The organism is Bradyrhizobium cosmicum, assembly GCF_032290525.1.
Lineage (GTDB): Bacteria > Pseudomonadota > Alphaproteobacteria > Rhizobiales > Xanthobacteraceae > Bradyrhizobium > Bradyrhizobium cosmicum_A.
On sequence record NZ_JASXTA010000025.1, the window covers coordinates 56,749 to 105,630 of the forward strand.

The 48,882-nt window shown below is 64.6% G+C and carries 48 protein-coding genes, 1 tRNA gene, 1 pseudogene and 2 riboswitches (1 of these 52 only partly in view); of the genes and pseudogenes, 31 read left to right on the forward strand and 19 right to left on the reverse strand.

All coding sequences use genetic code 11. The features are described 5' to 3' along the window. The 5 genes from QSV46_RS32830 to QSV46_RS32850 all read left to right on the forward strand — a co-directional run. Nucleotides 1-260: the final stretch of a PotD/PotF family extracellular solute-binding protein gene (locus QSV46_RS32830; protein WP_314961197.1), read on the forward strand. The gene continues 1,030 nt to the left of window position 1, outside the view; only the last 260 of its 1,290 coding nucleotides appear in the window; its start codon lies beyond the left edge, outside the window; its stop codon occupies nucleotides 258-260. Nucleotides 261-264: 4 nt separating this feature from the next. Next, nucleotides 265-1,224, forward strand: a complete 960-nt coding sequence (locus tag QSV46_RS32835; protein ID WP_314961198.1) for an ABC transporter permease — start codon at nucleotides 265-267, stop codon at nucleotides 1,222-1,224. Nucleotides 1,225-1,227: 3 nt separating this feature from the next. Then, a complete protein-coding gene (locus QSV46_RS32840) occupies nucleotides 1,228-2,106 on the forward strand; it encodes an ABC transporter permease (protein ID WP_314961199.1) in 879 nt (292 codons plus the stop codon). Nucleotides 2,107-2,127: 21 nt separating this feature from the next. Further along, nucleotides 2,128-2,859, forward strand: coding sequence for an aspartate/glutamate racemase family protein (locus QSV46_RS32845; protein WP_314961200.1), 732 nt, complete (start codon nucleotides 2,128-2,130; stop codon nucleotides 2,857-2,859). Nucleotides 2,860-3,039: 180 nt separating this feature from the next. After that, a complete protein-coding gene (locus QSV46_RS32850; RefSeq protein WP_314961202.1) occupies nucleotides 3,040-3,534 on the forward strand; it encodes a hypothetical protein in 495 nt (164 codons plus the stop codon). 182 nt (nucleotides 3,535-3,716) lie between these two features. On the opposite strand, the gene QSV46_RS32855 is transcribed toward QSV46_RS32850, so the two are convergent. Continuing rightward, nucleotides 3,717-4,082, reverse strand: coding sequence for a hypothetical protein (locus QSV46_RS32855; protein WP_314961203.1), 366 nt, complete (start codon nucleotides 4,080-4,082; stop codon nucleotides 3,717-3,719). 103 nt (nucleotides 4,083-4,185) lie between these two features. Then, nucleotides 4,186-4,503 carry a hypothetical protein gene (locus QSV46_RS32860; RefSeq protein ID WP_314961205.1) on the reverse strand — a complete coding sequence of 106 codons (318 nt, stop codon included), beginning with the start codon at nucleotides 4,501-4,503 and terminating at the stop codon, nucleotides 4,186-4,188. Between the two features lie 164 nt (nucleotides 4,504-4,667). On the opposite strand from QSV46_RS32860, the gene QSV46_RS32865 reads away from it, so the two are divergent. After that, on the forward strand, nucleotides 4,668-4,832 hold the full coding sequence (locus QSV46_RS32865) for a hypothetical protein (protein ID WP_314961207.1): 165 nt from the start codon (nucleotides 4,668-4,670) through the stop codon (nucleotides 4,830-4,832). A gap of 20 nt (nucleotides 4,833-4,852) precedes the next feature. On the opposite strand, the gene QSV46_RS32870 is transcribed toward QSV46_RS32865, so the two are convergent. From QSV46_RS32870 to QSV46_RS32880, 3 genes are all read right to left on the reverse strand, one after another. After that, on the reverse strand, nucleotides 4,853-6,499 hold the full coding sequence (locus tag QSV46_RS32870) for a PAS-domain containing protein (protein WP_314961209.1): 1,647 nt from the start codon (nucleotides 6,497-6,499) through the stop codon (nucleotides 4,853-4,855). Between the two features lie 177 nt (nucleotides 6,500-6,676). Beyond that, nucleotides 6,677-7,207: a gamma carbonic anhydrase family protein gene (locus QSV46_RS32875; protein ID WP_314961210.1), complete on the reverse strand. Its 531-nt coding sequence runs from the start codon at nucleotides 7,205-7,207 to the stop codon at nucleotides 6,677-6,679. Nucleotides 7,208-7,291: 84 nt separating this feature from the next. Beyond that, a complete protein-coding gene (locus QSV46_RS32880; protein ID WP_314961212.1) occupies nucleotides 7,292-7,621 on the reverse strand; it encodes a DUF6949 family protein in 330 nt (109 codons plus the stop codon). 220 nt (nucleotides 7,622-7,841) lie between these two features. On the opposite strand from QSV46_RS32880, the gene QSV46_RS32885 reads away from it, so the two are divergent. After that, a complete protein-coding gene (locus QSV46_RS32885) occupies nucleotides 7,842-8,549 on the forward strand; it encodes a hypothetical protein (RefSeq protein WP_314961214.1) in 708 nt (235 codons plus the stop codon). Nucleotides 8,550-8,731: 182 nt separating this feature from the next. After that, nucleotides 8,732-9,127, forward strand: coding sequence for a PaaI family thioesterase (locus tag QSV46_RS32890; RefSeq protein WP_314961216.1), 396 nt, complete (start codon nucleotides 8,732-8,734; stop codon nucleotides 9,125-9,127). Nucleotides 9,128-9,177: 50 nt separating this feature from the next. On the opposite strand, the gene QSV46_RS32895 is transcribed toward QSV46_RS32890, so the two are convergent. After that, complete coding sequence (locus QSV46_RS32895; RefSeq protein WP_007602550.1) at nucleotides 9,178-9,396, reverse strand: DUF3126 family protein; 219 nt, start codon at nucleotides 9,394-9,396, stop codon at nucleotides 9,178-9,180. Between the two features lie 137 nt (nucleotides 9,397-9,533). Beyond that, complete coding sequence (gene cysE / locus QSV46_RS32900; RefSeq protein WP_314961318.1) at nucleotides 9,534-10,358, reverse strand: serine O-acetyltransferase; 825 nt, start codon at nucleotides 10,356-10,358, stop codon at nucleotides 9,534-9,536. Between the two features lie 277 nt (nucleotides 10,359-10,635). Between cysE and QSV46_RS32905 the strand changes: the two genes are divergently transcribed. Then, nucleotides 10,636-12,039, forward strand: a complete 1,404-nt coding sequence (locus QSV46_RS32905) for a hypothetical protein (RefSeq protein WP_314961322.1) — start codon at nucleotides 10,636-10,638, stop codon at nucleotides 12,037-12,039. Here the strand turns inward: QSV46_RS32905 and QSV46_RS32910 are convergent. Further along, nucleotides 11,997-12,752 (reverse strand): alpha/beta hydrolase, encoded by a 756-nt coding sequence (locus tag QSV46_RS32910; RefSeq protein WP_314961325.1) that lies wholly within the window; start codon nucleotides 12,750-12,752, stop codon nucleotides 11,997-11,999. The two genes, QSV46_RS32905 and QSV46_RS32910, sit on opposite strands and share 43 nt — an antisense overlap. 115 nt (nucleotides 12,753-12,867) lie before the next feature. Beyond that, nucleotides 12,868-14,004: a hypothetical protein gene (locus tag QSV46_RS32915; RefSeq protein ID WP_314961328.1), complete on the reverse strand. Its 1,137-nt coding sequence runs from the start codon at nucleotides 14,002-14,004 to the stop codon at nucleotides 12,868-12,870. Between the two features lie 316 nt (nucleotides 14,005-14,320). On the opposite strand from QSV46_RS32915, the gene QSV46_RS32920 reads away from it, so the two are divergent. Together QSV46_RS32920 and QSV46_RS32925 are read left to right on the forward strand one after the other, a co-directional pair. Beyond that, nucleotides 14,321-14,566 (forward strand): zinc-finger domain-containing protein, encoded by a 246-nt coding sequence (locus QSV46_RS32920; RefSeq protein WP_008140025.1) that lies wholly within the window; start codon nucleotides 14,321-14,323, stop codon nucleotides 14,564-14,566. Between the two features lie 19 nt (nucleotides 14,567-14,585). Beyond that, nucleotides 14,586-15,788, forward strand: coding sequence for an FAD-dependent monooxygenase (locus QSV46_RS32925; protein WP_314961333.1), 1,203 nt, complete (start codon nucleotides 14,586-14,588; stop codon nucleotides 15,786-15,788). Nucleotides 15,789-15,809: 21 nt separating this feature from the next. Here the strand turns inward: QSV46_RS32925 and QSV46_RS32930 are convergent, their stop codons facing one another. Further along, nucleotides 15,810-16,238 carry a twin-arginine translocation pathway signal gene (locus tag QSV46_RS32930; protein WP_314961335.1) on the reverse strand — a complete coding sequence of 143 codons (429 nt, stop codon included), beginning with the start codon at nucleotides 16,236-16,238 and terminating at the stop codon, nucleotides 15,810-15,812. Between the two features lie 175 nt (nucleotides 16,239-16,413). Here QSV46_RS32930 and QSV46_RS32935 point away from each other — a divergent pair. Together QSV46_RS32935 and QSV46_RS32940 are read left to right on the forward strand one after the other, a co-directional pair. Further along, a tRNA-Leu gene (locus QSV46_RS32935) sits at nucleotides 16,414-16,502 on the forward strand. Between the two features lie 162 nt (nucleotides 16,503-16,664). Further along, entirely contained in the window at nucleotides 16,665-18,170 is a 1,506-nt protein-coding gene (locus QSV46_RS32940) for a hypothetical protein (RefSeq protein ID WP_314961338.1), read from the forward strand. 1 nt (nucleotide 18,171) lies between these two features. Here QSV46_RS32940 and QSV46_RS32945 read toward each other — a convergent pair whose 3' ends face one another. Together QSV46_RS32945 and QSV46_RS32950 are read right to left on the reverse strand one after the other, a co-directional pair. Next, nucleotides 18,172-19,476 (reverse strand): hypothetical protein, encoded by a 1,305-nt coding sequence (locus QSV46_RS32945; protein ID WP_314961341.1) that lies wholly within the window; start codon nucleotides 19,474-19,476, stop codon nucleotides 18,172-18,174. Then, the gene (locus QSV46_RS32950) at nucleotides 19,473-20,804 is read right to left on the reverse strand and encodes a hypothetical protein (RefSeq protein WP_314961343.1); all 1,332 of its coding nucleotides are present in this window, start codon (nucleotides 20,802-20,804) and stop codon (nucleotides 19,473-19,475) included. The genes QSV46_RS32945 and QSV46_RS32950 overlap by 4 nt, the downstream gene beginning before the upstream one ends. Before the next feature lie 370 nt (nucleotides 20,805-21,174). On the opposite strand from QSV46_RS32950, the gene QSV46_RS32955 reads away from it, so the two are divergent. Together QSV46_RS32955 and QSV46_RS32960 are read left to right on the forward strand one after the other, a co-directional pair. Next, complete coding sequence (locus tag QSV46_RS32955) at nucleotides 21,175-22,425, forward strand: multidrug effflux MFS transporter (protein WP_314961345.1); 1,251 nt, start codon at nucleotides 21,175-21,177, stop codon at nucleotides 22,423-22,425. A 54-nt stretch (nucleotides 22,426-22,479) separates the two neighbouring features. After that, nucleotides 22,480-22,620, forward strand: a complete 141-nt coding sequence (locus tag QSV46_RS32960; RefSeq protein WP_314961348.1) for a hypothetical protein — start codon at nucleotides 22,480-22,482, stop codon at nucleotides 22,618-22,620. Nucleotides 22,621-22,635: 15 nt separating this feature from the next. On the opposite strand, the gene QSV46_RS32965 is transcribed toward QSV46_RS32960, so the two are convergent. Both QSV46_RS32965 and QSV46_RS32970 read right to left on the reverse strand, forming a co-directional pair. Next, nucleotides 22,636-24,243 (reverse strand): ABC transporter substrate-binding protein, encoded by a 1,608-nt coding sequence (locus tag QSV46_RS32965; protein WP_314961351.1) that lies wholly within the window; start codon nucleotides 24,241-24,243, stop codon nucleotides 22,636-22,638. A 96-nt stretch (nucleotides 24,244-24,339) separates the two neighbouring features. Next, nucleotides 24,340-25,947, reverse strand: a complete 1,608-nt coding sequence (locus QSV46_RS32970) for an ABC transporter substrate-binding protein (RefSeq protein ID WP_314961353.1) — start codon at nucleotides 25,945-25,947, stop codon at nucleotides 24,340-24,342. 267 nt (nucleotides 25,948-26,214) lie between these two features. Between QSV46_RS32970 and QSV46_RS32975 the strand changes: the two genes are divergently transcribed. From QSV46_RS32975 to QSV46_RS33020, 10 genes are all read left to right on the forward strand, one after another. After that, complete coding sequence (locus QSV46_RS32975; RefSeq protein ID WP_314961356.1) at nucleotides 26,215-27,345, forward strand: M20/M25/M40 family metallo-hydrolase; 1,131 nt, start codon at nucleotides 26,215-26,217, stop codon at nucleotides 27,343-27,345. Nucleotides 27,346-27,440: 95 nt separating this feature from the next. Next, nucleotides 27,441-27,544, forward strand: a riboswitch (glycine riboswitch). 3 nt (nucleotides 27,545-27,547) lie between these two features. Beyond that, nucleotides 27,548-27,663: riboswitch (glycine riboswitch) on the forward strand. Between the two features lie 66 nt (nucleotides 27,664-27,729). Then, a complete protein-coding gene (locus QSV46_RS32980) occupies nucleotides 27,730-29,043 on the forward strand; it encodes a D-amino acid dehydrogenase (protein ID WP_314961358.1) in 1,314 nt (437 codons plus the stop codon). Between the two features lie 171 nt (nucleotides 29,044-29,214). Further along, nucleotides 29,215-30,156 (forward strand): ABC transporter permease, encoded by a 942-nt coding sequence (locus QSV46_RS32985; RefSeq protein ID WP_314961360.1) that lies wholly within the window; start codon nucleotides 29,215-29,217, stop codon nucleotides 30,154-30,156. A 19-nt stretch (nucleotides 30,157-30,175) separates the two neighbouring features. Next, nucleotides 30,176-31,063 (forward strand): ABC transporter permease, encoded by an 888-nt coding sequence (locus QSV46_RS32990; RefSeq protein ID WP_314961362.1) that lies wholly within the window; start codon nucleotides 30,176-30,178, stop codon nucleotides 31,061-31,063. A gap of 106 nt (nucleotides 31,064-31,169) precedes the next feature. Then, on the forward strand, nucleotides 31,170-32,819 hold the full coding sequence (locus QSV46_RS32995; protein ID WP_314961365.1) for an ABC transporter ATP-binding protein: 1,650 nt from the start codon (nucleotides 31,170-31,172) through the stop codon (nucleotides 32,817-32,819). Between the two features lie 241 nt (nucleotides 32,820-33,060). Continuing rightward, on the forward strand, nucleotides 33,061-34,566 hold the full coding sequence (locus QSV46_RS33000) for a M81 family metallopeptidase (RefSeq protein WP_314961368.1): 1,506 nt from the start codon (nucleotides 33,061-33,063) through the stop codon (nucleotides 34,564-34,566). 14 nt (nucleotides 34,567-34,580) lie between these two features. Then, complete coding sequence (locus tag QSV46_RS33005; protein ID WP_314961372.1) at nucleotides 34,581-35,744, forward strand: M20 aminoacylase family protein; 1,164 nt, start codon at nucleotides 34,581-34,583, stop codon at nucleotides 35,742-35,744. A gap of 2 nt (nucleotides 35,745-35,746) precedes the next feature. After that, on the forward strand, nucleotides 35,747-37,168 hold the full coding sequence (locus QSV46_RS33010; protein WP_314961375.1) for an amidase: 1,422 nt from the start codon (nucleotides 35,747-35,749) through the stop codon (nucleotides 37,166-37,168). A gap of 135 nt (nucleotides 37,169-37,303) precedes the next feature. Further along, a complete protein-coding gene (locus QSV46_RS33015; RefSeq protein WP_314961379.1) occupies nucleotides 37,304-38,194 on the forward strand; it encodes a crotonase/enoyl-CoA hydratase family protein in 891 nt (296 codons plus the stop codon). A 135-nt stretch (nucleotides 38,195-38,329) separates the two neighbouring features. Continuing rightward, nucleotides 38,330-38,776 carry a hypothetical protein gene (locus tag QSV46_RS33020; RefSeq protein WP_314961382.1) on the forward strand — a complete coding sequence of 149 codons (447 nt, stop codon included), beginning with the start codon at nucleotides 38,330-38,332 and terminating at the stop codon, nucleotides 38,774-38,776. Here the strand turns inward: QSV46_RS33020 and QSV46_RS33025 are convergent. Further along, entirely contained in the window at nucleotides 38,765-39,739 is a 975-nt protein-coding gene (locus QSV46_RS33025; protein ID WP_314961385.1) for an NADPH:quinone oxidoreductase family protein, read from the reverse strand. The two genes, QSV46_RS33020 and QSV46_RS33025, sit on opposite strands and share 12 nt — an antisense overlap. Beyond that, nucleotides 39,739-40,347 carry a 2-hydroxychromene-2-carboxylate isomerase gene (locus tag QSV46_RS33030; RefSeq protein WP_314961387.1) on the reverse strand — a complete coding sequence of 203 codons (609 nt, stop codon included), beginning with the start codon at nucleotides 40,345-40,347 and terminating at the stop codon, nucleotides 39,739-39,741. The genes QSV46_RS33025 and QSV46_RS33030 overlap by 1 nt, the downstream gene beginning before the upstream one ends. Nucleotides 40,348-40,456: 109 nt before the next feature. On the opposite strand from QSV46_RS33030, the gene QSV46_RS33035 reads away from it, so the two are divergent. Further along, complete coding sequence (locus QSV46_RS33035; RefSeq protein ID WP_314961391.1) at nucleotides 40,457-41,479, forward strand: methionine synthase; 1,023 nt, start codon at nucleotides 40,457-40,459, stop codon at nucleotides 41,477-41,479. Between the two features lie 34 nt (nucleotides 41,480-41,513). Here QSV46_RS33035 and QSV46_RS33040 read toward each other — a convergent pair. The 3 genes and pseudogenes from QSV46_RS33040 to QSV46_RS33050 form a co-directional block, all read right to left on the reverse strand. Beyond that, a pseudogene (locus QSV46_RS33040) lies at nucleotides 41,514-42,135 on the reverse strand (hypothetical protein). A gap of 108 nt (nucleotides 42,136-42,243) precedes the next feature. Continuing rightward, complete coding sequence (gene gpt / locus QSV46_RS33045) at nucleotides 42,244-42,771, reverse strand: xanthine phosphoribosyltransferase (protein WP_314961394.1); 528 nt, start codon at nucleotides 42,769-42,771, stop codon at nucleotides 42,244-42,246. A 39-nt stretch (nucleotides 42,772-42,810) separates the two neighbouring features. After that, nucleotides 42,811-43,548, reverse strand: a complete 738-nt coding sequence (locus QSV46_RS33050) for a competence/damage-inducible protein A (RefSeq protein WP_314961396.1) — start codon at nucleotides 43,546-43,548, stop codon at nucleotides 42,811-42,813. A gap of 278 nt (nucleotides 43,549-43,826) precedes the next feature. Between QSV46_RS33050 and QSV46_RS33055 the strand changes: the two genes are divergently transcribed. From QSV46_RS33055 to QSV46_RS33075, 5 genes are all read left to right on the forward strand, one after another. Next, nucleotides 43,827-45,245 carry a circularly permuted type 2 ATP-grasp protein gene (locus tag QSV46_RS33055; protein ID WP_314961398.1) on the forward strand — a complete coding sequence of 473 codons (1,419 nt, stop codon included), beginning with the start codon at nucleotides 43,827-43,829 and terminating at the stop codon, nucleotides 45,243-45,245. Between the two features lie 5 nt (nucleotides 45,246-45,250). Then, nucleotides 45,251-46,195 carry an alpha-E domain-containing protein gene (locus tag QSV46_RS33060; RefSeq protein WP_314961401.1) on the forward strand — a complete coding sequence of 315 codons (945 nt, stop codon included), beginning with the start codon at nucleotides 45,251-45,253 and terminating at the stop codon, nucleotides 46,193-46,195. Between the two features lie 109 nt (nucleotides 46,196-46,304). After that, a complete protein-coding gene (locus tag QSV46_RS33065) occupies nucleotides 46,305-47,147 on the forward strand; it encodes a transglutaminase family protein (RefSeq protein WP_314961404.1) in 843 nt (280 codons plus the stop codon). 120 nt (nucleotides 47,148-47,267) lie between these two features. Then, a complete protein-coding gene (locus QSV46_RS33070; RefSeq protein ID WP_314961406.1) occupies nucleotides 47,268-48,026 on the forward strand; it encodes a proteasome-type protease in 759 nt (252 codons plus the stop codon). Between the two features lie 24 nt (nucleotides 48,027-48,050). Next, a complete protein-coding gene (locus tag QSV46_RS33075; protein ID WP_314961409.1) occupies nucleotides 48,051-48,809 on the forward strand; it encodes an SDR family oxidoreductase in 759 nt (252 codons plus the stop codon). Nucleotides 48,810-48,882: the final 73 nt, after the last annotated feature.

Genomic DNA, 48,882 nt, shown 5'->3' on the forward strand with positions numbered 1-48,882 from the left:
TCAACCGCCAAGGCTACTACTCGGCCGTGCTCTCCACCGCCAAGGCGCACATGGAGCCCTACGAGTGGGCCTACTGGATGGAAGGCAAGGCGGCCGAAAAGGACATCAAGGCGCCCGACGGCTCGCTGCTGGAAAAGGCCGGCGCCGTGCGCGACGGCGGCTCCTATGAAGATCGCATGGGCGGCGTGGCCTGCTGGAACGCAGTGATGGACGAGAACGACTACATGGTCCGCAAATGGAACGAGTTCATCGCGGCGTAATTTGATGGACACGTCAGAGGACATCCTGCAACAGGCGTCCCCGGGCTTGATCCCGGGGTCGGGCACAGCGCGCGCCGCAAAGCCGACGCGCCTGTCGCCCTCCTTCATCTCCTGGCTCCAGGCCGGGCCGATGATGCTGGTGTTTCTCGCCTTCTTCCTGATCCCGCTCGTCTTCGTCGTCATCGTCTCGTTCTGGGACTACAACGAGTACCAGCTGCTGCCGGCCTTCTCCGGCCGCGGCTACACCGACACGTTCGAGGGCTGCATCGCGCAGCTCCCCGATCTCTGCACCATCGCCAAAACCTACCTGAAGACGCTGAAGCTGTGCTTCCTGGTCTGGGTCATCACACTTTTCATCGGCTTTTGGGTCGCCTACTTCCTCGCCTTCCACGTCAAGTCCAAGACCTGGCAGATGGGATTGTCGCTGCTCTGCACGATCCCGTTCTGGACCTCAAACGTCATCCGCATGATCGCGTGGATCCCGCTGCTCGGCCGCAACGGCCTTGTGAACTCAGGCCTGGTGAAGACGGGGCTGATCAACCATCCACTGGAATGGCTGCTGTTCTCCGAATTCTCCGTGGTGCTGGCGCTGGTCCACCTCTTCACCTTCTTCATGGTGGTGCCGATCTTCAATTCGATGGTGCGCATCGACAAGTCGCTGATCGAGGCGGCCTACGACGCCGGCGCCACCGGCTTCCAGACGCTGGTCAACGTCATCATTCCCCTGGCAAAACCCGGCATCGTGATCGGCTCGATCTTCGTCATCACCATCGTGATGGGCGACTTCATCACCATCGGCGTGATGGGTGGCCAGCAGATCGCGGCCGCCGGCAAGATCATCGAGACGCGGGTGAACGCGCTGCAATTCCCGGCCGCCGCCGCCAACGCCGTGATCCTGCTGGTCATCACGTTCCTGATCATCACCATGATGTCGCGCATCGTCGATATCAAGAAGGAGCTCTAGAGCATGAAGGAGGGACGCCCGCGCTCTTTCTACGTGCTCGCGATCTTCTTCGCGGCCTACACGCTGTTCCTTTATGGCCCGATGATCGCGATCTACGTGCTGTCGTTCCAGGGCCCGCAGGGCGGCCTCACCTTTCCGATGAACGGCGTGTCGACCTTCTGGATCGAAAAACTATTCCAGGGCACCGGCATCGTCGATCTCGGCGCGGCTTTCCGCCGCTCGCTGCTGCTTGGCATCATCGTGATGATCGTCACCGTCGTGTTGTCGGTCGCCGCCGGCATGGCCTTCCGCCGCAAGTTCAAGGCGCAGAGCATTCTGTTCTACTCGGCGATCGCGAGCCTGATCGTTCCCTCGATCATCACCTCGCTCGGCATCTCGCTGGAATTCCGCATCATCGACGATTTGATCAAGGCGCATTGGAACGAGAATTTCGAGACCTCGATGGGCCTGCTCACATCAGGCCTCGGCGCACACCTGACCTGGACGCTGCCGTTCGGCCTGCTCATCATGTTCGCGATCTTCAACCGCTTCGACCCGCGCCTCGAGGAAGCCGCGCGCGATCTCGGTGCGACGCCGTGGCAGGCCTTTCGTCATGTCGTGCTGCCGATCATCCTGCCGTCCGTGATCGGCATCGGCCTGTTCGGCTTCACGCTGTCCTGGGACGAGCTCGCCCGCTCCAGCCAGGCGATCGGCGCGGTGAATACATTGCCACTCGATCTGCAGGGCCTCACCACCACCGTGACGAACCCCGACATCTATGCGCTCGGCACCGTGATCTCGGCGGTGTCGTTCACGGTGATCACGCTTGCGCTCGGCACCATCCACATGCTCAACAAGCGGCAGGCGGCCAAGGGCTCGGACGCCGGCAAAGGGCTTGTTTGACAAGGGGCTTGTCTGATCGCGATGCGACTGCACGTCGTCAATCCGAACACCACCGCGTCGATGACGGCGAAGATCGCCGCTGCGGCGCGCAGCGTCGCGCTGCCCGACACGTTGATCGATGCGCGCCAGCCGGCGATGGGCCCGGTCTCGATCGAGGGATTTTACGACGAAGCCTTTGCTGTCCCCGGCATGCTCGGCTGCATCCGCGACGCCGATCGTGACGGTGCGGACGCCCACATCATCGCCTGCTTCGACGACACCGGCCTCGACGCCGCGCGCGCCGCAGCCAAGGCGCCGGTGATCGGCATCGGCGAAGCCGGTTTCCACGTGGCAAGCCTAATCGCCGCGCGCTTCGCCGTGGTGACGACGCTCGGTGTCTCCATCGTGCCGATCGAACACAATTTGCGGAAATACGGCCTCACTGAGCGCTGCGCCCGCGTCCGCGCGGCCGAGGTCCCCGTGCTCGCGCTCGAACAGCGCAACACTGAGGCGCTCGCAAAAATCTCCACGGAGATCGCCGCCGCGATCCACGACGACCGGGCGGAAGCCATCGTGCTCGGCTGCGCCGGCATGGCCGACCTTGCCGCCGAACTCGCCGTTACCCACGGCCTGCCTGTCGTCGACGGCGTTGCCGCAGCAGTGACGCTCGCCGAATCGCTGGTGCGGCTGGAGCTGAAGACCTCCCGGCTCGGGCCATATGCGGCGCCCCGATCGAAAACCTATTCCGGGCCGTTTTCGTCGTTTCAGCCCTGATTCCCGCTGCCCGGTCCCGGCGCCGGGTGCTTAAAGCCAGGCCCTGCCTGCTTTTTTGGCCTTCAGCCTCTTTTTGGTCCCATTTGTTGCCGAACAGTAACACTTTCGGGACGTCCCGGCTGCCCCAAGGGGTTGCCGCTCTTCGCCACTCACCAAGTTTCAATTTGGGTTTTGTCAGCGATGATCGATCTCGCACAGGACACACCGTCCAATCCCCTGCTTCGCCTTGGCGCCCAGCCGATCGCGCTGACGGCCGCAGCGCTTCTGCTCCTGATCGCAGGGGTCACCTCGATTGCGATCTGGCGCGCCTATACCGGCGCAGCTCCCGAATCCGACCGCGTGGTGGCGTCGCGGCAGCTCCAGGCCCGCACGGCCCAGGCTTCCGAGCAGCTGGTCGAGAAGACCAAGGGGCTGGAGGCGACCCAGCAGGAATCGATCGATCAGCTCCAGGTGGTGCAGGACCAGCTCCAGACCATGAAGCGCCTGATGGCGGCGCAGCAGGCCGACACCAAGCGCCTGTCCGACCAGGTCACGGCGCTGAACGAATCCATCGACGGCTTACGGCAGTCCTTTGCCAGTGCCCGGGCCACCGAAGCCGAAACGCCTTCGGTTACCCGCGGGAAACCGGCGCGACACCGCGTCCACGCCAGCGCGCGCAAGCGCTCCCGCGGCTGAGCGGCTCGGGACGCGATTTTAAATTTTTCGACTTGTGAACTGGATCACATTCGCCGGTATGATTCCGCGCGATGCTCGCCGTCACCGGATGGCGTGAGCCGATTTCAATGTCCGGGGCTGGCAAGGTCGTTGACGGTATACTGCGTCAACGGCCTTGTTTTTTAGTGGGTCCGGTGGCGATGCTATTCGCAGACATCCACGCGGCGGAAACGCCAGCCTGACGGCGTCATGACGCGCTTCCGCACGACGTAGCAGCCACCATAACCACCATCGTCGTAGCCGGTACCAGAGTAATAGGGGCCGCCGTAATTGGGGTAACCGTAATAGCCGCCATAGTAGCCGGCGCCGGCCAGACCTGCCCCGATCGCGATCCCAGGCCAGAAGCCGCCGCCATGCCAGTGGCCGCCATGTCCCCAGCCGCCGCCGTGCCAGCCACTACCGTGGAAACCGCCGCCATGCCCGAAACCGCCTCCCGCCTGCGCCGCCTGCGGCACCGACAGCCCGACCGCCGCGACGGCCACGGCCGCCATCATCATCTTCCGCAACATCACTCGATCCTCCGCGTGGAAACGCTCCACGCTTCACAGCAGGACCAAGCTAACGTCACCCGGGCCTTCCTGACAGCCTCGCTGTCTCACTTCCGCGCGATCTTCAGCAGCCGCGGCAGATGCTCTTGAGCTTCTTGTCGAGCATACGGTTCTCGGCGTTGACGGTGGCATCCGCCGCCCCGCCTGCGCCGGTGCCGGTGCCGGTGGTAACTCCAGAGGCGGCATTCGGACCGGACGATTGGGCCGTGCCCAGGCTGTTGGTACCGGGCGGCGGAGCCGGAGAGTTGGCGACACCTCCGGTCGGTCCACCGGAGCCGGCTGCGCCGCCGGTCGTTTGCGCGAACGATGCGGCCGGCGCCGCCGCGAGGGCGAAGATCACAATCATTGTCTTGATTGAAGCGCTTGCGGACGATGCAACCATCGGAAACTCTCCTTTACCGGTCAACCGCTGCAGCGAAGACCGGTTCCGGAACAAATGTCGTCACATCAGCTTGAAAGCGATGGGCTCGCTCAATCTGATCGCGTGCGACGACGACACACTCGACAAGTCGGCCCCGCATCCAAGAGCCAGGAAGGCAAATCACGATGAAAGATCGCGATCCGTTTGCAGAGGGCGAACGCGCCGCGCGCGAAAACATCCCCGCCGAAGCCAATCCGTACCAAGACGGCAGCGATGAGCATGCGCTGTGGTCGGCGGGCCACGAGAAGGTCGCGGGCGCGATCGAGGCCCGCGAATCCGAGGGAAGCTGACGCGCGGCGCGAGCCGATTGCTATGCGGCCGCCACCATCGTCTCGGTCCGGTCCTCGATCATGGTGACGAACGTGTGGGACTCCTCGCCGGCGCCGCCGATCTGGACCCGGCGGGCGGAGATCACGCGGCGTCCTCGCGTGGGATTGTCGATGACATCGACGACCGGTTCGAGCTGCTGATTCTGCGCGAGAAGCTGCCGGTCGCGCCGCTCGATCAATTCGGCCGTCTCCGGGGAGAACAATTCCCGCGCGGTCTTGCCGATGATCTCGCTGCGCGACATGCCGATCATCTTCTCGGCGGCCTTGTTGACGAAGACGTAGCGCAGGTTGCGTGCATCCTTGGCGATGATGCCTTCCGCCACATTCTCGATGATGGTGGCGAGGAAGCGCTCCATCCGCTCGAGGATGCGCTGGCGCTGACGTTGTTCGGTGACGTCCTCCTGCACCGACACCCAGCCGCCGCCGTCCATCGGACGCTCGTAGATCTTGATGGTGCGGCCGTCGTTCAGGTTGATCTCGGAGGTCGCCGGCTCGCGCCTGGCAATCCGGTCGAGCACCGCCGCGAGGAATTTCGTGATGTCGCCGCTGAACAATCCGCTCGTGACCCGGTGCTGGAGGATTTCCTCGAGCGTCGATCCGGCCTGGATCGTCTCGGCCAGGTTGTAGATCTGCCGGTAGTTGCCGTTCATTGCGACCACGGCCGCCTTGGCATCGAGCATGATCAGGCCCTGTGGCATGCTGTTGATTGCAGCCGAGAGCTGCCACTTCTTGGCCTGATACTTGTCGTTGAACTTGTCCCGCTCGGTCATCGCCGCATCGCGCGCCTGCGCGGTGCCGAGCTCGAGTTCCTCCAGTTCGAAGATGCGGGCGACCGCGTCGCGGAAGTGCTGCACGGCGCGAGCCAGATGTCCGATCTCGTCGTGGCGGCCAAGATGCGGCACCTGGCTCTTGACGTCGCCGTCCGCGATCCGGTCGGTCGCCTGCGTGATCTCGGCGAGTGCCCCGACCACGGACGCCCGCACGACGACGACGTTCAACCCCGCCAGGAGGAGCGCCGCAAGCCCGAGCGCGAACAGATAGGCGGCAGCGTAATGGTTCTCGTTGGCGAGATCATCCGCCTGACGGGCGCGTTCCCTGTAGATGCGTTCGAGCGCCTCGAGATCACTGTTGAGCTTGTTGCGCAGCGTCCGGTTGGCGTCATTGTCGCCCCATTCGCGCGCCGCCGCCGGGCTGATCTCGACCCCACGCCGCACCAGCTCCCGACGGAAATCGATGAACTGCACGATGCGCTGGCGGAAGCTCGCGAACAGCGCGGCGTCGTCGTCACCGACGGTTTGCTCCATGGCCTTCACGGCTTCGGCGAGCTCGCGGTTCCGGCGCAGCAGCCCGTCCGCGAATGGCTTCAACGCGCCTCGATCGGCGGAAATGTAGATGCCGCGCGATTCCATCACGATGGCATAGATCAGCGCGTTGATGCGCCCGACATTGATCGCCGCCTCGGCCGATGAGGCGTGCATGTGACGGTAGGTCGTCTGCAGCCGCACTGTCTGGATCGACATCACGAGCAGGAAGGTGGTGACGATCGCCAGAAAGCCGGCGATGCTGTACACCTTCTCGGCAACGCTCAGCGTGTCGGCGCCGCGAATGAAACGAACGATCTTTTTCAAGAATTTGGTCCCGGCGCCGAGTCCGGATCCCAGCGCCGCAACGCCCATGGCGCCGCTCCTCCTGGTTGAAAACGCTCCATGATGGGCATGGCCGCGCTAGCGGAGAATTAAGGTATCGGCCGGTATTTTTACGGTACGGAACCGGAATGCGGTGCGCACACGGTCCGCGGGCATATCTCAGCCGATCCGTTTCAGGCCCTTCTTGAACCGCGGGCCGTTGGCGACATAGAACTTCGCCGCGCTCCCCATCCGCTGGACCTGCGCATCGTCGAGCGTGCGGACCACCCGTGCCGGCGAGCCGATGATCAGCGAGCGTTCGGGAAATTCCTTGCCCTCGGTGATGACGGAACCGGCGCCGACGATGCTGTTGCGGCCGATCTTGGCGCCGTTCATCACGATCGAGCCCATGCCGACAAGCGCCCCCTCCTCGATGGTGCAGCCGTGCAGGATGACGTTGTGGCCGACGGTGCAGTTCTTGCCGATGACAAGCGGAAAGCCGAGATCGGTGTGGCAGGTCGAGCCGTCCTGCACGTTGGCGCCCTCGCCGATCTCGATCCACTCATTGTCGCCGCGCAGCACCGCGCCGAACCAGACGCTCGCGCCCGGCTTCAGCCGTACGCGGCCGATCACGGTCGCGGTCTCCGCGATGAAGTAGTTGCCGTCGGCGGGAAGATCGGGCGCCTGCCCGTCGAGCTCGTAGATCGCCATGGAGGTCTCCTGTCGCGTCAACCCCAGCCATAGCGAAACGGCGGCGCGGAGGCAAAGGCCGCGGGCGGCCTCGCCTCGGACGCGTCAGACCAGAACGCCAGCCGCGCGCAGCGTCATCAGGAAGAAGGTGCCGCTCATCATGCTCCAGAAGCCGGCGATCAGGGTCGCCATCATCACGAATTCGACACGGCGGGCTTCCACCCGCATGCCGCGGAGCGTGTTGCGCATGATGATGAAGGGCGCGGCGAACACCAGGAACGGCACCGCCGCGAAGGTCTTCGGCGCCACGCCATCCTGCAACAGGCCGAAACCGGCAGGCCGCTGCGCAAACGCCTGGTACCCGTTCACGAGCGCGCCCGCGAGCGCGAAACCGATGCAGATCGAGAAGAAGGTATTGAAAGCCTCAGGTGTCATCGGAACAGTCCGCCCTTACGCAACGCCGGAGCCTTCCTGTGACAAAGAGTGCCGGTTAACGCTACATTATCCTTAAGGGAAGGTTAACAACGCCCGCCGGTCTGCGCAGGGCCCTCCCCCGGTCTCGGTAGCCGGGAAAGCTGCGCGAATTCGCCGCCGCGTGGCATATTCGCCGCTGATTCGTCGGCCAGCGGCCGACCTCCGGCTCTACGCGCAGCTCATGACGGTCTTTTCGGCAGCCCCCCTCAGGTCCTCCAGCAAGCGCCCCCGCGCGCATGTCGTCCCGATCGTGCTCAGCGGCACGGCCGCGGCCGGCGCCATCGCGCTCGTTGCCTATCTGCTGTGGCCGACCTGGGGCAGTGGCGGCGCGAACGCTCCGGACAGACTGCCGGTGAGCGTCGGCGGCACGCTGTTCAATGTTCCGACAACCGCGATCCGGATGAAGATCCAGCGGCACTCCGGGCCGCAGGAGCGCATCGATCTCGACTTCCTGTATCCCTCGCTGGAGCCGCCGGGCGCGCCGAAGCACGTCACCGCCGACACCGTCGAGGAGGCGATGCAGCCGATCGACCGCGTCTTCCTGTCGATCTCGGCGCATCACGACGCGCCGGCGCCGGAGCAGCGGATAGCCACCATCTATCCGCGCTATCTCGACCAGACCGCGGCCATGCCGCAGGACGGGCTGACGATGCGGATGTTCCGCAGCGATACGCCCTATGGCAGCGAGGATCTCTATTCTGCCGCAAGCCCCGCCCTGACCGCGCGCTGCACCCGCGATGCGGCGACGCCGGGCATGTGCCTCTCCGAGCGCCGGGTCGGCGGCGCCGATCTCACCTTCCGCTTTCCGCGGAGCTGGCTGTCGCAATGGCGCGAGGTGGCGGAAGCATTGGACCGGCTGACGGCGCAGCTGCGCGGGCCGAAGGGCTGAGCGCGGGCCTCCTACCCCCGTCGCGACATCGGTTTGCGGGGCCTGGCTGGAGCCTTCCGCAAGAAATCGCGAAAACAACCCCATGCACAGTAGCCAAGCGCCCGTCACGACTTCGTATTTTTCGAAGTCCGATTGACCCGTCGGGCAAAACAGGGGTATGGTGTCATCATGGGGCGACCGACTTGAACGATGCGGCTACACATCTTCCACCGGGCGCCCAATTGCTGGGACGCGAATGGCTCGGCTTCGACGCGAGCGGGCATGCGCTGATCCGCTTCCAGGCTCAGAGCGCATTCACCAACAGGCACGGGACGATTCAGGGCGGATTTCTCGCGGCCATGCTGGACTCCGCCACCGGGATTTGCGCGCTGGCGGCGCTCACGCCCGAGCTGACGGCGGTCACCAAGAGCCTCGATACGCGCTTCCTGAAACCCGCAAGGGTCGGAGCGATCACAGCAAAGGCGCGAGTCACCGAACGGACGGATCGCGACATGATCGTGCAAGCCGAGCTCGTCGATGCCGAGGGCATCACTGTTGCGGATGCCACGGCGCGGCTGCGCATTGTTGCAAGGAGGTAAAGGTACGGAGCCGCGTCTGCGCGGCCCCGTTGAGCGACACGACCGCAGAACTATTCCTGATCGACGAGATCGTCCTCGAGGATTGCCATCTGGAACTGGAACGAGCGATCATCGTCCTCGTCGTCGACGAACAGCACGCCGATGAATTCCTCGCCGATATAGACCTCGGCGGAATCATCCTTCTTCGGCCGCGGCACGACGCGGATCTTGGGATTGCCGAATACGCGCTTCAGATACGCGTCGAGCTTCCTGACTTCCTTGACGTCCACGGCAATCTCCAATCGAAATCTGGGTTGGCGGGGTTTTAAGCCGAGACGCGACGAACCGCCAGCATGAATTGCCAAAGAATTCGGGGACGAAAAGCGCCGGAGAATCCGGCCCTTTCTCTCGAGTTCAAAGCCCCGTCTCAAAGTCCCATGGCGTTGATCATCTGATCCATGGTGCGCGACGGCTCGGCGCAGCCGGCTTCGCCGACGATCTTGGCGGGCACGCCTGCAACCGTGACGTTGTGCGGCACGGGCTTGACCACGACCGAGCCCGCCGCGATGCGCGCGCAATGGCCTATCTCGATGTTGCCGAGGATTTTTGCGCCGGCGCCGATCAGGACGCCGTGACGGATCTTCGGATGGCGGTCCTCGTTCTCCTTGCCGGTGCCGCCCAGCGTGACGCCGTGCAGGATCGAGACGTCGTCCTCGATCACCGCGGTCTCGCCGCAGACGAAGCCGGTGGCGTGGTCGAGGAAGATGCCGCGGCCGATGCGCGCGGCCGGATTGACGTCGGTCTGGAACACCGCCGAGGCGCGGCTCTGGAGATAGTACGCAAAGTCCTTGCGGCCCTTCAGCCAGAGCCAGTGCGCGAGGCGATGGGTCTGGATGGCGTGAAAGCCCTTGAAGTAGAGCAAGGGGTCGATGAAGCGCGAGGTCGCGGGATCGCGGTCGTAGACGGCGACGAGATCGGCGCGGAAGGCGTTGCCGAGATCGGGATCGTCGCGCAGCGCCTCGTCATAAGTCTGGCGCACGAGGTCGCCCGAGAGCGCGGAGTGGTCGAGCCGGTCGGCAAGACGGTGGATCACCGAATCTTCCAGGCGGCTGTGATGCAGCACCGTCGAATAGATGAAGGTCGCAAGCTCCGGCTCGCGATGGACGATGTCCTCCGCTTCGCCGCGGATCCGCTCCCAGATCGGATCGAGCGTTGCGAGCTTTCCTCCCGGATTGACCTGATGCACTGCCATGGAATCTGCTCTTTCGAATGGGCTCGTTTTGCTGGCTTCTATAACACAGTCTAGGCGACAAAGTCCTGACGGGCTTGCCTGAGAGTGAACAGTGCGTTGTCCGGCGAAAGCATGCCAACGCGTTGAAACACAATAACTTCTCCTGACGCCTTGGGGCGGCAGGGTCGGCTCAAAATGGTCAGGGTTTTGCCAAATTCAAGCCGTGCGGCCTCAAACTATTGGTGAATTCCGCCTCTAGGGCTATTGCGGGCATGGTCCGGAAGACGACGGAGCGGATTTGAGCATCACCACCGATCAATTGCGCGCGCGCGCCGCTGATACGTTCTGGCTCCGGCGGGCGGCAGTGACCCTCCCCCTCCTCATGATCGCGCCGGCGTTCTGGAACGGCTATCCGCTGTTGCAATGGGATACCGGCGGCTATCTGGCGCGCTGGTACGAGAGTTATCTCGTCCCCAGCCGCTCCACCGTGTTCGGCCTCTATCTGCATTACGGAGAAGGCTTCGGCTTCTGGACCAACGTGGCGGTCCAGTCGCTGGCGACGCTATGGCTGCTGCAGCTCAGCTTGCGCGTGCTCGGCCTGATGCAGACGTTCCGCTTCGTTGCGATCAGCCTGCTGCTGATCCTGTCGACCGCGCTGCCATGGCTTGCGAGCATGCTGCTCACCGACATCTTCGCGGGGCTTTCGATCCTGTCGTTGTTCCTGCTGATCGTCGGCGCAAGCCGGACTTCGGCGCTCGAAAAAATCTCGCTGTTCGTCTTCACGGCTTTTGCCGCCGCGACCCACAGTGCCACGCTCGGCGTGCTGCTCGGACTCTGCGTCGCCGGCTGGATGACGCGGCCGTTCCTCGGGCGTCGCCTCCCCGTTGCCGGTTTGGTGCAGGCGAGCCTGACCATCGTCGCCGGCGGCCTGATGCTGATCTCGGCGAATTATGCGCTGTCCGGCAAGTTGGCCTGGACGCCCGGCGGTTATGGCGTGGCCTTCGGGCGCATGATGCAGGACGGCATCGTCGCGCGCTACCTTGGCGATCATTGCCCGCGCGAGCGCTACAAGCTTTGTCCGTATCGCAATGAACTGCCGGCGAGCGCCGACGAGTTCCTGTGGGGCAAGAGCATGTTCAACACGCTCGGCCGCTTCGAAGACATGAACGAGGAGATGGGTTACATCGTCGTGCAATCGCTCAAAGACTATCCGGCCTGGCAGGCCGGCGCGGCGCTGCGGGCGATGGGCCAGCAATTGCTGCATGTCGCGACCGGCGAAGGCACCAATGGCTGGATCCCGCACACCCGCGGCATCATCGAACGCTATATCCCCTCACAGGCCGCGCCGATGCGCGCGGCGCGGCAGCAGCACTGGGGTGTCAATTTCGATTACGTCAACTGGCTGCATATTCCCGTCGCGCTGGCCTCGATGCTGGCGCTGGTCGCGCTGCTCGCGCACGCGCTCGCGAACCGCCGGCTGGACGATCTGACGCTGCTAGCCGCAACCGTCACGCTGGCGCTGCTCGGCAACGCCTTCATCTGCGGCGTGATCTCGGGCCCGCACGACCGCTACGGCGCCCGGATGGCGTGGCTCGCGACCTTCGTGGTGCTGACGGCGATTGCGCGTCGGTTTGGCGACGACCGCCGGCAGACGGGACCTCAGCCGCGACGTGAGAGAAAATCCAGCACGCCGGTCTTGTAGACCTTGTCGCCGACCGCGCGCATGTGATCCCGGTTCGGAATATCCAGCACTTCCGAGCCGGGGACGATGGCGCCGAGCGCGCTGGCCGAGCCCGCAACATCGTCGGCGCTGCCGACCGCGATCAGCACGGGGACGTCGATGCGCGCGGCTTCATCCTTCGTCATGAGGTCACGCGTGCCGCGCAGGCAGGCGGCGAGCGCACGGCGGTCGGAACGGGTCTGGTCGGCAAACGCGCGAAAGGTGCGGCCGACGGGATCGGTGACGTCGTCGAGCGAGGGTGCCTCCAGCGCCTTCGCCACGTTCTCGCCGGGACCGGTGCCCTCGATCAGGCCGCCGATGCCGATGCCGCCGAGGATCGCGGAGCGCAGGCGCTGCGGCTCGTTGAGGGAGAGCCAGGCCGTCATCCGTCCGCCCATCGAGTAGCCCATGATGTCGGCCTGCGGGATCGCGAGGTGATCCATCAGCGCCAGCACGTCGCCCGCCATGGTGGGAATCGAATACTGCGCGGGCTCGTAGAGCTTCGCGCTTTCGCCATGGCCGCGATTGTCGAGCGCGATGACACGGCGGCCGTTCTTGCGCAGTTCCGAGACCCAGGTCGGATAGACCCAGTTCACGTTCTTGCTCGAGGCAAAGCCGTGAACCAGGATGATCGGGTCGCCCTCGCCTTCGTCGAGATAGGCAATTTCAACGGCGCCGTTGTGAAAGCTCGGCATCATCAGTTCCGCAGGTCTTGAGGGGAAGGGTCGGTCTTAGAGCACGATCCGGAAAACTGTGCAGCGGTTTTCCGGCAACATCATGCTCAAACACTCACCCAAAGCGCACCGCGCTTCAGGTCGTGAGGGCCGCGCTCGCCAGAGCGGCTTCGGCGGCGATCTGCGCCCGGCGAAGCCGGCGCGCGCGTCTGCGATCGCACCAAGCCTGGGTCAGGCGCTCGGTGGTCGCCTTGATGGAAGACAGCAGGCCAAACAGCGTCAGTGCCGCACCGAACAGCCAGAGCGCCAGATCGAACATGCCGCCGATGAGCAGCAGCGCGCCGCGGCCGAGCAGCTTCATGATCGCGCGGGTTTTGCTGCCTTGCGCTTCCGCAAGCCGCGCCGCACGGGCGACGTCCTTGGGCCCCTGTGCGATCCGCAGCGTATCCATGGCGCCGCGCGTGCCGGTCTTTTCGGCGACGCGCGTGACGTCCTTGCCGAGCCGGACCAATGCACCCGCCTTCTCGGCACGGAACGCCGCCTTGATCGCGCTCACGGTCTCGCCCGGGCGGAACACAGACCCCTTGGCGACGGCGTTCTGGAGCATCGGCGTATCGACCACCTCACGCATGGACCGGCCGGCCCATGCGGCAAGCCCCTCGCTGAGCCGCCCCACCTTGCGGGCATCCTTCACCAGCGTCAGCCCGGCGCGAACAGGCGCGGCACCGCCGACGGACACGTAAGTCACGGCCGTCACGGCAAGGCCCGCGGTTGCAAGCCCCAGCACCAGGCGATCGGTGTCCTCACCCATGGCGAGGTGCTTGCCCTCGCGGACGACGTCCCTGATGTCGCCGATCACGAAGAGATCGCCGACCACCGTCCCGGACAGACTCGCGACATCGTCGGCATTGCCGGTGACGAGGCCGGTGGCAAACCGCCTGGCGAAATACGACGTGGAATTTTGCTCCTTGACCGCATCGCTCACGCGGCTCAGGAGGTCGTCGGGCAGCGCGATATTGCGGTCGCGCGCCAGCGCGACAAAGCTATCGGCAAGATCGGCATCGCCGGCGGCGAGCGCAGCCTCGACATTGTCCTGAACCAGGCGGTCGTTCTGCCGCAGCAGCGCGTCGAGCTTGAGCTCGGAGAGCGCGGCCGGATCGTCCTGGGCGGCGAAAAGCGCGCCGGCCTCGCGGGCATGCGGCGCCACCTGCGCGAGCATGAAGCTGCATGCCGCGATCCCGGTCAACGCTGTGCTGATTCGCAGCCACTTCATGCCAACGGTCATAAGAGCCCGGACGGTCCAGAGATCATTTGCGCCTGATGGTTCGCATTTCGTCGCAATTCCGCTCGTCCGCAGAGATAGTATGCCAAAATTGCGGCACAACGTCCCCGACGAAAGAAGGGCTTCTCTCAGGCCGCAAGATTGTGTCGAATTTGCATGAGCAAATGAACATGGGGCAACTGTGAACCTTTCGGTTCCGCTGGACTAGCAATCATCACTACCCGTCAGTATGGTCCGCGGCGCCTCAAAAAGGCCGCGTCAGTTTTTGATTGTATCTGCCGCCATTGCCACTCCAGGATGAACTACGATGTCCGACCATGTCGTCCCGCACTTCCATAACGATGCCGGTGTTCCCGTCATCGAGATCGGCTCGCAAGAGTTCATGTGCGTCGGCGCCAACCCTCCATTTGATCATCCGCACGTCTTCCTGGACCTCGGCAACGACAACGAGATCATCTGCCCCTACTGCTCGACGCTGTACCGCTTCGCCACCGACCTGAAGGCCGGCGAAGCCCGTCCGCCGGAATGCGTGCTGAAGGACAAGGTGGCCTGACCGTTCCCATCGGTCAGGGGTGGCGCTCTCCCGAACGATTGTCATCGCCGGTGCCGGCATCGGCGGACTGACGGCCGCGCTCGCGCTCGCAGCCCGCGGCTTCCGCATCGTCGTGCTGGAAAAGGCCGAGCGGCTCGAGGACGTCGGCGCCGGCCTGCAACTCTCCCCCAATGCCAGCCGCGTGCTGGTCGAGCTCGGCCTCACCGAGCGCCTCAAGCTGCGCGCCGTCACGCCTGAGGCGCTCTGCGTCATGAGCGCGCGGGCCGGCGGTGAGCTGCTGCGCATGCCGCTTGGCGAAGCCGCCTCAGTGCGGGCCGGCGCCCCCTATTGGGTGGTGCACCGTGCCGATCTGCAATCGGCGCTGGCCGGCGCGGTTGCCGACCATCCCGACATCGATCTGAAATTAGGTGCAACCTTCGAGGATGTTGCGCCCCACGCCAGGGGACTGACGGTAATCCATCGCAGCGGCACGATCCGCCGCAGCGATCTCGCCAGCGCGCTGATCGGCGCCGACGGCATCTGGTCGACGGTACGCCAGCATCTGTTTCCCGAGGTGCAGCCGCGCTTTTCCGGCCTGATCGCCTGGCGCGGAACGCTCGATGCCACGCAACTGCCAAAGGATTTCACGGCGCGGCGGGTGCAGCTCTGGATGGGTCCGAACGCCCATCTCGTCGCCTATCCGATCGCGGGCGGACGCCAGATCAACGTAGTGGCGGTGCTGCCGGGCACCTGGAACGGGCCCGGCTGGAGCACGCCGGGCGATCCGTTCGAGGTGATGGATGCCTTCGCGGCGCCGCGCTGGCCACCGCCTGCAAGGATGATGCTCGCCGCTGTCGACAATTGGCGCAAATGGGCGCTGTTCGGTGTGCCCGACGGCTGCCCCTGGAGCAGCGGTCCGGTCGCGCTGCTCGGCGACGCCGTGCATGCGATGCTGCCCTTCGCCGCGCAAGGCGCCGGCATGGCGATCGAGGATGCCGCCGTGCTCGCGCAGCATTTGAGCCTGGAGACCGCAGAGAGCACCGCGCAGATCGCTGCAGCGCTGAAGCAATATGGCCGCGCACGCCAGGCGCGGGTGCAGCGTGTGCAGCGGACGGCGCGGCGGCAGGGCCGCATCTATCATCTCGGTGGGCCGCTCGCGATCGCGCGCGATGTCGCGATCCGCGCGCTCGGCCCGGACCGCATGCTGGCGCGGCAGGACTGGATCTACGGGTGGCGGCCCTGATGCGGGTGCGGGTGCGCCGGCTCAGCGAACGGCGCTGCCGGATTTCGGGGCGGGCTTGATGACCGGCGGTTGCGGTGCCGCCGAGACCGACGGCGGCGCATTCGGCGGCGTCTCCCGGCACCTGTTACGGCGCCAGGCGTCTTCGGCAAGCTGCGCCGAGCCGCGCACCGCGACGTAGTCGTTGCGATAGGCGAGCTCGGATACGACCGCGCCCCCGGCTCCGGTTTCGGCCTTGTCCATCAACTTCTGCAAATCGGCCGTGCGGGTCGCCAACGACTTGCGCTCGGCCTCGAGCTGCTTGCAGTCGTACAATTCGTACCTGCCGGGATCGGCGAAGGCCGGAGCGACCGTCTCGCTGATGCCGGCGCAGCCGGACAGCGCGGCGCCCGCCGCAAGCAGCGCGAGAAGCGCGCCTGAGCCGCGCAGGCGATGAAACAACGAAGCAGCCATGCCGGATGAATAGTCCCCCTAGATTGAGAATGCCTAAAGCAGCAACAGATGTCGGGATTGAGGCTTTGCCTTGCGCGCCCGGCTCGCTTAAGGAAGAACCACCCATCCGGTTCGCGAAGTGCGCCAATTCCAGACGGCCGGACAAGCACTTAAGTATTTGATCTCGTTGGATCAAGCGGGCATGGCGGAATTGGTAGACGCAAGGGACTTAAAATCCCTCGGCGCGCAAGCGCTGTGCCGGTTCGACCCCGGCTGCCCGCACCATCGGAGCTGATCGCCCGGAGCCATTTGCATTCCGGTGACTCGGAACGGGGCTCCTTTACTCAGCTTTAGGCCGTTCTCCCCTAAAGCGAACGATGTCTGCCTGTCGATGCAGACCCAGAACATGCAGGGCCCGCAGCGGCTGCTGCGGTGGTGAGAGCTCCGATGGACGTGCGCGAGAATTGGTCCCGGTCCGGGATTGGCGGAGCGCCCGCAAGCATCGGACGTCGCCTGCACGACTACGAAGTCTACCTCTTCCTGATCGCTTTCCTCGGCGTGTTCTATCTGTCGAACGGGCCACTTCTGCTTGGTCATTATGATCTCGGCTGGCATCTCGCCGCCGGAGACCTGATCAGGGAGCGAGGCGAGGTCCCGTTTCAGGATCCCTGGGCATTCACGCTCGCAGACAAGCGCTGGTACAATCTGTCGTGGCTCTGGGACGTGATGGCCAGCATGCTGTACCAGCACGCTGGCTTTGCCGGCATCGTCCTCATGGTCGTCGCCTCCGGCGCGATCATCGCCGGATACCTCGCCTTCTGCGGCTTGAGCAGCGGCGCATCGGCGCCTGCGGTCTGCATTGCGGTGTTTGCGGCGTGCCTGCTCTACCCCTGCTACGAAGCCTCACCCAACATGTATCTGGCGGCGTCGCCGAACATCGCGACCATGCTGTTCGCCGTCGTCTTCTACGGCGAATGTCTGCGGCGGCGCGCATGGTACCTGTTGCCGCTGATGATGGTGCTCTGGGTCAATCTGCATGGCGGCTTCATGCTGGCCTTCCCCGTCATCGGCGTTTTCTGCGGCGTCGCCCTGCTGCGGCGGGACTGGGCAAATTTTCGGCATTACGTCCTGGCGGGCGCCGGCTGTTTCGCCGCGATCTTCGTCAACCCGCTGGGCTGGCATGTCTATGACGGCGTGACAGCGACACTGGGGCATTTCGTCCAGGCCGATATCGGCGAATGGCGTTCCTATTCCCAGAACGTGCAGATACCGGGGAGCATTCCCGGCATCGTCTACGCGTTGACGTTCGTCGCGCTCGAACTGTGGTACCGAAACACGGCGCGCGTTCCGCTGGAAGCGCGCCTGCTTGCCTGGCTGTTCCTGGCCCTTGGTCTCTATCAGTTCAGGTACGCCGCGTTCTTCTTCATCTTCTCGAGCGTCCCGATGGCGCTTCACATCGACCGGCTATTGCCGAAAGGCCTTGCGGGATTCGACGTCCAGCGCGCGATGCTGGCGGCAGGCGTGGTTGGTGTCCTGTTGCTGCCGTTGACGTTCGTGCATGTGAGGCTGGCGCTGGCCTTGCCAGACATGCTCTCGGAAGAGGACGCCAATTATCTCAAGGCGCATGTTTCGCGTGCGCACGTGCTGAACCACTGGAACATCGGCGGGCTCCTGATCTTCCGGACGCACGGCTCGGTGCCCCTGTTTGTCGACGGCCGCGCGGCGACCGCCTATCCGGACGATTTGCTGCACGACTATCTCAAGCTGGTCCGGTGGGAAATCGACGCGGCGAGCTGGGACAAGGTGATCAGCAAATACAGGATCGACGCGGTGCTCTGGGTCAGAGGACACGAGCAGCTACGGCAGTTCCTCGTTGGCGAGCGGGGCTGGAAAGAGGACTACACCGGAGCGCATGTGAGCCTCTACGCCAGGCCACCGGCCGCTTCCCGGTAGATCACGCCTCCTGCGGCGACACGCGGCCTATATCCTCACGCGGCAGCAGAATCCAGAAGCAGATCAGCGCGATCGTGAGCTGGCCGAACCCGCCCATGAAGGTTATGCCCGAGACCGACGCCAGCGTCGGAATGGCGACCGCGACCGTCAGCACCGCCGCCATCGTCGCCGCAGGCAGACCGGCGACGAGGACGGCGGCATAGAGCGCCACCTCGAAGAAGGCATATTCCTTCAGCCTGGGCGCACAGAGATAGAGCGCGTACATCGCGAGCACCGTGATCCGCATCGCGGCATCTGGGTGATCGACCAGCCAGCCGTCGAGCGCCTGAAGGGGCGAGGCCTTGCCGGCCGGGCGCTGTGTCCCGACCATGCGCCATACGGACACGGCCAGCGGCGCGAGCACCAGTGCGACCGCGATCAGACCATAGAGCACGGCGACCACAGGCTTGCTGCCGGCGAGCCCAACGCGGTCCGCAAGTGTGAGGGACAGGAAGAGCAGCGACGGATTGACCTCGTTCCCCGGCGCATGCTGCCCGGGGATCTGGCCGAAGATCGCGCCGAGCCAGCTCCTCGACAGGTCGGGATAGAGCAGCAGCGAAGCCAGGATCGGCAGCGCGAACATGCCCGCCGCCACCGCGATCAGGAGCAGCTTGCGACGCCTCGGCTGCGGCAGGAAATAAAGCGCGGCGAGCACCGGGAGAAACACCAGCTTGAACGAGGTGACGAGGCCGAGCACGGCCGCGCCGGCCAGCCGCGGCACCATGCTCGCGGACTGCACGGGACGCAGCAACAGCGCCAGCGATGCGGCCGTCAGCAGGCCGCTCAGGATCGCAAAATTGCCGGTCGCAACGATCCATTCAAAGCCGAGGAAACCGCCCAGCGCAAACACCCCGCGCAGCACGACATCCCGCAAGCCGCTGCCGGCCTTGCCGAGGCCGGGCAGCAGCAGCACGCAGAGCAACGCCAGAACCAGATAGATCGACTTGTAATGCGCGACGAGAAAGCCGCCGGCACAAAGCGGCCGGAAGACATCGAGGGTGACCGGAAGGTAGGGATAGGAAAGCTTGGTCGCCTTCAAGTTCTTCACGAAGTAGGGATCGAGCCCCGCGACATGCGCCTCGACAGCCGCGCAGTTCACCCGCGCGTCCCAGCCGAACGTCTCGTCCATGCCCATATCGATCGCGACGGCTGTGGCGACCAGAAGGGCCAAGGCCAGTACGAAACGGGGCAGCCAGCCCCGCGGCGACGCGCCGGCGGCAAAGGTCCCCTGGATTCCGGCATCTGTGGACGCGGCGATATTCGTCATGGCTGCGCACCAGCCGTCTCGGGGCGTTCTGGCCCGGCGCGAAAATCGAGCAGCAATATCCAGAAGCAGATCAGCGCGACGGCGAGGAGGATGAAGCTGCCTTCGAGCGTCGTTCCGACCAGCGAGATCAGTGCCGGAATAACAAGGCCGGCGGTGAGAAATGCGGCGATCGCCATGGCAGGAAGATCGACGACGAGGACCGCGGCATAGAGCGCGAGCTCGAAGAAGGCGTATTCCTTGAGGCGCGGCGAGCTCAGGTAGAGCGCAAACATGGCAAGCACCGTGATGCGCATGGCCGCGCGGGGATGATCCGTCAGCCAGCGATCCAGCCGCGCCAGAAGCGATCCCGCACCCGGCGCCGGGGGGCTGCCGATTGCGCGCAGGACGGACAAGACGAACGGCACCAGCACGAGCGCGGAGGCGAACAGTGCATAGGTCGCGAACATCGCCGGCCTGCTGTCACCGAGGCCGGCCTGATCCATCGCGCTCCGCGCCAGCAGCAGCAGCGACGGATTGATCTCGACGAGATCGACGGCGTGCTGGTTCGGGATCTGCCCCGCAATCGCAAGCAGCCAGCTCGCGAACAGGTCGGGGTAGAACAGCCGCGAGATCAGGACCGGAAATACGAAACCGAACACCGCCGCGGCGAGCAGCGCCAGCTTGCGGCCGCGCCGCAGCGGCAGGAAATAGAGCGCGGCCAGCACGGGAAAGAACACCAGCTTGAACGACATCACGAGGCCAAGCAGCGCGGCTCCCGCGAGACGCAAGGGGAAGCTCCGGTCGTCTGACGTTTCCGGCGCGGCGGGAAGAAGCAGGAGCCTCAGCGCGATCGCGGTCAGCACGCCGCTCAGAATGGCGAAGTTGCCGGACGCCTGCACCCATTCGAAACCGACGAACGCGCCGAGCGCGCAGAGCACCTTGAGCCCAACATCGCGCGTGCTCGGGCGCGTACGGCCCAGACCGGGCAGCAGCAGCCCGCAAAGCACGGCGAGGACAGGGAAGATGCCCTTGTAGTAATCGACCAGACGGCCATCCGCGCAGAACGGACGGAAGACGTCCAGTGTCACCGGCAGATAGGGGTAAGAGAGCCTGGTGCCTTTCAGGTTCTTGACAAAATAGGGATCCAGGCCGCCGGCATAGGCTTCAACCGCCGCGCAATTGACGCGGGTGTCCCAGCCATACTTCACTTCGAGCACGGCGTCGTTGGCAAGATTGCCGAACACCAGCAGCGCCGTGAGTGCGATCAGGCAGCCGAGCCAGATGTGCCGCCGCGAAGCCGTGTCTGCCGGGGGGACCAACCATCGTGCGGAACCGGTGACATCGGACACGAACGGATACCTCTGTTGACTTGGTTTCTCTGCGCGTACTGCCGGCGCCTCATCTCGGCGGCCACTGTGGACAGGATGCGTTTCCGTTTTCATCCCGCCGGATGGAGAGGCCTTGCCGGGCGCCGATCTTTAGGGAGGGATGGTGAATCACTGGTTTCCGACCCGCGGCCGAAAACGGCCTGTTGTTCCGCTCAGGCCGCCAGCCGCATCGGCGTTTTGCAGAACCGCATCGAGGGCCGTCGCGGGACGGGGCTACGCCGGTTCACCAATTCTTGTCCGCTCCCGTCCCGCCTGCCAGCCATCCCGAAACATGGGTTGTGCGGCGCAGCACAACCGATCAAGAAGCCTCTGATTTTCAGAGGTGAGCTTCTTGTCCGACGTCAATGCCGACGATTGGGTGTCCTCGGGACACCGACCCATGGGATTTCCGGAATTCGTCATCGTGATCGCGTCCATCATGGCGCTCAATCCGCTTGCGATGGACATGATGCTGCCGGCGCTGCCCAACATCGGAGCCGCCTTCAACATTCCCAACGCCAACCATCTTCAACTGGTGCTGTCGACCTTCCTGATCGGCTTCGGCGCCGGCCAGTTCGTCATGGGGCCGTTGTCGGACCGCTTCGGCCGCCGTCCGGTGCTGCTCGGCGGCATGGCGGTCTATGCGGTCGCGAGCGTGCTGGCGGTCGCGGCGCCCTCGTTCGAGACGCTGCTGCTGGCACGCGCGCTGCAGGGATTCGGCACCTCGGCGACGCGCGTGATTGCGACCTCGATCGTGCGCGACTGCTATGTCGGCCGCCGCATGGCCAGCGTGATGTCACTGGCGATGATGATCTTCATCGCGGTGCCCGTGATCGCGCCTTCGTTCGGACAGGCGGTGCTGCTGGTGACGCAATGGCGCGGCATCTTCGTCGTGCTGATGCTCTACGGGCTGCTCGCGCTGGCGTGGTCGGTGCTGCGGCTGCCTGAAACCCTGCCGGTCTCGGAGCGCAGATCGCTCGCGCCGAGCGACGTCCTCGCGGCTTATTGGCAGACCGTGAGCAATCGCCAGACCATCGGCTATGCACTCGCGGCCGGCAGCGTCATGGGCGCGCTGTTTGCCTATGTGTTCTCGGCCCAGCAGGTGTTCACCGACATCTATCATCTCGGCCATTATTTCCCGCTCGCCTTCGCCGCGATTGCGGCCGGCACCGCCATCGCCGGCTTCCTCAACGCCAGATTTGTCGGAACCCTCGGCATGCGCGTGATCTCGCACGGCGCGCTGACGCTCTACACTTTGGTGGCGGGCGTGATGCTGCTGACGGAAAGCCTCGGCATGCTGCCGCTTGCCTTGTTCATGGTGCTCTCGGCGCTGATGATGTTCTCGTTCGGCATGATGGTCGCGAACTTCACTGCGCTTGCCATGGAGCCGCAGGGCCATATCGCCGGCACCGCCTCCTCGCTCTACGGCTCGATCACGACGCTGGTCGGCATCGCCGTCGGCATGGTGATCGGGCAGAGCTTTGACGGCACGCTGCTGCCGTTCTCGGTCGGCTTTTTCCTGTCGACGCTCGCCGCCCTTGCGATCGTGCTGGTGGTGGAGAAAGGGCGGCTGTTCAAGCCGCATCATCGCCCTATTGCGTGAGGAACTTCGCGGCCTCCTCAATGTTGTAGTGCAGCAATTCGAGAGGCCGCGCCAATGGAACCGAAACACCGCGAAGATCAGAACACCCCGGAGCGGGCGGAGACGGACCGCTCAGTGCCGGGCGCCAATCAAGCCGCGGTCACCGCGCCTTTCGTCAGCGAAGGTCTCGAGCGGGTCCGCGACAGCCATTGCTGAACGGAGGCCCTCCCCCTACTCGGTCTTGTCGATGTTCCAGAACACGGGTGTTGCCGGGCCATCGATCACGCCGGAGATCGACTTGCGCCAGGCGCTGGGCGCCTGATACTGGCCGAGCGGCATGTAGAGCACTTGGTCGTAGGCTTCCTTCTGGATCTCGATCGCGATCTTCTTCTGATCCTCCGCCGTTGCCGCGCGAACGAAGGCGTCCTTGAGCTGCTCGACCTTGGCGTCCTCCGCCCAGCCGAACCAGCCGCCTTTCCTGCCCTGGCCGCCGACAGCGACGTTGGAGATCGGGTTGACCACGTCGGCGCTGACCCAGTTTGTGATGAACATGTTCCAGCCGCCCTCCTTCGGGGGCTTCTGGCTGGCGCGCCGGCTCACCACCGTCTGCCAGTCGGTCGCCTGCAGGTCGACCTTGAAGCCGGCTTCGCGCAGTTGTTGAGCCACCACGATCGGTTGCGCCTTCAGCGTCAGCACGTCGCCCGGCGCCATGAGCACGACGGGTGTGCCGTCGTAACCGGACTCGGCGAGCGCCTTCCTGGCCGCAGCCATGTCACCGCCCTTCGCGAGGGTCTCACCGCCAACCTCTGTCGCCAACGGCGTGTCGCAGATGAAGATCGCCGCGCAGGCCTTGTAGTATTTGGGATTGCCGATCAGCGCGTCGAGCACGTCCTTCTGGTTGATCGCCAGTAGTGCCGCGCGGCGGACCTTGACGTTATCGAATGGCGGATGGAGGAAGTTCATCCGTGCGCCCGTCTGGAATCCGAACTTGTTCAGGATCTCGAGCTTGAGCCCCTTGTCGGCTTCGATGGTGGGCAACATTTCGATGGCAGGAAGTTCCATGAAGTCGATGTCGCCCGACTGCAGCGCGTTCAACGCGGTCTGCGCGTCCGGCATCGTAATCCATTCGACGCGATCGACCTTCACCACCTTGCCGCCTGCGGTCCAGCTCGCCGGCTCCGTGCGCGGCACATAGTCGGCGTTCTTGACGTAGATCGCCTTCACGCCCGGCTGGAATTCAGACTGCACGAACTTGAAGGGGCCCGAGCCGATCTGCTCGGGGATCTGCTTGTCCACCGGCGTCTCGGCGAGGCGCTTCGGCATCATGAAAGCAACCCGGGAGGACGGCTTGCCGATCGATTCCAGCACGAGCGCGTAGGGCTCCTTCAGCTTCAGCGTGATGGTCTTGGGGTCGCTCGCCTCGAGGCTCGCGGTGAACAGCATCATCTGCTGCCCCATGCCATCGGCAGCGGCCCAGCGCTTCAACGAGGCAACGCAATCTTCCGCGGTGACCGGCGCACCGTCATGCCATTTCAGGCCGTCGCGCAGCGTGAACGTGTAGGTGAGCTTGTCGTCGGAGATCTTCCAGTCCGCCATCTGCGGCTGGATCTTGAAGTTCGAATCCGTCGCAATCAGCGTGTCGAAGACCATGTAGCCATGATCACGCGAGATATAGGCGCTGGTGAAGATCGGATCGAGGATGCGCAGATCCGAATGCATCACGGCGGCAATTGTCTTGCCCGCGGCAAGAACCGGCGAGGCCAGCGCCGAAAGCGCGACGACTGAAAGCGCAAGTGTGGAGGCGAATGACCGACGCCCTGGGCGCATGAGTTGGAACATCGACCTTCTCCTGGCGAGCGGCTTGCGAGCGGCGCCGCTGACGACAGCGGCGCCGCGTAATGGTCGGGACGAAAGGCGCGCTAACGCGCCCTCGCCTTACTCGGACTTATCGACGTTCCAGAACAGCGGCGTTGCGGGACCATCGAGCACGCCGCTCAGCGATTTGCGCCAGCCGCTCGGCAGCAAATACTGACCGAGCGGAACGTAGATCACCTGCTCGTAGGCTTCCTTCTGGATGTCGGCGGCGATCTTCTTCTGCTCGTCGAGTGAGGCGGCGCGAACGAAGTCGTCCTTGAGCTTTTCGATCTTGGCGTTCTCCGCCCAGCCGAACCAGCCCTTCTTGCCCTGGCCGCCGATCGAGAGATTGGCGATCGGGTTGGAGACGTCGGCCGCGACCCAGTTGGTGAAGAACATGTTCCAGCCGCCCTCCTTCGGCGGCTTCTGGCTGGCGCGCCGGCTCACCACCGTCTGCCAGTCGGTCGCCTGCAGGTCGACCTTGAAGCCGGCTTCGCGCAGCAACTGAGCCGCAACGATCGGCTGCGCCTTCAGCGTCGTGACATCGCCGGGGGCCATGATCACGATCGGGGTGCCATCATAGCCGGACTCCGCGAGCGCCTTCTTGGCTTCGGCCATGCCGTTGCCCTTGATCAGGGTCTCGGCACCGACCTCGGTCGCGAATGGCGTATCGCACACGAAGAATGCGCCGCAGATCTTCTGATATTTGGCGTTGCCGACCAGCGCGTCGAGCACGTCCTTCTGGTTTATCGCCAGAAAGGCCGCACGGCGCACTTTGACGTTATCGAACGGCGGATGAAGGAAGTTCATCCGGCCGAGCGTCTGGAAACCGAACTTGTTCGAGACCTCGAGCGTGATCTCCTTGTTCGCCTCCAGCAACGGCAGCATGTCGAAGGGCAGATTTTCCATGAAATCGATGTCGCCCGACTGCAGCGCGTTCACTGCGGTCTGCGAGTCCGGCATGGTGATCCATTCGACACGGTCAACCTTCACCACCTTGCCGCCGGAGGTCCAGCTCGCCGGCTCCTTGCGCGGCACGTAGTCGGTGTTCTTGACGTAGATCGCCTTCACGCCCGGCTGAAATTCAGACTGCACGAACTTGAAGGGGCCCGAGCCGATCTGCTCGGAGATCTGCTTGTCGGGCGGCGTCTCGGCGAGGCGCTTCGGCATCATGAAGGCGACGCGCGAAGATGGCTTGCCGATCGATTCGAGCACGAGGCCGTAAGGCTCCTTCAGCTTCAGCGTGATGGTCTTGGCATCGGTGGCCTCGATGCTCGCGGTGAAGTCCATGAGCTTCTGGCCCATGCCGTCGACCGCGGCCCAACGCTTGAGCGAGGCGACGCAGTCTTCCGCCGTGACCGGCGCACCGTCATGCCATTTCAGGCCGTCGCGCAGCGTGAACGTGTAGGTGAGCTTGTCGTCGGAGATCTTCCAGTCCGCCATCTGCGGCTGGATCTTGAAGTTCGAATCAGTCGCGATCAGCGTGTCGTAGACCATGTAGCCATGGTCACGCGTGATGTAGGCCGTGGTGAAGATCGGATCGATGATGCGCAGATCCGAATGCATCACCGCGGTGATGGTCTTGCCGGCCGCAAACACGGGCGAGGCCATCGCCGTGGAAAGCGCGACGACCGACAGCGCAAGTGTGGAGGCGAACGCGCGACGCCCCCGGCGCATCAAGCTCAACATAAAAGTCTCTCCTGACGTGAAACTGTTCAAAGGCAGGTTATTGGTTGAGCATCAGGTTCGTTCTTTAGGCGAACTAACCTCATACAATGCCTTTATCTTTCGAGACTTGCAGACAGTGTTGAGCGCGTCAATCCGGTTTCGCTGCAGGCCCAAGCGGCGCACGTACGGGCTCTACAAAGATCGGTTTAGCTCTACAACGCTCTCCGCCAGTCCCGCCGTACCGATGCAATGCGCGTTCCATCTTTCGAAGCTTTGAGAGACATTAAGATGAATCCAGCCAATCTTCCTTTCGATTCCGAGGCGATGCTCAAGGGCCTGCGCACTTGGGTGGAATGCGAGAGCCCGACCTGGGACGCAGGCGCGGTCGACCGCATGCTCGATATCGCAGCGCGGGATATGGCGATCATGGGTGCGACGATCGAGCGCATTGCCGGCCGCCAAGGCTTTGGCGGCGTCATCCGCGCGCGCTTCCCGCACCCGAAGCAGGGCGAGCCGGGCATCCTGATTGCCGGCCACATGGATACCGTTCACCCGGTCGGCACCATCGAGAAGCTGAAATGGCGCCGCGAGGGCAACAAATGCTACGGCCCCGGCATCTACGACATGAAGGGCGGCAACTATCTCTCGCTCGAAGCGATCCGGCAGCTGGCGCGCGCCTCCTTCACCACCCCGCTGCCGATCACCGTGCTGTTCACGCCGGACGAGGAGGTCGGCACGCCCTCGACGCGAGACATCATCGAGGCTGAGGCCGCGCGCAACAAATATGTGCTGGTGCCCGAACCCGGCCGCGCCGACAACGGCGTCACCACCGGACGTTACGCCATCGCACGATTCAATCTGGAAGCGACGGGACGGCCGAGCCACGCCGGCGCGACACTGTCGGCGGGCCGCTCCGCCATCCGCGAGATGGCGCGGCAGATTCTTGCGATCGACGCGATGACGACGGAGGACTGCACCTTCTCGGTCGGCGTCGTGCATGGCGGACAATGGGTCAATTGCGTAGCCACGATCGCCACCGGCGAGGCGCTGTCGATGGCGAAGCGCCAGGCCGATCTCGACCGCGGCGTCGAACGGATGCTGGCGCTGTCGGGGACCGCGAACGACGTGACTTTCAAGGTGACGCGCGGCGTGACGCGACCGGTGTGGGAGCCCAATGCCGGCACGATGGCGCTGTACGAAAAGGCGCGCGGCATCGCCAAATCGCTCGGCGCTGAGCTGCCGCATGCGAGTTCGGGGGGCGGGTCCGATGGTAATTTCACCGGCGCGATGGGAATTCCGACTCTCGACGGCCTCGGGGTGCGCGGCGGCAATGGCCACACGCTCGAGGAGTTCATCGAAGTCGAAAGCCTGGTCGAACGCGGCCGGCTGATGGCGGGATTGCTGGCGACACTGGAGTAAATTGAATCAACTTCGCACTGCACAATGCGTTGGCAGTCGCGGTTGAAATTTAGCCTTGTCTAAAAATGAGGCGCATCGTACTGCTCGATGGTCCACGCGACGACGCGGGAGAGATCGCAACGAAGGTTTCGGCCTTCTTTGCGGCGCCGACGGAGCAACCGCCCCGGAAACTCTCAGGCAAAAGGACCGTATCGTCAGGACGATCTGGAGAGAGACGGCGCGACTCTAGTGGTCGTGACGTCCACCGAAGGGGATAGTCCGAAAGCTGACCTCGCCGAGGTCCGCAACGGATCAAGCTCTCAGGTAACCGTGACAGATGGGGCGCCGCCAACGGCCTTTGGCCGGCGGTCAGCCGACTCTAACTCACGGGAGCCCCGAACTGCCATGACCCATATCGCCATCATCGGCGCCGGTATCACCGGCGTGACGACCGCCTATGCCCTGCTCGAACGCGGATACAAGGTGACGGTGCTCGACAAGCACCGCTACGCCGCGATGGAGACCTCCTTCGCCAACGGCGGACAGCTCTCCGCCAGCAATGCTGAAGTGTGGAACAGCACTGCCACGATTCTGAAGGGCCTGCGCTGGATGTTCCGGCGCGATGCGCCGCTGCTGATGAACCCGCGGCCGAACTGGCACAAATATTCGTGGATGAGCGAGTTCGTCGCCAACATCGGCAACTACCGCGCCAACACCATTCAGACGACGCGGCTCGCCATCGAAGCCCGCAAGCACCTGTTCGAGATCGCAACGCGCGAAGGCATCGACTTCGACCTCGAACGCCGCGGCATCCTTCACATCTATCACGACAAGAAGGGTTTTGAGTCCGGCCTGCGCGTCAACGCTCTGTTGCAGGAAGGCGGCCTCGATCGCCGCCCGGTGACGCCGGACGAGATCCGCGCCATCGAGCCGACGCTGCGCAAGGATTATTATGGCGGCTTCTACACGCAGTCGGACGCGACCGGCGACATCCACAAGTTCACGCGCGGGCTTGCGGAGGCCTGCAAGCGTCGCGGCGCGACCTTCACCCACGAAGCCAACATCGATTCCATCGCCCAGGCCGGCGGCGGCTTTGTCATCGGCTGGGCTGACCTCTCCGCAAACGGTGCTGTCCCGCCGACGCGCGGCATGCTGAAGGCGGACGGCGTCGTCGTCTGCGCCGGCGTAGCCAGCCGTCACTTCGCCACCCTGCTCGGCGAGCGCGTCAACGTCTATCCGGTGAAGGGCTATTCGATCACCGTGCAGCTCGACACTGCCGCGAGCCGCAATGCGACGCCGACCGTCAGCCTGCTGGATGAGGCCGCCAAGATCGTCACCAGCCGGCTTGGCGCAGACCGTTTTCGTGTCGCCGGCACCGCCGAATTCAACGACTTCAACCGCGACATCCGCGCCGATCGCGTGCAGCCGCTGGTCGACTGGGTCCGCAGCAACTTCCCCGCCGTCGAGACGTCGCGAGTCATCCCCTGGGCCGGGCTGCGTCCGATGATGCCGAACATGATGCCGGTGGTGCGCGCCGGACGGATGCCGGGCGTGTTCTTCAACACCGGCCATGGCCATCTCGGCTGGACCTTGTCGGCCGCGACCGCGCAGATAATTGCCGGGACCATCGACGGCTGGCGCGGGCTCAACGTACCGACGGCCGCAGCGGCGGCCCGAACTGAACTTGGGGTTGATCGTGAGCTGCGCCATGCATCCTGAGTCGCAGGCCAGGCGGCCCTTGCGACCGCCCTGCCCTTGGCACACAATTTGCCCCGAAAAACCGGCTTCTCCGGCCGGCTTTCCAGCTCAAGTGACAGGCGTGCATGATAGACACAGTCGATTCCACGAGGGCATCAAAGCCCCACAAGTTCCGCAGCCGGAGATAGGTGCATGCTAGGTTATCTCATTCGCCGCGTCCTGGCCGCGGTGCCCGTGATGGGTGTCGTCGCGCTGTTCGTGTTCCTGTTGCTGCGGCTCACGCCGGGCGACCCTGCCGCTATTCTCGCCGGCGACAACGCGACGCCTGAACGGCTCGAGCGCATCCGCGACTCGCTCGGCCTGAACGAACCGCTGATCGTGCAGTTCATCACCTGGGTGAACAAGCTGCTGCACGGCGATCTCGGCACATCGCTGATCTCCAACTTGCCGGTCATGAAGATGATCAGCCAGCGTGTCGAGCCGTCGATCTCGATCGCGCTGTGCACCATCATCCTCGCCGTCATCGTCGCCGTTCCGTTGGGGGTGATCGCGGCCTGGAAGCACGGCACCTGGATCGACCGCTGCGTGATGGGGTTGTCGGTGCTCGGCTTCTCCGTGCCGGTGTTCGTGGTCGGCTATGTCTTGATCGAGGTCTTCGCCATCGATCTGCGCTGGGTGCCGGTGCAGGGCTTCCGCAGCATCTTTAACGGCTTCGGCCCGTTCTTCGAGCGCATCATCCTGCCGACCTGCGCGCTGTCCTTCATCTACATCGCGCTGATCGCGCGCATGACGCGGGCGGCAATGCTCGATGTGCTGGGCGAAGACTATGTCCGAACGGCGCGCGCGAAAGGCATCAACGAGGTTGCCGTGATGATGCGGCACGCGCTGCGCAACGCCGCCGTCCCCGTCATCACCGTGATCGGCACCGGCTTTGCGCTGCTGATCTCCGGCGTCGTCGTCACCGAGAGCGTGTTCAACATTCCCGGCATCGGCCGCCTCACGGTGGACGCGGTGCTGGCGCGCGACTATCCGGTGATCCAGGCGATGATCTTGCTGACGTCGCTGATCTACGTCGTCGTCAACCTGCTGATCGACGTCGCCTACACGCTGCTCGATCCCCGGATCCGGTACTGAGGCAAGGACAAGGACAAAAATGTCAGTCGATACCCTTCCACGGTCATCCATTCCGATCACATCGCCGCTGCGGCCGCGCTTCGGGTTCCTCACCTCGACGCCGATCATCGCGACGGCCACGGTCCTGCTCACGCTGATCGTGCTGATCTCGATCCTGGCGCCCCTGATCGCACCGCATGATCCGATCCAGCTTGCGCCGTCGCAGCGGCTGAAGCCCTCCTCGGCGCAGTTCCTGCTCGGCACCGACGCCTACGGACGTGACCTGTTGTCGCGCGTCATCTATGGCGGCCGCATCTCGCTGCTGATCGGCATTGGCTGCGCGATCCTCTCGATCGTCATCGGCCTCGTCATCGGCCTCGTCTCGGGCTTCTTCAAGCTGGTCGATGCCGTCCTGATGCGCGTCATGGACGGCCTGATGGCGATGCCGAGCATTCTGCTCGCGATCGCGGTGGTCTCGCTGTCCGGCGCCAGCCTTTGGACGGTGCTGGTCGCCATCACCATTCCCGAAATCCCGCGCGTGGCGCGCCTGGTGCGCTCGGTGGTGCTGTCGGCGCGCGAGGAGCCCTACGTCGAGGCCGCGATCTCGGTCGGCTCGTCCCTGCCGAAGATCATGTGGCGGCATCTGATGCCGAACACGATCGCGCCGCTGATCGTCCAGGGCACTTATGTCTGCGCCTCCGCAATCCTCACCGAGGCCATCCTCTCCTTCCTCGGCGCCGGCATTTCGCCGGAGACGCCGACCTGGGGCAACATCATGGCCGAGGGCCGCCAGTATTTTCAGCTCAAGCCGACGCTGATCTTCTGGCCGGGCCTGCTGCTGTCGATCGCCATTCTCAGCATCAATCTGATCGGCGACGCCGCCCGCGACGCACTCGATCCGCGCATGAAGCAGCGGGAAGGCAAGTGAAACCATTGATTCCGTCATTCCGGGGCGGTGCGAAGCACCGAACCCGGAATCTCGAGGTTCCGGGTTCACGCTTGCGCGCGCCCCGGAACGACCGTGGAGATCTCACATGACCAGCCCCATCCTCGACATCAACAACCTCGTCGTTTCCGTCGGCAAGAAGCCGAAGGGTGCGAACATCATCGACGGCATCTCGATCCAGGTGCGCGAGCGCGAGACGCTGTGCCTCGTCGGCGAAAGCGGCTCGGGCAAGTCGGTGACCTCGCTCACCACGATGGGCCTGCTGCCGAAGGGCACGCTGGTTCCGACCGGCGGCAGCGTCAAGCTGGTCGGCGAGGAGATCCTCACCGCGACCGACCGCCGCCTGCGCCAACTGCGCGCCACGCAGATGGCGATGATCTTCCAGGAGCCGATGACCGCGCTCAATCCGGTGGTGCCGGTCGGCCGCCAGATCGACGAAGTGTTGCGCGCGCACACCAATCTCGATGCCAAGGCGCGCAAGCAGCGCATCCTCGACATGATGGAGCAGGTCCGCCTGCCCCAGGTCGAGCGCATCTTCGCCTCCTACCCGCATCGCCTCTCCGGCGGCCAGCGCCAGCGCATCATGATCGCGATGGCGCTGGTGCTGGAGCCGAAGCTGCTGATCGCGGACGAGCCGACCACCGCGCTCGACGTCACCACGCAGAAGCAGATTTTGACCCTGATCCGCGACCTCCAGCGCGATCATGGTACGGCCGTGCTGTTCATCACCCATGACATGGGCGTGGTCGCCGAGATCGCCGATCGCGTCGCGGTGATGCGGCAGGGCCGGCTGGTCGAGACCGGCACGCTGGACACCGTGCTGCGCAATCCGACCATGGAATACACCCGCAACCTGCTTTCCGCGGTGCCGAGCCTGGTGCCGCGCGCGGCGCGGCCCGAGACCAGAGAACCGGTGGTTCTGGAGGCCAACGAGCTCGGCAAGGTCTACAAGGAGCGCGCGTTCTTCGGCAAAGGCCGCGAGGTCGTTGCCGCCGACAGGGTCACGCTGACGCTGCGCAAGGGCCGCACGCTCGGCATCGTCGGCGAGAGCGGCTCGGGCAAGTCGACCGTCGCGCGCTGCATCGTCCGTCTGATCGATCCGACCTCCGGCGGCGTGCGCCTTGCCGGCCGCGAGATCGCCGACATCTCGCGCCGCCTGCTCCAGCCGCATCGGAAGAAGATCCAGATCGTGTTCCAGGACCCTTACCGTTCGCTCAACCCGCGCGTCACCGTCGGCGAGAGCATCGCGGAAGGCCCGATCAATTACGGCACCTCGCATGCCGATGCGATGAAGCGGGCGCGCGAGCTGCTCGAGCTGGTCGGCCTGCCTGCCGACGCCGTGTCGCGCTATCCGCACCAGTTCTCCGGCGGCCAGCGCCAGCGCATCGCCATTGCCCGCGCACTCGCGCTCGACCCCGACGTGCTGGTTGCGGACGAAGCGGTGTCGGCTCTCGACGTCTCGGTGCAGGCGCAGGTGCTGGAACTGCTCGACGAAATCCAGAAGCGGCTCGGCATCGCCATCCTGTTCATCACGCACGATCTGCGTGTCGCAGCCCAGATCTGCGACGAGGTCGTGGTGATGCAGCATGGCCGCGTCGTCGAACAGGGCCCGGCCGCCGAGGTGCTGACGCATCCGAAAGAGGCCTACACCCGAGCCTTGCTGGAGGCAGCGCCCGGCCGCGGCTGGGATTTTGCGAACTTCCGGCCGGTATCGGAAGGCGTCGCGGCCACGGCATAACAAAATTCTCTCCTCGTCATTCCGGGGCATCGCGAAGCGATGAGCCCGGAATCCATCAGGCAGCAGACTCTGTCGCATGATGGATTCCGGGCTCACGCCGAAGTGGCGCGCCCCGGAATGACGGCGGAGCAGCATTCCCAAAACAGCTTGAGGCCATGCGCGGCGCGATTGCTTCCCAGCTTGCTCTCTCCTCAAGGCCAAGGCTAACGTCGCGCACTTTCAATCGCCTGGACTTGAGTTGATGACACGTATCGCCGTCGGCGGCTTCCTGCACGAGACCAACACCTTCGCGCCAACCAAGGCGACGTTCGCGGACTTCCAGCATGGCGGCGGCTGGCCGGCGATGACGCAAGGGGCCGAGGTGCTGAAGGTGATGCGGCGCATCAATGTCGGCCTCGCCGGGTTCGTCGACAGCGCCGAAGCCAATGGCTGGGACCTTATTCCGACGATTGCCTGTGGTGCGAGCCCGTCGGCGCACGTCACCAGGGACGCCTTCGAGCGCATCGTGAAGGTGATGGTCGACAGCATCGCAGCCGCCGGACCGCTCGACGCGGTCTATCTCGACCTGCACGGCGCCATGGTGACCGAGCATCTCGACGACGGCGAAGGCGAAATTCTGGCGCGCGTGCGCCGCGTCATCGGCAAGGATGTCCCGTTGGTCGCAAGCCTCGATCTCCACGCCAACGTCACGCCCGAGATGATGGAACATGCGGACGCGCTGATCGCCTACCGCACCTATCCGCATGTCGACATGGCCGAGACCGGCCGCGCCTCGGCCCGCCACCTCGCCCTGCTCCTGAAGACCAAGCAGCGCTTCGCAAAATCGTTCCGCCAATTGCCGTTCCTGATCGCGATCAGCTGGCAATGCACCAACGACTACCCTACCAAGGGCATCTACGAAAAGCTCGCCGCGTTGGAGAGCGACGCGGTCCCGACACTCTCTTTCGCGCCCGGCTTCCCCGCCGCCGATTTCCGCGATTGCGGACCGAGCGTGTTCGCCTACGGCAAGACGCAAGCGGACGCCGACCGTGCGGCCGATGCGATCGTCAAACTGATCGAGAGCCACGAGGACGATTTCGACGGCAAGATCTGGTCGCCCGACGACGGCGTGCGCCACGCGATGGAACTTTCGAAGAGCGCGAGCAAGCCGATCATCATCGCCGACACCCAGGACAATCCCGGCGCCGGCGGCGATTCCGACACCACAGGCATGCTGCGCGCGCTGGTGCGCAACAAGGCCAGTGCTGCAACCGGCGCGATCTACGATCCGGAATCGGCCAGGGCCGCGCATGCGGCCGGCGTCGGCGCCACCGTGACGCTGTCGCTGGGCGGCAAGTCCGGCATTCCCGGCGATGAGCCCTATCGCGACACCTTCATCGTCGAAAAACTCTCCGACGGCCGCTTCATCGCGCCCGGCCCCTATTATGGCGGCCGCGAGATGGAGATGGGTCCGTCCGCCTGCCTTCGCATCGGCGATGTCCGCGTCGTCGTCTCCTCCCACAAGGCGCAGCTCGCCGATCAGGCGATGTACCGCTATGTCGGCATCGAGCCCACCGAAGAGAAGATTCTGGTCAACAAGAGCTCGGTGCATTTCCGCGCCGATTTCGAGCCGATCGCGGCAAAGCTGATGATCTGCGCCGCCCCCGGCGCGATGCCGGCCGACACGGCCACGCTTCCCTGGACGCGGCTGCGTCCGGGCATCCGCATCAAGCCGAACGGCCCCGCCTTCAATCCCCCTTCACGCTAACCGGACAGGAACACATGCCCACGATCGAGCGCATCGACGGCTATGCCGACGAACTCACCGCCATCCGCCGCGACCTTCACGCCCATCCCGAAATCGGCTTCGAGGAAGTGCGCACCTCCGGCATCGTCGCCGACAAGCTAAAGAGCTGGGGCATCGAGGTGCATCGCGGTCTCGGTGGCACCGGCGTGATCGGCGTGATCAAGGGCAAAGGCTCGGGCACCAAGCGCATCGGCCTGCGCGCCGACATGGACGCGCTGCCGATGGAAGAGAACACCAATCTGAAGTGGAGCTCGAAAATCCCCGGCCGCTTCCACGGCTGCGGCCATGACGGCCACACCACCATGCTGCTCGGCACGGCGCGCTACCTTGCCGAAACCAAGAACTTCGACGGCACCGTGCACCTGATCTTCCAGCCGGCCGAGGAAGGCCTCGGCGGCGCCCGCGCCATGATCAAGGACGGGCTGTTCGAGAAGTTTCCCTGCGACGAGCTCTACGGCCTGCACAACGCGCCCGACCTCAATCACGGCGAGATCGCCATCCTGCCCGGCCCGGCCATGGCCAGCGCCGACTTCTTCGACCTCCGCATCACCGGCTACGGCGCGCATGGCGCGATGCCCGAACGCTCCAAGGACGCGGTGATCATCGCGACCACGCTGGCGCAGGCGATCCAGACCATCGTCAGCCGCAACGTCGAGCCGCTGCAGGCCGCCGTCGTCTCGATCACGCAGATCCACGCCGGTTCCGCCTACAATGTCATCCCCGGCGACGCGCATCTCTGCGGCACCATCCGCACTTTCTCGAAAGAAGTCCGCACCCTGATCAGCGAGCGCATTCGCACGATCTGCGCCGGCATTGCGAGCGCCTATCAGTGCGTGATCGACGTCGACATCCGCGACACCTTCGATGTGCTGGTCAACCAGGTCGAGCAGTCCAAGGTGGTGGAAGACGTCGCGCGCACCATCGTCGATCCCGCCAACGTGATCACCCGCGCCCAGCCGAAGATGGGCAGCGAGGATTTCGCCGACATGTTGCAGACCATTCCCGGCGCCTATTTCTGGGTCGGCCATGACGGCTCGGTGCCGGTGCACAATCCCGGCTTCGTGCTCGACGACAAGATCCTGCCGATCGGCGCCAGCATGTTCGCCCGGATCATCGAAACGCGCATGCCGGTGGTCTAACAATGCAGAAGAAGAGCGTCGAAGAGGCGGTCACCTCGCTGCACGATCTGTCCGCGGTCGATCTGATCGCGGGTTACCGGGCAAAACAGTTCTCGCCGAGCGAGGTGCTGGAGGATTTGCTCACGCACGTCGCTGCGTGGGAGCCGCACCTTAAGGCGCTCTATGCGTTCGATCCCGACAGCGCGCGCGAGGCCGCAAAGGCCTCGACCGCGCGCTGGACCGGCGGCGAGCCGTCCGGCGCGCTCGATGGCGTGCCCGTCACGGTCAAGGACAACATCGCGACCAAGGGCGTGCCGGTGCCGCTGGGCGCGGCGAGCGTCAAGCTCGTGCCGGCCGAGAAGGATGCCCCGCCCGCCGCTCGGCTGCGCGAAGCCGGCGCGATCATCTTCGCAAAAACCACCATGCCGGATTACGGCATGCTGTCCTCCGGACTTTCCAGCTTCCACGCGCTCGCGCGCAATCCCTGGGATCTCTCGAAAAATCCCGGCGGCTCCAGCGCCGGCGCGGGCGCTGCCGCGGCAGCCGGCTACGGTCCGCTGCATCTCGGCACCGATATCGGCGGCTCGGTCCGCCTGCCCGCGGGCTGGTGCGGCCTTGTGGGCTTAAAGCCGAGCTTTGGCCGCGTGCCGATCGACCCGGCTTATGTCGGCCGTGTCGCCGGCCCCATGACCCGCACGGTCGATGATTGCGCGCTGATGATGAGCGTGATCGCAAAGCCCGACCGGCGCGACGGCACGAGCCTGCCCGCCGAGCCGCTGAACTGGAAGGGGCTGGAGAAGTCCCCGCGCAAACTGCGCATCGGCCTGATGCTCGATCCCGGCGTCGGCTTGGCGCTGGAGAAGCCGGTCCGTGAGGTCGCGGTGAAGGCCGCGAAAGCGTTCGAATCCGCCGGCGCGGTCGTGACCGAAGTCGACGGCATTCTCACGCGCGAGATGCTCGACGGCCTCGACAATTTCTGGCGCGCGCGGATGTGGGACGATCTGTCGAAGCTGACGCCGGAAGATCAAGCCAAGGTACTGCCCTATATCTTCACATGGGGCGAGTCCGGCGCAAAGCTGTCGGGCGTCGACGTCATCCGCGGCTTCAACCAGACCATGGCGATCCGCGCCGCAGCAGGAAAGCTGTTCTGCGAGCTCGACTATTTGATCTCGCCGACCGCACCGAACGTGAACTATCCGGCCGACTGGGCTGCACCAACCCACGATCCGATGAGGCCGTTCGAGCACATCGCCTATACCGTGCCGTGGAATATGTCGGAGAACCCCGCGATCTCGATCAATGGCGGCTTCGATGCCAAGGGTTTTCCCATCGGCGTACAGATCGTCGGCAGGCGCTTCGACGATCTCGGCGTGCTCGGCATGGCCAAGGCGTTTGAGGGCTTGCGCGGTCCGCAGAAGCCCTGGCCGAGCCCGCCGGCGAAGTAGCGCTCAGCGTCTACGCACAAGTCGTCATGCGCGGGCTCGACCCGCGCATCCATCCCTCATCAAAAAAGATGGATTGCCGGGTCAAGCCCGGCAATGACACAATTGATTCAAGAATGACAGGGAAGGAAACCCCACATGGCGTATGAGACGATCAAGTACGAGGTCGCCGACCAGATCCTCACCATCACGCTGAACCGGCCCGACAAGCTCAACGCCTTCAACGCGCAGATGCAAGGCGAACTGATCGAAGCGTTCGACGCCGCCGACAAGGACGACAACGTCCGCGCCATCATCGTCACCGGCGCCGGCCGCGGCTTTTGCGCGGGCGCCGATCTGTCCTCCGGCGCCGACACGTTCGACCGCGACGCGCGGCGCGGCCCGGTCAGGCGGTCGGCCGACGGCAAGGTCGACTACAGCGACCCGCAGGTGCGCGACGGCGGCGGCCAGGTGACGCTGCGCATCTTCAAATGCCTGAAGCCCGTGATTGCAGCGGTGAACGGCCCGGCCGTCGGCATCGGCGTCACCATGCAGCTCGCGATGGACATCCGCATTGCGTCCGAGGCCGCCCGCTTCGGCTTCGTGTTCTCCCAGCGCGGCATCGTGCCGGAGGCGGCCTCGAGCTGGTTCCTGCCGCGTATCGTCGGCATCTCGCAGGCGCTGGAATGGTGCTATTCGGGCCGAGTCTTTCCGGCGCAGGAAGCGCTTGCCGGACGCCTCGTCAGCAAGGTCGTGGCCCCGGATGATCTCCTGCCGACGGCCCGCGCTCTCGCCAGGGAATTCGCGGCGAAGACCGCGCCGGTCTCGGTGGCGCTGATCCGCCAGATGATGTGGCGCATGATGGGCGCCGACGATCCGATGGAGGCCCACAAGGTCGACAGCCGCGGCATCTACGCCCGCGGCCGCTCCGACGACGTCAAGGAAGGCGTGGTGTCGTTCCTGGAGAAGCGCCCCGCGCAGTTCAAGAACAAGGTGTCGTCCGACATGCCGGATTATTTCCCGTGGTGGACCGAGCGGGAATACAAATGAGGCATCGCGGCGCGCCATAACGCGCAATTTGATTGTTTGATCCATGCCGGCCGCGCATGGACCGCCGCCGAACCGCCTGCTGCATCGCAATACTGCATCGCTGTATCGTATCGCACCTCACGGGAAGCGATACCGATGCGTCTTTACCTGCGAATGGCGGCTCTCGCGCCACTCGTCCTGACCGGCTGCGCCCAGCAGGATGCCGAATGGGCGCAGCGCGGCCGAGCAAGTCTGGTCGGGCTCGATCAATCGTCCATCCGTATGTGTGCCGGCCTGCCGTCGGGCACGGTGAAGGATGGTTCCAGCGAGATCTGGATGTATGAGCACGCCGCAAGCCCGCCGGGCGGCGTTCCGCCGCCGACGCTCACCCTGCCGCCCGGTCTGAATGTCGGGGGCCAGGCGCCGTCGGGCTATTGTCGGGTCCAGCTCCGCTTCGTCCGCGGCAAAGTCACCGAAGTGCAATATGCCGGCGCGACCGATATCGGTAACGCACGCGATGCGGTCTGTGGCCAGATCGTGAAGACCTGTCTCGGCTACTCGGCGGGAGGTCACGACACGGTCGCACGTGCCTCACATCAGTAACGCGACCCGCCCGATCGCCTTGCGCTCGATCAGCAATCGCATCGCCGCAGCATAGTCTTCCAGCGGCAAACGATGCGACACGTTCGGACGCAGCTTGCCCTCCTCCGCCCATTGCAGCAGCGCCTTCAGGCGCACTTCGCCGAGTGCAGGATTTTTTCGAACCGCCTCACCCGCACGGACCCCGAGCACGCTGGCGCCCTTGATCAGCAGGAGATTGGTCTTGGCCGAGCCGATGCCGCCGGTAAAACCAATCACCAGCAGCCGCGCGCCCCAGGCGATGCAGCGCATCGAATCCTCGAACACTTCGCCGCCGACGGGATCGAATACCACGTCGGCCCCGCGGCCATCGGTGATGCGCTTGACGGCATCGCGAAACGGCTCGCGGTCGTAGCGGATGAGATGGTCGGCGCCCCGCGATTTCGCAATCGCGAGCTTCTCGTCGCTGGAGGCCGTTGCGATCACGCTCGCGCCCAGCATCTTGCCGATCTCGACGGCGGCAAGGCCGACGCCGCCGCCGGCGCCATGCACCAGCAGCACCTCTCCCGGCTCGACCCGGCCGCGATCGATCAGTGCATGATAGGCGGTGCCGTGGCCGGCGAGATAGGTCGCAGCTTCCGCGTAGTCGAACGTCGACGGCATTGGCGTGAGCTGCGACGGCGTCACCACCGCCTCATCCGTGAAGGCACCATGGCGCATCTTCACGATGACCTTGTCGCCGACGGCAACGCCCCGCGCCTCCGTGCCGACCTCGGTGACATCGCCCGCAGCTTCCATACCGGGCGTGAACGGCAGCTCCGGCTTGAGCTGATACTCACCGGCCGCCATCAGCACATCGGGAAAATTCAGCCCCGCCGCGCGGATCGCGACGCGCACGTCGCCCGGCTGCAGCGGCCGCGACGGAAACTCCTCCAGCTGCAGCGCTTCGGGCGCACCAAGCGCGCGGCAGACGACAGCCCGCACCATCAGGCTGCGCTCGCCCTGTTGCGCAGCAGCGCCTCACGGATCAGCGGCAGGCGATCGTTGCCGAAATACATGTCGGTCTTGCCGACGAAGATGGTGGGCGAGCCGAAGCCGCCGCGGGCGACGACCTCTTCCGTATTGGCCTTGAGCTGGTCCTTGATGCGCTGCTCCGAAATGCCCGCAAAGAACTTCTGCTCGTCGATGCCGACCTTCCTGCAGATGTCAGCCAGTACCGCATCCTGGGAGATGTCCTTGTCATCGCCCCAATAGGTCTCGAATACGGCCGTCGCGAACGGCACCATGTCCGCAGCCAGCCAGCTGCAGCCGCGCATCGCCTTGACGCTGTTTACGGGAAATACTGTCGGCGGCATCTTGATTGCCAGGCCCGCGGAGCGCGCCCAATCGGTGAGGTCCTTCTTCATGTAGCGCGCCTTCAGCGGCACCGGCGTCTCGCGCTGCGCGTAGACGCTCGGGTTGACCGTGTTGAAGATGCCGCCGACCAGGATCGGCCGCCATGTGATCTCCGCGCCGAGCTCTTTCGCCAACGGCTGGATGTTGTGGAAGGCGAGATAGGTCCAGGGGCTGGAACAGTCGAAGAAAAATTCGATCATGGCGTTTCCGGTCCGACGTCGCCGGATTCAAGGCGACTTTTGTTGTTCTGTACCTTGACGTTAAGACATGGCAGGAAGGGGCGCAACATAACCTGCCGGGAGGGCCGCCATGCTGTTTCCAACCACGATCGCCGGCTCCCTGCCGAAGCCGGAATGGCTCGCCGAGCCCAACATGCTCTGGGCGCCCTGGAAGTCGCAAGGCGATGAGCTTCTGCGCGCCAAGCGCGACGCGACCATGCTCGCCGTAAAACTCCAGGAAGACGCCGGGATCGACATCGTCACCGAGGGCGAGCAGGCCCGTCAGCATTTCGTGCACGGTTTTCTGGAGAAGATCGAGGGCATCGATTTCGCCCACAAGGTCGAGATGGGCATCCGCAAGGACCGCTACAAGGCGATGGTGCCGCAGGTGGTCGCGCCGCTCCAGCTCAAGAGCCGTGTTCATGCCGACGAGGCCCGCGTTGCGCGCACGCATACGAAGAAGAAGCTGAAATTCACCCTGCCCGGCCCGATGACCATCATCGACACGATTGCGGACTGCTACTATGGCGACCGCGTCAAGATGGCCTTCGCCTTCGCCGATCTCTTGAACGAGGAGGCCAAGGCGCTGCAGGCCGACGGCGTCGATCTCGTGCAGTTCGACGAGCCCGCCTTCAACGTCTACATGGACGAGGTCAACGACTGGGGCATCAAGGCGCTGGAGCGCGCCGCCCAGGGCCTCACCTGCGCCACCGCCGTGCACATCTGCTACGGCTACGGCATCAAGGCCAACACCGACTGGAAGGAGACGCTCGGCGCGCAGTGGCGGCAATACGAGCAGATCTTTCCGGCGATCGACGCCAGCCCGATCCAGCAGGTCGCGATCGAATGCCGCAATTCGAAGGTGCCGCTCGATTTGCTCGCCCTGCTCAAGAGCAAGATCGTGCAGGCCGGCGTGATCGACGTCGCTAGCGACACAGTGGAGACGGCCGAGGACGTCGTGCAGGTGATCGACGCTGTGTCGAAATTCGTGCCCAAGAGCAACATCATCGCCACCACCAATTGCGGCATGGCGCCGATGCGGCGGGAGATCGCCGAAGCCAAGCTGATGGCGCTCGGCACCGGCGCCGCGCTGGCACGTGAGCAGCTGGGATGATGCGGACGTCCTGCGGATGCGTGCATCAGTAGGGTCAACCGCCGCGCTGGCTGCGCGCCGTCGGATGCAACACTGGCTGATATCCGGCGACAATCGCGCGCAGCGTTGAGGGCGGCGTCAGCAACATCGGGCGTTCGAGCGCGCGCGCATCCGGGGCGTAACCCGCGGGTGACCACAGCAGTGCCCTGCCCTGCATCACCAGGAAACTCTCCTCGCCCTGCTGCACCATCGCTCCGTCGGGCAGTGTCGCCAATGGCATTGGCAGCGCGTGCAATCGCTTCTTGCCGCGATCGAGGCGCTCGCGATGCAGCACGGGCCTTCGCGCTGACGTCGCCTGCACCGTTTCCAGCTTCCCACGCGCTGCGAAAGCGTTTGGCATCGTCGCGGCGACAGAAGAAGCAGGGCCGGTGCCCCGCCGCGAAGGCTGTGGCCTCGTCGAGGAAGAACAGCTCGGTCCAGCTCCGCCGTGCCATCACCGGGCGCCGCCAGCCGCGGAATTTACACAGGCAAACGATCCATGCCGGCGACGACCAGCGCTTGTTCAATAGTGTCTTCGTCGCGGGATCATGGATAATGCCGCGATTGCCGGTGAACATCCCGCGATCTGGCGTGGCAATGATTTCGCCGGTGGGCGTGACGCGGTTTTGCAGGGGCATGGTTGCCTCCCGCCCGTCATTGCGAGGAGCGAAGCGACGAAGCAACCCAGACTATTTCTGCGGACACATTTCTGGATTGCTTCGTTGCGCCCGCAATGACAGCGATGGTCATGCCGCTCCGTCGCGCAGCGGCGGGTGATAGGACAGCGCGGTGTCCCAGGGGAAGAAGATCCAGGTGTCCTGCGACACCTCCGTAATAAAAGTGTCGACCAGCGGGCGACCTTGTGGCTTGGCGTAGACCGTGGCGAAATGCGCATCGGGCAGCATCTGGCGCACCAGCCTGCCGGTCTTGCCGGTGTCGACGAGATCGTCGACGATCAGAAGTCCCTTGCCGGTGCCGCCGCCGAGCTTCATCGCTTGATCCGAGATACCCTTGAGGACCTGAAGGTCGCCCTGCTTGGTGTGGTCGTAGCTGGCGATACAGACCGTGTCGATGACGCGAACCCCGAGCTCGCGCGCCACGATCGCTGCCGGCACCAGCCCGCCGCGGGTGATCGCGATCACCGCGTGAAACGGACCGACCTCGTTGAGCCGCCAGGTCAGTGCCCGGCAATCCCGGTGGAACTGGTCCCACGAGACCGGAAAGGCCTTGCCGGTCCGCTCCTGCGCGCTCAGTTCCGGTGCTTCACCAGCCATTGTCGTCTCCTTCGTAAAACGTCCGGCAAGCCGGGCGCTTTAGCGGTTGATGTTCAGTCCCGCCAGCATTTCCTTCACCGCGGCCATCGCCGCCGCCAGCTTGTCCGCATCGCGCGAGCGCACCACGAGATTCGTATTCGGCTTCGAGTCCTCGTCCATGAAGGGATAGCTGCCGATGATGGTGTCGGGATGTTCGACGGCGATCGCCCGCAGCGGGCCCCCGATGTCGCCTTCCCGCGCATTGGCGCGGACCGATTCGGAGAGCATGCGGACACCCGATTTCAGCTTGGGCGAGACGATATCCATCATCGCCTGCATGATCGACGGCACGCCGGCCATCACGATGACGTTGCCGATCTTGAAGCCGGGCGCGAGGATGGTCGCGCTCTGGATCAGCTCGGCGCCGTCGGGGATGCGGGCCATGCGCAGGCGGGCCTCGTTGAGGTCCTGCCCGCTCCAGCGTTCGCGGAAACGGGCGACCACCTCGGGATGATGGTCGATGCCGACCCCGAATGCCTTGGCGACGCTGTCGGCGGTGATGTCGTCATGGGTCGGCCCGATGCCACCGGTGGTGAAGACGTAAGTGTAGCGATGCCGCAGCGCATTCAATGCAGCTATGATGTCGTCCTCGTCGTCGGAGACGACCCGGACTTCCTTCAGGTCGATGCCGATATTGGTCAGGTATTCGGCGATGAAGCCGATATTCTTGTCCTTGGTCCGGCCCGACAGGATTTCATCCCCGATGACCAGAATGCCCGCCGTGACGATGTCGCTCATGCCTTAAGTCCCTCACCTGTCGGTCCGACTTTGCCGAGGTAACGCGTTGAAGTCACGCGCTTTTGCTGTCGAAATAAGCAGTCCTCAGCCATTTTTTCAGGCAAGCCGCCGACCGTCCCCGGTAAATGCTGACAGTCCATGCTTATCGCGCTGGCCCGGCCCTTGCTACCACATGAAAGTCATGCACTCTTGCTGCATGGCCAGGACGTTGCGGTCTTCACCAGGGCCTTGGCGACCTGTCCAATGGCGCAATGCCTTGCGGAGACAAGTCGGGATCTATGGCAGTCGCGTTTGACGAAATGAACATTCCAGGTGGGGACCTTCGCCCCGCCTATCAGGAGCTGGCGCGCTGGCTCAAGGAGACGCCTCCCGAGGCGCTCGAGTATCGTCGCCAAGAGGCCGAGCTCCTGTTCCGCCGCATCGGCATCACCTTCGCCGTCTACGGCGATTCCGAGTCCACCGAGCGCCTGATTCCGTTTGACGTGATCCCGCGGATCATGTCCGGCAAGGAATGGACGCTGCTGGAGAAGGGCCTGAAGCAGCGCGTGCGCGCGCTCAACATGTTCCTGCGCGACATCTATCACGGCCGCGAAATCCTCCGTGCAGAAATCGTGCCCGACGATCTGATCTTCCAGAACCCGGTATTCCGGCCCGAAATGAACGGCCAGCAGGTGCCGCACGACGTCTACGTGCACATCGCCGGCATCGACATCGTCCGCGTCGACGCCGAGGACTTCATTGTTCTCGAGGACAATGCGCGCACGCCCTCGGGCGTGTCCTACATGCTGGAAAACCGCGAGATCATGATGCGGCTGTTTCCGGACCTGTTCGCCCGCCACAGGGTGGCGCCGGTGGAGCGCTATCCGGACGAGTTGCTGTCTGCGCTCCGCTCGGTCGCGCCGAACAGTGCCTCAGGCGAGCCGACGGTCGCTCTCCTGACGCCCGGCGTCTACAACTCCGCCTATTACGAGCACTCCTTCCTCGCCGACAAGCTCGGCATCGAGCTGGTCGAAGGCCGCGACCTCATCGTCAAGAACAACGAAGTGTTCATGCGGACGACCGAGGGGGTGAAGCGGGTTGACGTGATCTACCGCCGCGTCGACGACGACTATCTCGATCCCCTCACATTCCGCCCCGACTCTGCGCTGGGCGTGCCCGGACTGATGTCGGCCTATGCGGCCGGCAACGTCACGCTCGCCAACGCTGTCGGCACCGGTATCGCCGACGACAAGGCGATCTACTCCTACATGCCGGACATCGTGAAATTCTATCTCGGCGAGGAGCCGATCCTGAAGAACGTGCCGACCTGGCGCTGCCGCGAGCCGAAGGATCTCGCCTATGTGCTGGACAATCTCGGCGAACTCGTCGTCAAGGAAGTCCACGGCTCCGGCGGCTACGGCATGCTGATCGGCCCCGCCGCGACCAAGGCGACCATCGAAGCCTTCCGCGAAAAGCTCAAGCGCGAGCCGGAGGGCTTTATCGCCCAGCCGACGCTGGCGCTCTCGACCTGCCCGACCTGCACCGCCTCCGGCCTCGCGCCGCGTCATGTGGACCTGCGGCCTTTCGTGCTCACCGGCAGCAAGAGCACCACCATCGTGCCGGGCGGACTGACGCGCGTCGCACTGAAGGAAGGCTCCCTTGTGGTCAATTCGAGCCAGGGCGGCGGCACCAAAGACACTTGGATCCTGGACGAGTAGAGAGAATGCTGTCGCGTACCGCCGAAAACCTCTACTGGCTCGCCCGCTACGTCGAACGGGCCGAATATCTCGCACGCACCATCGATGCGACGCTACGCGTCACCGCGCTTCCCGCCGCCTATATCGGCAAGACCAACGAGTGGGACTCTGCGCTGCTCACCGCCGGCGTCGCCGCCAGCTTCTATCAGCAGTATGAAGAAGCCAACGAGCGCAACGTCGTCGATTATCTCTCGTTCTCGGCGGATAATCCGTCCTCGATCAGGAATTGCATCGAGGCGGCGCGGCTGAACTCGCGCTCGGTGCGCACCGCGCTGACCAGCGAGATGTGGGACACCATCAACTCGGCCTGGATCGATTTGCAGGAAGTCTGGAGCAGAGGGACCTCGACGCGCGAGGATCTCGCCAAATTCCTGCGCTTCGTGCAGGAGACCTCGCTGCGCTTCGACGGCTCGGCCTACCGGACCATGCTGCGCAACGACGCGTACTGGTTCTCGCGGATGGGCCTGCATCTCGAACGCGCCGACAACACCGCGCGTATTCTCGATGTGAAGTACCACGTGCTGCTGCCCGAGGAAGAACATGTCGGCGGACCGCTCGACTTCTACCAGTGGAGCTCGATCCTGCGCTCGGTTTCGGCGCTGACGGCCTATCACTGGGTCTACCGCGAGACGCTGAAACCCTGGCTGATCGCCGACCTGCTCATCCTGAACGACACGCTGCCGCGCTCGCTGGCGAGCTGCTACGGCAATCTCGTCCGCAACCTCGACCAGATCGGCGTCGCCTATGGCCGCCAGGGTCCCGCCCAGCGCCACGCCCGCGGCATCCGCAACCGGCTGGAACACAGCAACATGAACGACATATTCCAGCACGGCGTGCATGAATTCATTCAAGAATTCATCACGGACAATTCCAGGCTGGGCGAAATCATCACGAAGCAGTATTTGATCTGATACACGCAGTCATTCCGGGATGGTCCGAAGGACCAGACCCGGAAACTCGAGATTCCCGGGTTCGGTGCTGCGCACCGCCCCGGAATGACGCCAGAACAATGGTCCACCCATGCGCCTGCGTATCCAGCACACCACGACCTATCGCTACGAGCCGCCGGCCACCAGCGTGATCCAGATCCTACGGATGACGCCGGGCAGCCATGACGGGCAATATGTGGCGGAGTGGCAGATCGACGTCTCGACCGACTCCAAGCTCGACAATCATGAGGACGCGTTCGGCAACGTCACCCACGTGCTGTCGTGCGGGCCTGTCAGTGACATCAAGATCACCGCCGAAGGCCTGATCGAGACCCACGACACCGGCGGCGTGCTGCGAGGCGCCGACGAGCGTTTCCCGGCCGGCATGTTCTTGCGTGCCACCGACCTCACCACGGTCAATGCGGCGATGACCGCGGTCGCGCGGCAGTTGCGCAGCGAGGCCGAGAGCGACACGCTCGGCTTCCTGCACACGCTGATGTCGCAAATCAGCGACCACATGACATTCGACGAGGATCCGACCAACAGCGGCACCTCGGCGGCGGAAGCGTTCACGCTCAAGCGCGGCGTCTGCCAGGACTACGCGCATATCTTCATCGCCTGCGCCCGCAGCGGCGGCGTGCCGGCGCGTTTCGTTTCCGGCCAGTTCCTGCGCTCCGACGGCACGGTGCATCAGGACGCCGGCCACGCCTGGGCGGAAGCTTACGTCGACGGTCTCGGCTGGGTCGGCTTCGATCCCGCAAACTGCATCTGCACCACCGATGCCCATGTCCGCGTCGCGATCGGGCTCGATTATCTCGGCGCCGCACCGGTGCGCGGCACCCGCTATGGCGGCGGCGCGGAAACGCTGACGGTGGCGGTCAAAGTTGAGCAGGCCGGCCGCAGCGGACAGTCGCAGTCTCAGCGGCAGAGCTAAGACGGTCATTCCGGGTTCGCGCTACACGCATCCCCGAACGACACCGCCCCGGCAATCGGGGGTTGGAGCGGACCCCGAAATTGGCTAGTAATTCCGCGCAAACGCGTTCGGGGACTGGAAATGACCTATTGTTGCGGAATTCTGGTTCGGGACGGGCTCGTCATGATCGCCGACACCCGCACCAATGCCGGCCTCGACAACGTGTCGACCTTCCGCAAGCTGCATATCTTCTCGAAACCCGGCGATCGCATCATGGCGATCGCCAGCGCCGGCAATCTCGCCATCAGCCAGTCGGTGCTGTCGACGCTGACCGAAGGCCTCGAAGATCCCGACACCGGCGAGATCGAGACGCTGATGAACTCGCCCACCATGTTCCAGGCCGCCCAGCGCATCGGACGGGCGATCCGGGCGGTGCATGCGACCGAAGGCCCGGCGCTGAAGTCCGAGGACGTCTCGTTCGACGTCTCCTTCCTGTTCGGCGGCCAGATCAAGGGCGCGCGGATGCGCCTGTTCATGGTCTACACCGCTGGCAATTTCATCGAGTGCACCACCGACACGCCTTACCTTCAGATCGGCGAGCACAAATACGGCAAGCCGGTGCTCGACCGCGCCATGCACTACGATGTCGAGCTCTACGAGGCGCTGAAGACCGGCCTGATCTCGATGGACTCGACCATGCGCTCGAACCTCGGCGTCGGCCTGCCGATCGACGTGCTGGTGGTGCGCGCCGACGCTTGCGAGGCCGATCTCAACCACCGCATCGAGGCGGGTGAGCCCTATTTCCACGATCTGCGCTCGCGCTGGTCTGCGGCCCTGCGCGCAGCCCATCAGAACATCCCGCGGCCGCCCTACAAGAACGAAAAAGAACCGAAAACCTGACAGCATGAGAAAAGGCAGGAAACGATGAGTGAAGCAAAGAAAATCGCAGTGGTGACGGGCGCCGGCACCGGTGTCGGGCGCGCCGCGTCACTGGCGCTGATGAACACCGGCTTCACCGTGGTGCTGGTCGGGCGCCGAATGGAGATGCTCGAGGAGACCGCCAAGCTCGGCCCCGCGGGAAAAAGCCTCTGCGTCACTGCCGACATGACCAAGCCGGAGCAGATCGCCGCGCTGTTCGACAAGGTGAAAGCGACCTATGGCCGCCTCGACGTGCTCTTCAACAACGCCGGCATGGGCGCGCCGCCGGTGAACTTCGAGGACCTCAGCCTCGAGCAGTGGCAGGCGGTGGTGAACACCAACCTCACCGGCCCGTTCCTGTGCACCCAGCACGCCTTCCGCATCATGAAGGATCAGAGCCCGCGCGGCGGCCGCATCATCAACAACGGCTCGATCTCGGCGCATGCGCCGCGTCCGTTCTCGGCGGCCTACACCTCGACCAAGCACGCCATCACGGGTCTCACCAAGGCCAGCAATCTCGACGGCCGCATGTACGACATCGCGGTCGGCCAGGTCGACATCGGCAATGCCGCCACCCCGATGACCGACCGCATGGTCGCCGGTCCCGGCGTGATGCAGCCCGACGGCACCATGAAGCACGAGCCGCGCATGGATGCGAAAGCGGTCGGCGATGCGGTCGCCTACATGGCCGGCCTGCCGCTCGATGCGAACGTGCTGACGATGACGGTGATGGCGACCAAGATGCCGTTCGTCGGGCGGGGCTAAAGCGTGATGGCATTAGCTTCGATAGCCTGAGTTTTTGAGGTAGTTGGCGCATTCTTCAGGCGTGAAGGCGTCA

What these genes read in the sequence shown, in the direction of transcription:
- QSV46_RS32980 (WP_314961358.1), top strand. Translation starts at nt 27,730, where the DNA reads ATGACCCATATCGCCATCATCGGCGCCGGTATCACCGGCGTGACGACC.
- QSV46_RS32940 (WP_314961338.1), top strand. Translation starts at nt 16,665, where the DNA reads ATGGACGTGCGCGAGAATTGGTCCCGGTCCGGGATTGGCGGAGCGCCC.
- QSV46_RS33000 (WP_314961368.1), top strand. Translation starts at nt 33,061, where the DNA reads ATGACACGTATCGCCGTCGGCGGCTTCCTGCACGAGACCAACACCTTC.
- QSV46_RS33010 (WP_314961375.1), top strand. Translation starts at nt 35,747, where the DNA reads ATGCAGAAGAAGAGCGTCGAAGAGGCGGTCACCTCGCTGCACGATCTG.
- cysE (WP_314961318.1), bottom strand. Translation starts at nt 10,358, where the DNA reads ATGGCAGTGCATCAGGTCAATCCGGGAGGAAAGCTCGCAACGCTCGAT.
- QSV46_RS32840 (WP_314961199.1), top strand. Translation starts at nt 1,228, where the DNA reads ATGAAGGAGGGACGCCCGCGCTCTTTCTACGTGCTCGCGATCTTCTTC.
- QSV46_RS32990 (WP_314961362.1), top strand. Translation starts at nt 30,176, where the DNA reads ATGTCAGTCGATACCCTTCCACGGTCATCCATTCCGATCACATCGCCG.
- QSV46_RS32995 (WP_314961365.1), top strand. Translation starts at nt 31,170, where the DNA reads ATGACCAGCCCCATCCTCGACATCAACAACCTCGTCGTTTCCGTCGGC.
- gpt (WP_314961394.1), bottom strand. Translation starts at nt 42,771, where the DNA reads ATGGCTGGTGAAGCACCGGAACTGAGCGCGCAGGAGCGGACCGGCAAG.
- QSV46_RS32930 (WP_314961335.1), bottom strand. Translation starts at nt 16,238, where the DNA reads ATGGCTGCTTCGTTGTTTCATCGCCTGCGCGGCTCAGGCGCGCTTCTC.
- QSV46_RS33005 (WP_314961372.1), top strand. Translation starts at nt 34,581, where the DNA reads ATGCCCACGATCGAGCGCATCGACGGCTATGCCGACGAACTCACCGCC.
- QSV46_RS32920 (WP_008140025.1), top strand. Translation starts at nt 14,321, where the DNA reads ATGTCCGACCATGTCGTCCCGCACTTCCATAACGATGCCGGTGTTCCC.
- QSV46_RS32860 (WP_314961205.1), bottom strand. Translation starts at nt 4,503, where the DNA reads ATGGTTGCATCGTCCGCAAGCGCTTCAATCAAGACAATGATTGTGATC.
- QSV46_RS33065 (WP_314961404.1), top strand. Translation starts at nt 46,305, where the DNA reads ATGCGCCTGCGTATCCAGCACACCACGACCTATCGCTACGAGCCGCCG.
- QSV46_RS32985 (WP_314961360.1), top strand. Translation starts at nt 29,215, where the DNA reads ATGCTAGGTTATCTCATTCGCCGCGTCCTGGCCGCGGTGCCCGTGATG.
- QSV46_RS32915 (WP_314961328.1), bottom strand. Translation starts at nt 14,004, where the DNA reads ATGAAGTGGCTGCGAATCAGCACAGCGTTGACCGGGATCGCGGCATGC.
- QSV46_RS33050 (WP_314961396.1), bottom strand. Translation starts at nt 43,548, where the DNA reads ATGAGCGACATCGTCACGGCGGGCATTCTGGTCATCGGGGATGAAATC.
- QSV46_RS33020 (WP_314961382.1), top strand. Translation starts at nt 38,330, where the DNA reads ATGCGTCTTTACCTGCGAATGGCGGCTCTCGCGCCACTCGTCCTGACC.
- QSV46_RS32910 (WP_314961325.1), bottom strand. Translation starts at nt 12,752, where the DNA reads ATGCCGAGCTTTCACAACGGCGCCGTTGAAATTGCCTATCTCGACGAA.
- QSV46_RS32850 (WP_314961202.1), top strand. Translation starts at nt 3,040, where the DNA reads ATGATCGATCTCGCACAGGACACACCGTCCAATCCCCTGCTTCGCCTT.
- QSV46_RS33055 (WP_314961398.1), top strand. Translation starts at nt 43,827, where the DNA reads ATGGCAGTCGCGTTTGACGAAATGAACATTCCAGGTGGGGACCTTCGC.
- QSV46_RS32875 (WP_314961210.1), bottom strand. Translation starts at nt 7,207, where the DNA reads ATGGCGATCTACGAGCTCGACGGGCAGGCGCCCGATCTTCCCGCCGAC.
- QSV46_RS33030 (WP_314961387.1), bottom strand. Translation starts at nt 40,347, where the DNA reads ATGATCGAATTTTTCTTCGACTGTTCCAGCCCCTGGACCTATCTCGCC.
- QSV46_RS33060 (WP_314961401.1), top strand. Translation starts at nt 45,251, where the DNA reads ATGCTGTCGCGTACCGCCGAAAACCTCTACTGGCTCGCCCGCTACGTC.
- QSV46_RS32865 (WP_314961207.1), top strand. Translation starts at nt 4,668, where the DNA reads ATGAAAGATCGCGATCCGTTTGCAGAGGGCGAACGCGCCGCGCGCGAA.
- QSV46_RS32880 (WP_314961212.1), bottom strand. Translation starts at nt 7,621, where the DNA reads ATGACACCTGAGGCTTTCAATACCTTCTTCTCGATCTGCATCGGTTTC.
- QSV46_RS32845 (WP_314961200.1), top strand. Translation starts at nt 2,128, where the DNA reads ATGCGACTGCACGTCGTCAATCCGAACACCACCGCGTCGATGACGGCG.
- QSV46_RS33035 (WP_314961391.1), top strand. Translation starts at nt 40,457, where the DNA reads ATGCTGTTTCCAACCACGATCGCCGGCTCCCTGCCGAAGCCGGAATGG.
- QSV46_RS33075 (WP_314961409.1), top strand. Translation starts at nt 48,051, where the DNA reads ATGAGTGAAGCAAAGAAAATCGCAGTGGTGACGGGCGCCGGCACCGGT.
- QSV46_RS32885 (WP_314961214.1), top strand. Translation starts at nt 7,842, where the DNA reads ATGACGGTCTTTTCGGCAGCCCCCCTCAGGTCCTCCAGCAAGCGCCCC.
- QSV46_RS32945 (WP_314961341.1), bottom strand. Translation starts at nt 19,476, where the DNA reads ATGACGAATATCGCCGCGTCCACAGATGCCGGAATCCAGGGGACCTTT.
- QSV46_RS32975 (WP_314961356.1), top strand. Translation starts at nt 26,215, where the DNA reads ATGAATCCAGCCAATCTTCCTTTCGATTCCGAGGCGATGCTCAAGGGC.
- QSV46_RS32835 (WP_314961198.1), top strand. Translation starts at nt 265, where the DNA reads ATGGACACGTCAGAGGACATCCTGCAACAGGCGTCCCCGGGCTTGATC.
- QSV46_RS32965 (WP_314961351.1), bottom strand. Translation starts at nt 24,243, where the DNA reads ATGTTCCAACTCATGCGCCCAGGGCGTCGGTCATTCGCCTCCACACTT.
- QSV46_RS33015 (WP_314961379.1), top strand. Translation starts at nt 37,304, where the DNA reads ATGGCGTATGAGACGATCAAGTACGAGGTCGCCGACCAGATCCTCACC.
- QSV46_RS32855 (WP_314961203.1), bottom strand. Translation starts at nt 4,082, where the DNA reads ATGTTGCGGAAGATGATGATGGCGGCCGTGGCCGTCGCGGCGGTCGGG.
- QSV46_RS33025 (WP_314961385.1), bottom strand. Translation starts at nt 39,739, where the DNA reads ATGGTGCGGGCTGTCGTCTGCCGCGCGCTTGGTGCGCCCGAAGCGCTG.
- QSV46_RS32960 (WP_314961348.1), top strand. Translation starts at nt 22,480, where the DNA reads ATGGAACCGAAACACCGCGAAGATCAGAACACCCCGGAGCGGGCGGAG.
- QSV46_RS32970 (WP_314961353.1), bottom strand. Translation starts at nt 25,947, where the DNA reads ATGTTGAGCTTGATGCGCCGGGGGCGTCGCGCGTTCGCCTCCACACTT.
- QSV46_RS33070 (WP_314961406.1), top strand. Translation starts at nt 47,268, where the DNA reads ATGACCTATTGTTGCGGAATTCTGGTTCGGGACGGGCTCGTCATGATC.